The sequence below is a fragment of the Flavobacterium glycogeni genome (assembly GCF_048286775.1).
In the GTDB taxonomy this organism is placed as follows: domain Bacteria; phylum Bacteroidota; class Bacteroidia; order Flavobacteriales; family Flavobacteriaceae; genus Flavobacterium.
Genome location: NZ_JBLVPV010000010.1, coordinates 57672 through 115342, shown reverse-complemented (window position 1 = coordinate 115342; position 57671 = coordinate 57672). Strand labels below are relative to the sequence as shown.

At 33.4% G+C, this 57671-nt stretch carries 59 protein-coding genes (2 of these 59 cut by a window edge); 38 read left to right on the top strand and 21 right to left on the bottom strand.

The genetic code is table 11. The features are described from left to right. On the bottom strand, window positions 1–52 hold the 5' portion of the coding sequence (locus ACNQGX_RS10175; protein WP_417975897.1) for a GNAT family N-acetyltransferase. Its footprint begins 383 nt before the window's first position; 52 of the gene's 435 nt are visible here — the first part of the coding sequence; it begins with the start codon at window positions 50–52; the stop codon falls past the left edge of the window. Between the two features lie 425 nt (window positions 53–477). Further along, a complete protein-coding gene (locus ACNQGX_RS10170) occupies window positions 478–1302 on the bottom strand; it encodes a hypothetical protein (protein WP_417975895.1) in 825 nt (274 codons plus the stop codon). A gap of 529 nt (window positions 1303–1831) precedes the next feature. Here ACNQGX_RS10170 and ACNQGX_RS10165 point away from each other — a divergent pair. From ACNQGX_RS10165 to argH, 11 genes are all read left to right on the top strand, one after another. Beyond that, entirely contained in the window at window positions 1832–3016 is a 1185-nt protein-coding gene (locus tag ACNQGX_RS10165; RefSeq protein ID WP_131916515.1) for a hypothetical protein, read from the top strand. A gap of 474 nt (window positions 3017–3490) precedes the next feature. After that, a complete protein-coding gene (locus tag ACNQGX_RS10160; protein WP_417975893.1) occupies window positions 3491–4108 on the top strand; it encodes a GNAT family N-acetyltransferase in 618 nt (205 codons plus the stop codon). A gap of 4 nt (window positions 4109–4112) precedes the next feature. Next, entirely contained in the window at window positions 4113–5306 is a 1194-nt protein-coding gene (locus tag ACNQGX_RS10155) for an argininosuccinate synthase (protein ID WP_417975891.1), read from the top strand. Next, window positions 5299–6276: an N-acetyl-gamma-glutamyl-phosphate reductase gene (gene argC / locus ACNQGX_RS10150; protein ID WP_417975889.1), complete on the top strand. Its 978-nt coding sequence runs from the start codon at window positions 5299–5301 to the stop codon at window positions 6274–6276. Before ACNQGX_RS10155 ends, argC begins: the two co-directional genes overlap by 8 nt. A gap of 128 nt (window positions 6277–6404) precedes the next feature. After that, window positions 6405–7541, top strand: a complete 1137-nt coding sequence (locus ACNQGX_RS10145; RefSeq protein ID WP_417975887.1) for an aspartate aminotransferase family protein — start codon at window positions 6405–6407, stop codon at window positions 7539–7541. A 164-nt stretch (window positions 7542–7705) separates the two neighbouring features. Then, the gene (locus ACNQGX_RS10140) at window positions 7706–8902 is read left to right on the top strand and encodes a glutamate-5-semialdehyde dehydrogenase (protein WP_417975885.1); all 1197 of its coding nucleotides are present in this window, start codon (window positions 7706–7708) and stop codon (window positions 8900–8902) included. Beyond that, entirely contained in the window at window positions 8886–9656 is a 771-nt protein-coding gene (proB, locus tag ACNQGX_RS10135; RefSeq protein WP_417975883.1) for a glutamate 5-kinase, read from the top strand. The genes ACNQGX_RS10140 and proB overlap by 17 nt, the downstream gene beginning before the upstream one ends. Before the next feature lie 72 nt (window positions 9657–9728). Beyond that, on the top strand, window positions 9729–10676 hold the full coding sequence (locus ACNQGX_RS10130; protein ID WP_417975881.1) for an N-acetylornithine carbamoyltransferase: 948 nt from the start codon (window positions 9729–9731) through the stop codon (window positions 10674–10676). Beyond that, window positions 10666–11451, top strand: coding sequence for an acetylglutamate kinase (argB, locus tag ACNQGX_RS10125; RefSeq protein WP_417975879.1), 786 nt, complete (start codon window positions 10666–10668; stop codon window positions 11449–11451). Before ACNQGX_RS10130 ends, argB begins: the two co-directional genes overlap by 11 nt. Continuing rightward, window positions 11448–12518 (top strand): M20 family metallo-hydrolase, encoded by a 1071-nt coding sequence (locus tag ACNQGX_RS10120; protein ID WP_417975877.1) that lies wholly within the window; start codon window positions 11448–11450, stop codon window positions 12516–12518. The genes argB and ACNQGX_RS10120 overlap by 4 nt, the downstream gene beginning before the upstream one ends. A 115-nt stretch (window positions 12519–12633) precedes the next feature. Then, window positions 12634–13914 carry an argininosuccinate lyase gene (gene argH / locus ACNQGX_RS10115; protein WP_417975875.1) on the top strand — a complete coding sequence of 427 codons (1281 nt, stop codon included), beginning with the start codon at window positions 12634–12636 and terminating at the stop codon, window positions 13912–13914. A gap of 81 nt (window positions 13915–13995) precedes the next feature. Here argH and ytxJ read toward each other — a convergent pair whose 3' ends face one another. After that, window positions 13996–14385 carry a bacillithiol system redox-active protein YtxJ gene (gene ytxJ, locus ACNQGX_RS10110; protein WP_417975873.1) on the bottom strand — a complete coding sequence of 130 codons (390 nt, stop codon included), beginning with the start codon at window positions 14383–14385 and terminating at the stop codon, window positions 13996–13998. 143 nt (window positions 14386–14528) lie between these two features. Here ytxJ and clpB point away from each other — a divergent pair, with 143 nt between their 5' ends. The 9 genes from clpB to ACNQGX_RS10065 all read left to right on the top strand — a co-directional run bounded on the left by clpB (window position 14529) and on the right by ACNQGX_RS10065 (window position 23398). Beyond that, on the top strand, window positions 14529–17132 hold the full coding sequence (gene clpB, locus ACNQGX_RS10105) for an ATP-dependent chaperone ClpB (protein WP_417975871.1): 2604 nt from the start codon (window positions 14529–14531) through the stop codon (window positions 17130–17132). A gap of 526 nt (window positions 17133–17658) precedes the next feature. After that, window positions 17659–18072, top strand: a complete 414-nt coding sequence (locus tag ACNQGX_RS10100) for a hypothetical protein (protein ID WP_417975869.1) — start codon at window positions 17659–17661, stop codon at window positions 18070–18072. Window positions 18073–18475: 403 nt separating this feature from the next. Next, the gene (locus tag ACNQGX_RS10095) at window positions 18476–19345 is read left to right on the top strand and encodes a DUF808 domain-containing protein (RefSeq protein ID WP_417975867.1); all 870 of its coding nucleotides are present in this window, start codon (window positions 18476–18478) and stop codon (window positions 19343–19345) included. 518 nt (window positions 19346–19863) lie between these two features. Beyond that, entirely contained in the window at window positions 19864–20481 is a 618-nt protein-coding gene (locus ACNQGX_RS10090; RefSeq protein ID WP_417975865.1) for a hypothetical protein, read from the top strand. Between the two features lie 9 nt (window positions 20482–20490). Then, complete coding sequence (locus ACNQGX_RS10085) at window positions 20491–20748, top strand: hypothetical protein (RefSeq protein ID WP_417975863.1); 258 nt, start codon at window positions 20491–20493, stop codon at window positions 20746–20748. A gap of 334 nt (window positions 20749–21082) precedes the next feature. Next, a complete protein-coding gene (locus ACNQGX_RS10080) occupies window positions 21083–21577 on the top strand; it encodes a DUF4199 domain-containing protein (RefSeq protein ID WP_417975861.1) in 495 nt (164 codons plus the stop codon). Window positions 21578–21790: 213 nt separating this feature from the next. Further along, window positions 21791–22036 carry a hypothetical protein gene (locus tag ACNQGX_RS10075; protein ID WP_131916495.1) on the top strand — a complete coding sequence of 82 codons (246 nt, stop codon included), beginning with the start codon at window positions 21791–21793 and terminating at the stop codon, window positions 22034–22036. Beyond that, complete coding sequence (locus ACNQGX_RS10070; protein ID WP_235831760.1) at window positions 22036–22329, top strand: type II toxin-antitoxin system RelE/ParE family toxin; 294 nt, start codon at window positions 22036–22038, stop codon at window positions 22327–22329. The genes ACNQGX_RS10075 and ACNQGX_RS10070 overlap by 1 nt, the downstream gene beginning before the upstream one ends. Window positions 22330–22510: 181 nt before the next feature. Beyond that, window positions 22511–23398: a carbon-nitrogen hydrolase gene (locus ACNQGX_RS10065; RefSeq protein WP_417975858.1), complete on the top strand. Its 888-nt coding sequence runs from the start codon at window positions 22511–22513 to the stop codon at window positions 23396–23398. A gap of 80 nt (window positions 23399–23478) precedes the next feature. Here ACNQGX_RS10065 and ACNQGX_RS10060 read toward each other — a convergent pair whose 3' ends face one another. Continuing rightward, complete coding sequence (locus ACNQGX_RS10060; protein ID WP_417975856.1) at window positions 23479–25005, bottom strand: choice-of-anchor I family protein; 1527 nt, start codon at window positions 25003–25005, stop codon at window positions 23479–23481. Between the two features lie 187 nt (window positions 25006–25192). On the opposite strand from ACNQGX_RS10060, the gene ACNQGX_RS10055 reads away from it, so the two are divergent. Beyond that, entirely contained in the window at window positions 25193–26233 is a 1041-nt protein-coding gene (locus tag ACNQGX_RS10055) for an agmatine deiminase family protein (RefSeq protein WP_417975854.1), read from the top strand. 86 nt (window positions 26234–26319) lie between these two features. On the opposite strand, the gene ACNQGX_RS10050 is transcribed toward ACNQGX_RS10055, so the two are convergent. Beyond that, window positions 26320–28584 (bottom strand): M1 family metallopeptidase, encoded by a 2265-nt coding sequence (locus ACNQGX_RS10050; protein WP_417975852.1) that lies wholly within the window; start codon window positions 28582–28584, stop codon window positions 26320–26322. Between the two features lie 173 nt (window positions 28585–28757). Between ACNQGX_RS10050 and ACNQGX_RS10045 the strand changes: the two genes are divergently transcribed. The 4 genes from ACNQGX_RS10045 (at window position 28758) to ACNQGX_RS10030 (ending at window position 31868) form a co-directional block, all read left to right on the top strand. Continuing rightward, window positions 28758–29609 (top strand): aldose 1-epimerase family protein, encoded by an 852-nt coding sequence (locus tag ACNQGX_RS10045; protein WP_417975850.1) that lies wholly within the window; start codon window positions 28758–28760, stop codon window positions 29607–29609. A 69-nt stretch (window positions 29610–29678) separates the two neighbouring features. Further along, on the top strand, window positions 29679–30617 hold the full coding sequence (locus ACNQGX_RS10040) for an alpha/beta fold hydrolase (protein WP_417975848.1): 939 nt from the start codon (window positions 29679–29681) through the stop codon (window positions 30615–30617). 2 nt (window positions 30618–30619) lie between these two features. Next, on the top strand, window positions 30620–31168 hold the full coding sequence (locus ACNQGX_RS10035) for a GNAT family N-acetyltransferase (RefSeq protein WP_417975846.1): 549 nt from the start codon (window positions 30620–30622) through the stop codon (window positions 31166–31168). 148 nt (window positions 31169–31316) lie between these two features. Continuing rightward, window positions 31317–31868 carry a DUF3575 domain-containing protein gene (locus tag ACNQGX_RS10030; protein ID WP_417975844.1) on the top strand — a complete coding sequence of 184 codons (552 nt, stop codon included), beginning with the start codon at window positions 31317–31319 and terminating at the stop codon, window positions 31866–31868. 3 nt (window positions 31869–31871) lie between these two features. On the opposite strand, the gene ACNQGX_RS10025 is transcribed toward ACNQGX_RS10030, so the two are convergent. Next, on the bottom strand, window positions 31872–32102 hold the full coding sequence (locus ACNQGX_RS10025; protein ID WP_417975842.1) for a VF530 family protein: 231 nt from the start codon (window positions 32100–32102) through the stop codon (window positions 31872–31874). Window positions 32103–32151: 49 nt separating this feature from the next. Between ACNQGX_RS10025 and ACNQGX_RS10020 the strand changes: the two genes are divergently transcribed. Next, window positions 32152–32637: a phosphoglycerate mutase family protein gene (locus ACNQGX_RS10020; protein WP_417975840.1), complete on the top strand. Its 486-nt coding sequence runs from the start codon at window positions 32152–32154 to the stop codon at window positions 32635–32637. Between the two features lie 85 nt (window positions 32638–32722). On the opposite strand, the gene ACNQGX_RS10015 is transcribed toward ACNQGX_RS10020, so the two are convergent. Continuing rightward, window positions 32723–33406 carry an OmpW/AlkL family protein gene (locus ACNQGX_RS10015; RefSeq protein WP_131916484.1) on the bottom strand — a complete coding sequence of 228 codons (684 nt, stop codon included), beginning with the start codon at window positions 33404–33406 and terminating at the stop codon, window positions 32723–32725. Between the two features lie 145 nt (window positions 33407–33551). Here ACNQGX_RS10015 and smpB point away from each other — a divergent pair, with 145 nt between their 5' ends. Beyond that, the gene (gene smpB, locus ACNQGX_RS10010) at window positions 33552–34004 is read left to right on the top strand and encodes an SsrA-binding protein SmpB (RefSeq protein ID WP_131997292.1); all 453 of its coding nucleotides are present in this window, start codon (window positions 33552–33554) and stop codon (window positions 34002–34004) included. An 81-nt stretch (window positions 34005–34085) separates the two neighbouring features. Further along, complete coding sequence (locus ACNQGX_RS10005; RefSeq protein ID WP_417975837.1) at window positions 34086–35135, top strand: Fic family protein; 1050 nt, start codon at window positions 34086–34088, stop codon at window positions 35133–35135. Between the two features lie 49 nt (window positions 35136–35184). Here the strand turns inward: ACNQGX_RS10005 and ACNQGX_RS10000 are convergent, their stop codons facing one another. After that, window positions 35185–35826 carry a protein-L-isoaspartate(D-aspartate) O-methyltransferase gene (locus ACNQGX_RS10000; RefSeq protein ID WP_131916481.1) on the bottom strand — a complete coding sequence of 214 codons (642 nt, stop codon included), beginning with the start codon at window positions 35824–35826 and terminating at the stop codon, window positions 35185–35187. Between the two features lie 144 nt (window positions 35827–35970). Here ACNQGX_RS10000 and ACNQGX_RS09995 point away from each other — a divergent pair, with 144 nt between their 5' ends. The 9 genes from ACNQGX_RS09995 to ACNQGX_RS09955 all read left to right on the top strand — a co-directional run bounded on the left by ACNQGX_RS09995 (window position 35971) and on the right by ACNQGX_RS09955 (window position 44494). Further along, window positions 35971–36936, top strand: coding sequence for a Gfo/Idh/MocA family protein (locus ACNQGX_RS09995; protein WP_091170433.1), 966 nt, complete (start codon window positions 35971–35973; stop codon window positions 36934–36936). A gap of 42 nt (window positions 36937–36978) precedes the next feature. Continuing rightward, entirely contained in the window at window positions 36979–37866 is an 888-nt protein-coding gene (locus ACNQGX_RS09990) for a 3-hydroxyacyl-CoA dehydrogenase family protein (RefSeq protein WP_099715112.1), read from the top strand. 79 nt (window positions 37867–37945) lie between these two features. Next, window positions 37946–39166 (top strand): DUF1015 domain-containing protein, encoded by a 1221-nt coding sequence (locus tag ACNQGX_RS09985; RefSeq protein ID WP_417975834.1) that lies wholly within the window; start codon window positions 37946–37948, stop codon window positions 39164–39166. A 33-nt stretch (window positions 39167–39199) separates the two neighbouring features. Next, window positions 39200–39853, top strand: coding sequence for a YggS family pyridoxal phosphate-dependent enzyme (locus tag ACNQGX_RS09980; RefSeq protein WP_417975832.1), 654 nt, complete (start codon window positions 39200–39202; stop codon window positions 39851–39853). 27 nt (window positions 39854–39880) lie between these two features. Continuing rightward, window positions 39881–40249, top strand: a complete 369-nt coding sequence (locus ACNQGX_RS09975) for a four helix bundle protein (RefSeq protein ID WP_417975830.1) — start codon at window positions 39881–39883, stop codon at window positions 40247–40249. A gap of 176 nt (window positions 40250–40425) precedes the next feature. Then, window positions 40426–41787, top strand: coding sequence for an exonuclease domain-containing protein (locus tag ACNQGX_RS09970; RefSeq protein ID WP_417975828.1), 1362 nt, complete (start codon window positions 40426–40428; stop codon window positions 41785–41787). A 27-nt stretch (window positions 41788–41814) separates the two neighbouring features. After that, complete coding sequence (locus ACNQGX_RS09965) at window positions 41815–42645, top strand: ion transporter (RefSeq protein ID WP_417975826.1); 831 nt, start codon at window positions 41815–41817, stop codon at window positions 42643–42645. 160 nt (window positions 42646–42805) lie between these two features. Beyond that, window positions 42806–43723 (top strand): tRNA (adenosine(37)-N6)-dimethylallyltransferase MiaA, encoded by a 918-nt coding sequence (gene miaA / locus ACNQGX_RS09960; RefSeq protein ID WP_417975825.1) that lies wholly within the window; start codon window positions 42806–42808, stop codon window positions 43721–43723. Between the two features lie 30 nt (window positions 43724–43753). Beyond that, window positions 43754–44494 (top strand): acyl-[acyl-carrier-protein] thioesterase, encoded by a 741-nt coding sequence (locus ACNQGX_RS09955; RefSeq protein WP_417975823.1) that lies wholly within the window; start codon window positions 43754–43756, stop codon window positions 44492–44494. A gap of 54 nt (window positions 44495–44548) precedes the next feature. Here the strand turns inward: ACNQGX_RS09955 and ACNQGX_RS09950 are convergent, their stop codons facing one another. The 13 genes from ACNQGX_RS09950 to ACNQGX_RS09890 form a co-directional block, all read right to left on the bottom strand. Further along, window positions 44549–45265 (bottom strand): response regulator transcription factor, encoded by a 717-nt coding sequence (locus ACNQGX_RS09950; RefSeq protein ID WP_091170468.1) that lies wholly within the window; start codon window positions 45263–45265, stop codon window positions 44549–44551. A gap of 3 nt (window positions 45266–45268) precedes the next feature. Continuing rightward, the gene (locus ACNQGX_RS09945; RefSeq protein WP_417975821.1) at window positions 45269–46852 is read right to left on the bottom strand and encodes a sensor histidine kinase; all 1584 of its coding nucleotides are present in this window, start codon (window positions 46850–46852) and stop codon (window positions 45269–45271) included. A gap of 59 nt (window positions 46853–46911) precedes the next feature. Beyond that, on the bottom strand, window positions 46912–47508 hold the full coding sequence (gene coaE / locus ACNQGX_RS09940) for a dephospho-CoA kinase (RefSeq protein WP_417975819.1): 597 nt from the start codon (window positions 47506–47508) through the stop codon (window positions 46912–46914). 1 nt (window position 47509) lies between these two features. Then, window positions 47510–48511, bottom strand: coding sequence for a glycosyltransferase family 2 protein (locus ACNQGX_RS09935; RefSeq protein WP_131916471.1), 1002 nt, complete (start codon window positions 48509–48511; stop codon window positions 47510–47512). Between the two features lie 121 nt (window positions 48512–48632). Then, window positions 48633–49442, bottom strand: coding sequence for an enoyl-ACP reductase FabI (locus ACNQGX_RS09930; protein ID WP_417975955.1), 810 nt, complete (start codon window positions 49440–49442; stop codon window positions 48633–48635). A gap of 114 nt (window positions 49443–49556) precedes the next feature. Next, complete coding sequence (fabV, locus tag ACNQGX_RS09925) at window positions 49557–50747, bottom strand: enoyl-ACP reductase FabV (protein ID WP_417975817.1); 1191 nt, start codon at window positions 50745–50747, stop codon at window positions 49557–49559. 95 nt (window positions 50748–50842) lie between these two features. Next, window positions 50843–52495 carry a DNA repair protein RecN gene (recN, locus tag ACNQGX_RS09920; protein WP_417975815.1) on the bottom strand — a complete coding sequence of 551 codons (1653 nt, stop codon included), beginning with the start codon at window positions 52493–52495 and terminating at the stop codon, window positions 50843–50845. Window positions 52496–52549: 54 nt separating this feature from the next. Then, window positions 52550–53434 carry a type IX secretion system protein PorD gene (gene porD, locus ACNQGX_RS09915; protein ID WP_417975813.1) on the bottom strand — a complete coding sequence of 295 codons (885 nt, stop codon included), beginning with the start codon at window positions 53432–53434 and terminating at the stop codon, window positions 52550–52552. A gap of 77 nt (window positions 53435–53511) precedes the next feature. Beyond that, on the bottom strand, window positions 53512–54723 hold the full coding sequence (gene coaBC, locus ACNQGX_RS09910) for a bifunctional phosphopantothenoylcysteine decarboxylase/phosphopantothenate--cysteine ligase CoaBC (protein WP_131916465.1): 1212 nt from the start codon (window positions 54721–54723) through the stop codon (window positions 53512–53514). 8 nt (window positions 54724–54731) lie between these two features. Further along, window positions 54732–55049: a DNA-directed RNA polymerase subunit omega gene (locus ACNQGX_RS09905; RefSeq protein ID WP_026709525.1), complete on the bottom strand. Its 318-nt coding sequence runs from the start codon at window positions 55047–55049 to the stop codon at window positions 54732–54734. Between the two features lie 8 nt (window positions 55050–55057). After that, on the bottom strand, window positions 55058–55852 hold the full coding sequence (locus ACNQGX_RS09900; protein WP_417975811.1) for an outer membrane protein assembly factor BamD: 795 nt from the start codon (window positions 55850–55852) through the stop codon (window positions 55058–55060). Between the two features lie 128 nt (window positions 55853–55980). Continuing rightward, complete coding sequence (gene dapA / locus ACNQGX_RS09895; protein WP_417975809.1) at window positions 55981–56868, bottom strand: 4-hydroxy-tetrahydrodipicolinate synthase; 888 nt, start codon at window positions 56866–56868, stop codon at window positions 55981–55983. A 7-nt stretch (window positions 56869–56875) separates the two neighbouring features. Beyond that, window positions 56876–57394, bottom strand: coding sequence for a DUF6913 domain-containing protein (locus tag ACNQGX_RS09890; protein WP_417975807.1), 519 nt, complete (start codon window positions 57392–57394; stop codon window positions 56876–56878). 47 nt (window positions 57395–57441) lie between these two features. Here ACNQGX_RS09890 and ACNQGX_RS09885 point away from each other — a divergent pair, with 47 nt between their 5' ends. Further along, window positions 57442–57671, top strand: the 5' end (the start) of a protein-coding gene (locus ACNQGX_RS09885; protein WP_417975805.1) for a 5'-nucleotidase C-terminal domain-containing protein. 574 nt of this gene lie beyond the right edge of the window; 230 of the gene's 804 nt are visible here — the first part of the coding sequence; the start codon lies at window positions 57442–57444; the stop codon falls past the right edge of the window.

The following is a 57671-nucleotide window of genomic DNA, read 5'->3' as shown; positions in this document are numbered from 1 at the left end:
TTTCTAATTGGTAAAGAGGATCCAAAATTGTTATTTGTTTTATTTCTAACATATTCTATTTAAATTTTATTTTTTGTCTGTCTACAAAATGACTCACAATCTCGGTTCTCCCGAAGCGTCGGGATAAAAACCTTCAAACGAATGTCATTTTGATAATCAGAAAGTAAATATATGGGATTTAAACTCCAATTAAAATTCTTTCCGGAAAAAGTTATTGGATTGTTCTTAAAAGAAAGCAAGTCATAAAAAGAGCTAAAATTCCGAGTTATTACCCAAAAAGAAGAAAAAGTCCAAGCTTGTTTTAAAAAACCATTTTTATGACTTCAAAACAGATTTTTTAAGCTTCTGTATTTTTAGTTTGAAGTAATAACAACCTCGTTTAAGTACTTTTAAACGAGGTTGTTTTTGTGATTACATCTTTTTATTTAGATTTTGAAAAGAATCGTGTAACTGTTACCTCTATTACCAATCGCTTTTTTATTTATGATATTCTTTCAACTCAAAATTGTGTTCTTTTTGTTTCCACCTTAATTCGTTTACTAAAAAATATTTATGATAGAAACCGATTAAAACAACAATTTTTTTGTTTGGATACTTATTTTTCCATTTTAAAATATTGTCAATTATAGTTCTATTTCTTAACTCCTCAAAGTAACAATATCTTTCATATAATTCTCTTAATGAAATTGAATCTTTTGTTTGAGTTTCAGTTTTTAGTTTAGCAAATTCCTCGTTTTCATCCACAATTTCTTTTAATTTTTGATATTGGTAAAACTGTCTTTCTCTAACTAAATTTTCTGTAGAAATTGAATTTATTTCTTTCAACGAATTATTGTCTAATTCATTTAGAGAATTTGACAATTCAATAAATCTATTCCAATTTTTTTTATGGTTTTCAGTAAGAATATTTAGTGAATCAAGAATATTTATTTCATTTAAAACAATATCAGTATTTTGAATTCCATTTTGTTTTCTATAATTATTTCTTCCTTCAAATTCTATTGGTCTAAATAATGTATTCTTAAAATTAGTTCTGTATTTAACAATTGCATTCCATTCATTTTCATCATAAGCATTTTTAAATGTAAAATCTGAATTGAAATTTGTCATATCTGATTCCATAAGGACTATATCAGGTTTTATACTTTCCAAAACCGAATAAATAGTATCCTTATTTATTTGTTTTGTTGGAAAATGAACAGTTCCGATAATTATCAATTCTGTTTTTTGTTTTTTATTGTTTATTTGGGCATTACAAAATAATGAGATTAAACAAAATGTAATAATTAATAATCTATTCATAAAAATTCGTTTTAATTTTATTGTTAATTTTTTGGGTAAAATGGCTGACAACTCTTAGATAGATGCAATTTCTAAAAATTATAAAATATTAATTTACAGCTGTTTAGTTTATAAAAAAAAATAATGTGCTTTTGTCTTTTCCTTTTGTTTTTGTAACCGTAAATAATTCTGTTTTTTTAATAGTTTCCTTTATGGCAAACCAAATATAGCATTTTATTCTTACAAAAAAGCACAGCTTGTAGTTTACGCTAACTATATATATTAGCCCAGATAGCAGTGGAAAGCTTTATGCAGTGGAAGGATTGTTTTTTGTCGTCCTGAAAGAGCGACCAGCGGAAGCTCCTTTTAGGACTTACAAAAACATCCTGAAACAAATAAACTTGCAACGGAGAACTGGATTGGCTCCTGAAAATATTTCCCAAAAGTGTTATTTAGTCTATGGAAAGAAAAAAAACTTTAAAAATTTTTATATTTTTGGGCCACTGTAAAAACCTACAAATTTATTTAGGTTTGCTAAAAGATATCGTTTATGAAGAAAATTACTTCCCTGCTCCTATTATTGTTTTTCGTTTATTCCTGCGGTGTAAAACAAACCCAAAATTTATTGAGTTCCGGAAATTATGATGAAGCCATAAATAATGCCGTTTCGAATTTGCGTACCAATAAAGATAAAAAGGGCAAACAGGATTATGTTTACTTGCTTGAAGAGGCTTTCGCTAAAGCAAAAGAACGGGATTTGAATGCCATAAACTTATTGGCAAAAGATGCGAATCCGGCACAATTGGAGAAAATGTACAACACGTATTTACAATTGAATGGGCGTCAGGAAAAAATCAAACCTTTACTCCCTTTGAAACTACTTAAAGAAGGCAGGAATGCCATTTTCCCATTTGACAATTATAATGACCAAATCATTGACAGCAAAAATGCCTTATCGGCTTATTTGTATGCCAATGCAAAAAAATTGATGGGAACGTCTGACAAGATGAATTTCCGTAAGGCTTATGATGATTTAAATTATTTGAATCAGATAACCCCAAATTACAAAAACGTTTTGCAACTCATGGATGAAGCAAAATTCAAAGGTTCTGATTATGTTTCGGTTTACACCAAAAACGAAACCAACATGATTATTCCGGTTCGTCTGCAAAATGATTTATTGGACTTTAGTACCTATGGACTGAACGACAAATGGACTGTTTACCACAGCAACAAACAAAAAGGAATTGATTATGATTATGGAATGATAATCAATTTTAGACATATTTATATTTCACCGGAGCAAATCAAAGAAAGAGAGTTTGTAAAAGATCGTATCATAAAAGATGGTGTCAAAAAACTAATTGATGCCAACGGAAAGGAAGTTTTGGACGAAAAAGGCAAAGTGGTGATGGTGGATAATATGAGAAATGCAACGGTACGCATTTATGAATTCAGACAGTTTAAATCCTGTCAAATTACAGCTAAAGTAGATTATATCAATTTTAGAAGCAATCAATTATTACAATCTTTTCCAATAACAAGTGAGTTTATTTTCGAAAATATCTATGCCACTTATAAAGGAGACCGACGCGCTTCCGACGATAATTATTACTCTTATTTTGATAAAAGAGCGGTAGCTTTTCCTAGCAACGAACAGATGGTTTATGATACCGGAGAAGATTTGAAAGCCAAAATAAAAGATATTATTAGCAGAAACAGATTTAGAAACTAATCAACATCAAAGCATTACTATTTCACAAAACTCCCTGATAATTAAATCCATCAGGGAGTTCTTTAATTTAAAAAATCAACAATACATTAAAATTTTGTTACAAAACACAAAATTAGTGTTGTGTTATAAAAATATGTGTACTTTTGCACCAATGAATAAAACAAGTTTACATATAACTTCTTTGTCACGGACAAACAGACCAACTACTTCTCCCGAAGTACGGATGCTATAACTATAGTACCCAAAAGCTGTTTCGTATTTTTATTCATTTTTCATTTTTTCCGTTTTGAAATTACCGCTATTTTCCATTGGAATACTATATTCCAAAATTATCATACCTTTATCACTAATATATTGTTATTCAATTTATTGGACTATAAATTCGTATTTTAATTTTTTAATTCAAGGGGACAGAGAATGTATTTCAGAACAAAATTGCAACTCATTTTATAACTCAAAAATTCAGCTCTTGAAATGAATATATCTATAATTATAACTCAGGAAGAACATTATAAATATTCGCAGGAAATATGCGATACAATTGAGCAATCAGCCTTGTTGAGAGGTACTGGTATTGCCAAAAGAACTCCTGAATACATCCAAAAAAAGATGGAAAACAAGGATGCCATTATCGCATTGGACAACGGAAAATTTGCCGGTTTTTGCTATATCGAAAGTTGGCAGCATGGAAAATTTGTGGCCCATTCCGGTTTGATTGTACATCCTGATTACAGAAATTTAGGTTTGGCAAAACAGATCAAATCAAAAGTTTTTGACTATTCATTAGAAAAATATCCAGACGCTAAAGTATTTGGAATCACGACTGGTTTAGCAGTAATGAAAATCAATTCAGATTTGGGATACAAACCTGTTCCTTTTTCAGAACTCACAAACGATCCAAGTTTTTGGAAAGGATGCCAAACCTGTACCAATTACGAAATCCTAAAAAGTAAAGACAACAAAATGTGTTTGTGTACCGGAATGCTTTATGACCCAAAAGAAAAACCTAAAGATCCGCCTAAACATCCATTTAACGTTAGAGTTCTAAATAGATTAAAATCAATTAAAGAAGCCTTGTTCTTAAAAAAATAATATCATGAAAAAAGTTGTATTAGCTTATAGTGGAGGATTAGACACCTCATATTGCTTAAAATATTTAAAAAACGAAAAAGGATACGAAGTTCATACCGTTCTTATTAATACTGGCGGGTTTGATGAAGAGGAATTAAATGCCATTGAAGAAAGAGCCTACGAATTAGGAAGTGCGCAACATGCCAACTTAACTATCGTAGATAAATATTATGACAAAGCCATTAAATATTTGATTTATGGAAATGTATTAAAAAACAATACCTATCCATTATCAGTAAGTGCGGAACGTGTTTTTCAAGCTATCGAAGCGATTAAATATGCAAAATCTGTTGGCGCTGAAGCAATAGCCCACGGTAGTACTGGTGCAGGAAATGACCAAATTCGTTTTGATTTAATTTTCCAAACCATTGCTCCTGAAATTGAAATCATCACTCCAATTCGTGATTTGAAATTATCAAGACAGGAAGAAGTGGATTATTTATCTAAAAATGGAGTTCATTATTCTTGGGAAAAAGCACAATATTCCATTAATAAAGGATTGTGGGGAACAAGCGTAGGTGGTAAAGAAACATTGACATCAAATCAAGCTTTACCAAGTGAAGCATACCCATCACAATTGCAAAAAACTGGAGAAGAGAAAGTGACGCTACAATTTGAAAAAGGACAATTAGTAGGCATCAACGGGACATTGGACACACCAACAAAAAATATCGTTGCATTAGAAAAATTAGCCAGTGCGTATGCAATTGGTAGAGATACACACGTGGGCGATACCATTATCGGAATTAAAGGAAGAGTTGGTTTTGAAGCCGCTGCTCCTTTAATTATCATCAAAGCGCACCATTTATTAGAGAAACATACGCTGGGTAAATGGCAACAATACTGGAAAGAACAACTAGGAAACTGGTACGGAATGTTGTTTCATGAAGGACAATTCTTGGATCCTGTAATGAGAAACATCGAGGCTTTCCTGGAAGACACTCAAACAACCGTAAATGGAACCGTTATCGTTTCTCTAAAACCATATCACTTTACATTGGACGGAATTGAATCTGAAAATGATTTAATGAATACCGGTTTTGGACAATATGGAGAAATGAACAACGCTTGGACATCTGACGATGCCAAAGGATTTATTAAAATTCTTGGAAATGCCCAAAACATATTTTCATCTGTAAATAAACTGACACATGATTAATATTGGAATAATTGGTGGTTCGGGTTACACAGCGGGGGAACTCATCAGAATATTGATGTTTCATCCCAATGCTACACTTGATTTTGTTTACAGCACAACAAACGCTGGAAAACCACTTTCGATTGCGCATCATGATTTGATGGGCGATATTGAAATGAATTTTACCGATACTGTAAATCCAAATGTAAATGTTGTTTTCTTGTGCTTGGGTCACGGAAAATCAAAATCGTTTTTGGAACAAAATCAATTTGCAAGTCATACCAAAATCATCGATTTAGGAAATGATTTCAGATTGGCAAAAGACAAAGATTTCGAAGGTAAGTCTTTTGTTTACGGTTTGCCTGAATTGAATAAAGCGGTTATCAAAAACGCTCAATTTATCGCTAATCCAGGTTGTTTTGCGACAGCTATTCAATTGGCTTTATTGCCATTGGCTAAAAACGAAATGCTTACAACTGACGTTCATATCAATGCCACAACCGGAAGCACGGGAGCTGGAGTAACGCCTTCAGAAACGACGCATTTTAGTTGGAGATCAAATAATATGTCGCATTACAAAGCTTTTGAACACCAACATTTGAGTGAAATAAACCAAAGTGTCAATCAATTGCAAGCGGATTATACAAACGAATTGATTTTTGTACCCAACAGAGGTGATTTTGCGAGAGGAATTTTTGCAACATTATACACAACAATCGAAGAAAATCTGGAAGATGTAGTGGCAAAATATGAGGCTTTTTACAAAGAACAACCTTTCGTAACTATTACTACCACTGGAATTAACATGAAACAAGTGGTTCAAACGAATAAATGTATCATTAGTTTAATGAAAAAAGGAAACCGGTTATTGATCACTTCAGTAATTGATAATTTAACAAAAGGAGCCTCAGGACAAGCCATTCAAAACATGAATTTAATGTTTGGATTGGATGAAACCACAGGATTACATTTGAAACCGAGCGGATTTTAATCCCCTCCCCAGCCCTCCCCGAAGGGAAGGGAGACGAAATGCGAAAAAGAGTATAAATATAGAAACAACACCCCCCGTTGTAAGTTTTTATTCCCCCTCCTTCGGAGGGGGCTAGGGGGAGGATTATTATGAACTTATTTGACGTTTACCCATTATACGACATCACTCCTGTAAAAGCACTGGATTGTACTATTACAGATGAAAAAGGAGTGGAATATTTAGATTTATATGGTGGTCATGGAGTAATTTCCATTGGACACACACATACGGAATATGTTGCCAAATTAAAAAATCAATTGGATAATATTGGTTTTTATTCCAATGCGATTCAGAATCCATTGCAAGTAGAATTAGCAGAAAAATTAGGGAAACTTTCCGGATTGGAAGAATATACTTTATTCTTGTGCAGTTCTGGGGCTGAAGCCAATGAAAACGCATTGAAATTAGCCTCTTTTCACAACAATAAATCTCGTGTAATTGCTTTTGATAATTCCTTTCACGGAAGAACTTCGGCAGCAGTTGCAGTGACAGATAACAAAAAAATTGTTGCGCCAATCAATGCACAACAAATTGTTACTTTTTTACCATTGAATAACATCGAGTTGGTAGAAAACGAACTAAAAAAAGGAGATGTTTCTTCTGTTATAATTGAAGGAATTCAAGGAGTTGGCGGTTTAGACCAAGGAACAACTGAATTTTTTCAGGCATTAGAAAAAATATGCGAGGCTTACGATGCCGTTTTGATTTTGGACGAAGTGCAATCAGGATACGGAAGAAGCGGAAAGTTTTTTGCACACCAACATCATAACATCAAAGCAGATATTATTTGTCTGGCTAAAGGAATGGGTAATGGATTTCCTATTGGCGGTATCTTGATTTCTCCAAAATTTACAGCGAGTTATGGATTATTGGGAACTACTTTTGGCGGAAACCACTTGGCTTGTGCAGCTGGAATTGCTGTTTTGGATGTGATTGAAAGCCAAAAATTAATGGATAACGTAAATGACGTTTCCACCTATTTTTTAGAAGCAATCAAACAAGTTCCTGAAGTTATCAAAGTAAAAGGAAGGGGATTAATGCTAGGTGTAGAATTTGATTTTGACGTAAGTGCGCTTCGTAAAAAAATGATTATCGACAAACATATTTTTACGGGAAATGCAAATAATAAAAACTTATTAAGAATTCTTCCACCATTGACAATCAAGAAGGAAGCAATTGACACCTTTATTATAGCTTTAAAAGAAACATTAGCAGAATTGAAATGATTTTTTTAACATATAAGTCATTTAAGTTTTAAAAAATGAGTCAATAGCACTTAAATATTCTTTTTAAAGTTCATTTTCAATAGATAAAAATCAACCAAGAACTAAAAACTTACATGACTTATATGTTTAGATTTTTTTTTTCTAAAATAGTAAACCAAAAACTAATGAACCACTTATTACCAATAGAAAAACGAAATTCAGTTTTAAGAGGCATGGCCGAACTTCTTGAACAAGAAAGAGCTAATCTTAAAACTATAAATCAACAGGATTTGCATCATTATTCTGGGGATGATTTGGCAATGGAAAAACGTTTATTGGTTGATGATGCCAAAATTGACGGCATGATTTTATCCATGCAACAATTAGCAAGTCAAGAAGATCCTATTGGCGTAACCCGTTTTAATTTCGACCATGAAAACGGAATGAAAATCATCAATAAAACAGCGGCTTTTGGAACCATAATGATTATTTATGAATCCAGACCCGATGTTACTGTTGAAGCAGGTGGAATCGCTTTTAAATCTGGAAATAAAATTTTATTGAAAGGCGGAAAAGAATCCTTACAATCCAACTTGAAAATTGTGGATTTGTGGCATCAAGCATTGACAGCAAACAATGTTGCTACAGAATGGGTGGAATACATGAATTACAATCGGGAAGAAACGCAGGCATTTTTAGAGAAACCAACACAAAAAGTGGATTTAATCGTTCCTCGTGGCGGTGAGAAATTGATTGCTTTTGTAAAAAAACATGCCACTTGCCCAGTGATTATAAGTGGCCGAGGAAATAATTTTGTGTATGTAAATAAGGAAGCCGATTTAAAAAAAGCACTTGACATTATTATTAACGGAAAGACCTCAAATATATCAGTTTGCAATGCTTTAGATAAAGTTTTAATTGATACAAATCTTGAAAATTGGGAAGCTTTTGCTATCAATATAGTTCAGGAATTACAACAAAGAAACGTAACTGTTTTAGGAGATAAAAGTATTTCCAGAGCAACAGATGTTCCTCAGATCGAATCGGATCTAATTTGGTTCGAAGAGTTTTTAGATTATAAAATTGTTATCGGAACAACCAACTCGGATCAAGAAGCGATTGACAAAATAAACAAATATTGTGGCGGCCATTCGGCTTCCATAATCACAAAAAATGATGCAATTGCCCAGGAATTCATGGAAAATGTAGATACGGCAGCCGTATATCAAAACGCCTCTACCCGATTCACTGATGGAGGACAATTTGGTTTAGGAGGAGAATTAGCGATAAGCACGGACAAATTGCATCAGCGTGGTCCAATAGGATTGCAACATTTAGTTACTAATAAGTGGTATATTTACGGAGATGGACAAATCAGGTAAAAAAAGAATTTTATTAAAGTTAGGAAGCAATACGTTAACCAAAGAAACCAATCACATTTCGAGAGGAAAGATTGAAGATATTGGAATGCAAATAGCCGCTTTACAAGACGATTACGAGTTTATCATTGTGAGTTCCGGTGCGATTGCTGCTGCCAAACAATTTGTAAAACTGGAAAATCAAGACAAAGATGTTTTTGTAAAACAAGCATTGGCTTCTATTGGTCAGCCTCATTTGATGCGGATTTATCATGAAAACTTCAGCGATTTGGGATTATTAATTTCGCAATGTTTGCTTTCTTATTCTGATTTCGAAAAAGAACAATCCAAAGTAAATATTGTTAACACTATCAATGTGTTAGTCCAAAATAATTACATTCCGATTATCAATGAAAATGATACTGTGGCTACGGATGAGATTCGGTTTGGTGATAATGATAAATTAGCAGCTTTGACAGCGGTTTTATTAAATGTTGACATTCTTATTATTGCTACGAATACCAATGGAATTTACACCAAAATATCCATCAATGATGCCGTTCCTGAAACAATTTCTATGGTAACCGATTTGCAACTATTGGAAAAAGAGATTGGCGATTCTAAATCCTCGCACGGAACTGGCGGAATGCAATCTAAAATAGAAGCTACGGCAATTGCCAAAGCAGCCAATATTGAAACTTGGATTGTCAATGGACTGGAGGACAACTTTATTTTGAAAGCATTAAAAAACGAAATTCCTTTTACGAAAATAATTTAATTCGAATATTGATTTTTAGATTGTTAGATTTTTAGACAATTCATAACTCATAATTCATAACTCACAATTAAAATGAACTACATATCCATACAAAACATAGATTCGCTCAACAAATGGGTGAAACAAGCATTGAAAATTAAAAAGAAACCACTAAAAAACAAAAAACTGGGTAAAAACAAAACCTTGGGAATGTTGTTTTTTAATTCCAGTTTGAGAACGCGTTTGAGTACGCAAAAAGCGGCTTTGAATTTAGGAATGAACGTCATGGTAATGAATTTCACCAGTGAAGGCTGGACGCTTGAATTTGAAGACGGAGCCATCATGAATTCCGGTGCTTCGGAACATATCAAAGAAGCAGCAGCAGTTGTTTCCCAATATTGCGATATTATTGCCATCAGAGCTTTTGCCGGATTGATTGACAAAGAAAAAGACAATGCTGAAATCGTACTTTCCGGTTTCTTGAAATACGCGACCGTTCCTGTTGTTAATATGGAAAGTGCGACAGGACATCCATTACAATCGCTGGCAGATGCTATAACTATGGCGGAACACAAAACGGAACACAGACCAAAAGTGGTTTTGACTTGGGCGCCACATCCTAAAGCATTACCTCAGGCAGTTCCTAATTCGTTTGTGGAAATGATGCAGTTACAAGATGCAGACTTTGTCATTACACATCCCGAAGGCTACGAATTGAATGCAGAAATCACGAAAGATTCCAAGATTGAATACGACCAGGATAAGGCTTTTGAAAATGCCGATTTTATTTATGCCAAAAACTGGAGCAATTACAAGGAATACGGAAAAATCACCAATTCGGATCCAAACTGGACCGTAACTTCCGATAAAATGAAACTGACCAATAATGCTAAATTCATGCACTGTTTACCTGTAAGACGTAATGTAATTGTTACGGACGAAGTAATCGACAGCGAAAATTCAATTGTTATCGAACAAGCCAACAATAGAACCTATGCGGTACAATTAGTGTTGCAAAAAATATTGAAAAATGGAAAATAAAAAACCGGTAACCCTAATAAAAATTGGAGGAAACATTATTGATAACCCAACGGAATTATTACAATTTTTATCTGACTTTTCTAAAATTGAAGGCTACAAAATACTCGTTCATGGCGGAGGAAAATCAGCTACTAAAATGGCGGAAAGCATTGGTTTAGTTCCTCAAATGATTGATGGAAGACGCATTACCGATGCCGCTATGCTTGATGTAGTTGTGATGATTTATGCAGGTCAGATCAACAAAAATATTGTTGCCCAATTACAAGCAAATTCCACCAATGCGATGGGATTTTCTGGTGCAGACGGAAATTTAATCCAGTCCGATAAAAGAAACCATCCGACAATCAATTATGGCTTTGTGGGCGATGTCAAAAAAGTAAATACACAATTATTGGAAACGTTGCTTTCAACTGGTATCGTCCCCGTTTTTTGTGCGATAACACACGATGGAAAAGGACAATTATTAAACACAAATGCGGACACCATTGCCAGTGAATTGGCGATTGCCTTATCGGAAGTTTTTGATGTCACTTTGAACTATTGCTTCGAAAAACCAGGCGTTTTATATGATGCCGAAGATGATTCTTCCGTAATTGAAAACATAAATCAAGAATTATATTCCAAATTAAAAGCCGAAAAAGCCATACATTCTGGTATGATTCCTAAATTAGACAACTGTTTCAATAGTTTGTCCAAGGGAGTTCAAAAAATAAAAATTGGTCATCACAGAATGTTGCAAAACATGACCGCATTGCACACTACAATTACACTATGAAGAGTACAGAAACCCTTACACAAGAAGCCATTACGCTATTAAAAAAACTGATTGAAACCCCTTCTTTTTCAAGTGAAGAAGACAAAACAGCACTTTTAATCGAAAAATGGTTTACACAAAATAGTATCCCTTTCGAAAGAGAGAATAATAATATTTGGGCTTTCAATAAGAATTTTGATAAGTCTAAACCCACACTTTTACTGAATTCACACCACGATACCGTAAAGCCAAACCAAGGCTATACCAACGATCCATTTGAAGCTATCGTAAAAGACGGTAAATTATTCGGACTGGGAAGCAATGATGCGGGAGGGTGTTTAGTTTCACTTTTAGCCACTTTTGTACATTTTTATTCAAATGAAAATCTGCCTTACAATATTGTAATAGTAGCTTCGGCCGAGGAAGAAAGCAGTGGCAAAAATGGATTAAACAGCGTGTTGAAACATTTACCGGAATTGGATTGTGCCATCGTGGGAGAACCTACTTTGATGCAATTGGCCGTAGCCGAAAAAGGGTTATTGGTACTTGATGTCATCGTAAAAGGTACCGCAAGTCACGCCGCACACAACAATCCTGATAATCCTATTTATAATGCGATACCCGTTATCGAATGGTTTAACAGCTATCAATTCGAAAAAGTGTCAGAGGTTTTAGGTCCCGTAAAAATGACCGTAACGCAAGTCACTGCCGGGAAACAACACAACGTAGTTCCTGCGGAATGTCATTTGGTTGTGGATATTCGAGTGAATGATTGCTATACGAATGAGGAAATTTTAGCAACGGTAAAAAGTAATTTGACTGCCGAAATTAATCCGCGTTCGATGCATTTAAACGCTTCATCTATTCCTGTTACGCATGGTTTAGTACAAGCCGGAATCGCGTTAGGAAGAACCACGTACGGTTCGCCTACCCTTTCGGATCAATCGGTTTTGAGCTGTCAATCCTTGAAATTAGGACCTGGTGAAACCTTGCGGTCACACTCCGCAGACGAATTTATATTTATAAACGAAATAGAAGAAGGAATTCAATTGTATATCAAAATACTTTCAGACTTCTTGGATTATTAGACAAGTTAGACTGCTTAGATTTTAACTAAAATAATCTAAGTAGTCTAAAAATCAAATAGTCTAACAATCTTAGAAGTCTAAAAATCTAACAGTCTAAAAATCTAATTATCCATATATGAAACTTTGGGAAAAAGGAATACCAACCGATAAGCAAATTGAACATTTCACCGTTGGAAACGACAGAGAACTGGATTTAGTTCTGGCAAAATATGATGCTTTAGGTTCTATTGCACACGCAAAAATGCTGGGTCAAATAGGTCTTTTAACAGACTCCGAAACCGTTTCTTTGGTTTTGGCTTTGGAAGAAATAATAAAAGATGTTGAAAACGGAAAATTCGAAATCGAAGACAGTTTTGAAGACGTACATTCCAAAATCGAATATTTACTGACAGTAAAATTAGGCGATGCCGGAAAAAAAATTCATACCGCCCGTTCCCGAAACGACCAAGTTTTGGTAGACGTTAATTTATATCTTAAAGACGTTCTTAAAGAACTGAAAGAGCAAGTAAAAAGCCTTTTTGATTTGCTTATGGAATCGGCTGAAAAACATCAAAATGTTTTATTGCCGGGTTATACGCACCTTCAAATTGCTATGCCATCTTCTTTCGGGATGTGGTTTTCCGCTTACGCCGAAACATTGATTGATGATATAACGATGTTGAATGCAGCTTTGAAAATTGTGGACCAAAATCCATTGGGTTCGGCTGCAGGTTACGGAAGTTCGTTTCCAATCAACAGAACATTCACGACGAAGGAATTGGGTTTTGAAACCTTAAAATTCAATTCGGTAGCGGCACAAATGAGCCGTGGAAAATCAGAAAAAACAGTGGCTTTTGCCATGAGTAGCGTGGCTGCAACTTTGGCTAAATTCTCGATGGATGTTTGTTTGTATATGAGCCAGAATTTTGATTTTATCACTTTGCCTTCGCATCTTACAACAGGTTCGAGCATCATGCCACACAAGAAAAACCCGGATGTATTTGAATTGATTCGTGGAAAATGCAACAAGATTCAAGCGTTGCCATACGAAATCACCTTAATTACAAACAACCTTCCAAGTGGTTATCACAGGGATTTACAACTGTTGAAAGAAGGCTTATTTCCAGCCATTCAAAACCTAAAAGCGTGTTTGGATATTGCGATTTTTGCTATCAAAGACATCAAGGTGAAAGAGCACATTTTAGACGATAAAAAATACGATTATTTGTTTACCGTAGATTCTTTAAACGAAATGGTTGTTGCAGGAATACCTTTTAGAGATGCGTATAAAGCGGTTGCCGAGCAATTAGAAAACGGTACCTTTCAATCTCCAAAAGAAACCAAACATACTCACGAAGGAAGTATTAACAACCTTTGTTTGGATGCCATAAAAAATAAAATGAAAGATTCTTATTAATTCAAAACCAAAATAGTTGTTACAAAAAAATCCATTCATACGAATGGATTTTTTTATATTTCAAATTTAAACTGTTAACTATCAAACCTTTTTACCCAATTCTTCCGCATCAATATCACTATGTGAAACGTTATAAATGGCTTTCCCTTCTTTTATTACTATCAATTGTGGGGATTGATGTGTCACTTCAAAACGATCCGCAATGGCATTAGAAATATCGCGATACGCTATTAAATCTAAAAAATATGGCGTAACTTTATCTGATATATTGAACTCATTTTCAAATTGTTTCAGCGCCATCCTACTTACGCTGCATCGAGTACTGTGTTTAAAAATTGCTACCGGTTTTTCATTCGAAATAGCGATAATTTCATTCAGTTGCCCTAAATCGGTTAGTTCATTCCAGTTGATTTTGTTTTCATCTAAATCCTTGTCGTCTGAACTATTAAACATATTTTTAAAAAAACTCATAAATGACTTATTTTAAGACATTTTGACTTTGAAATATGATAAAAATCATGAAATTTCTGTCAATTTGTCTGTATTATTGTATTGGAATATATATTGAATATTGATTCGCAAAGTTAGCTAAATAACATAAACAATATAAAATCATGAACATAAATAAATTTACAATCAAATCTCAAGAAGCCATTCAGCTTTCTCAGCAATTGGCACAAAGTTTAGGTCAGCAACAGATTGAAAACGAACATATTTTTAAAGCAATTTTTGAAGTTGACGAAAATGTGGCGCCATTTATTTTGAAAAAACTCAACGTAAATGTGCCGTTATTTCTTCAAATTTTGGACAGCACTATTCAGAGTTTCCCAAAAGTTTCCGGCGGAGAAATTATGCTATCGAGAATTGCTAACACCTCACTAAACGAAGCGGAAATTATTGCAAAAAAAATGAATGATGAATTCGTTTCTATTGAGCATTTAATTTTAGCGATTTTTGATTCTAAAAGTAAAGCGGCCCAAATATTAAAAGACCAAGGCGTTACCGGAAAAGGGTTGAAAGCTGCTATCGATGAATTGCGAAAAGGAGAAAGAGTAACATCTGCTTCTGCTGAAGAAACCTATAATTCTTTAAATAAATATGCCAAAAATCTAAACGAACTCGCCCGCAACGGGAAACTCGATCCAGTGATTGGACGCGATGAGGAAATTCGACGCGTATTACAAATTCTAACCCGTAGAACTAAAAATAATCCGATGCTGGTTGGTGAACCCGGAGTTGGTAAAACTGCCATTGCGGAAGGTTTAGCGCATAGAATTGTAGATGGTGATGTTCCAGAAAACCTGAAAGATAAAATCGTGTTTTCTCTTGATATGGGGGCGCTGATTGCCGGAGCTAAATACAAAGGGGAATTTGAAGAAAGACTCAAATCGGTGGTGAAAGAAGTGACTGCTGCCGAAGGTGATATTGTCTTATTCATTGACGAAATTCACACACTCGTGGGTGCTGGAGGTGGTGAAGGCGCTATGGATGCGGCAAACATTCTGAAACCGGCTTTGGCTCGTGGAGAATTACGCGCTATTGGAGCAACCACATTAGACGAATATCAAAAATATTTTGAGAAAGACAAAGCGCTCGAAAGACGTTTCCAAAAAATAATGGTTGAAGAACCGGATACCGAAAGTGCCATTTCAATATTGCGCGGTATCAAAGAAAAATACGAAACGCACCATAAAGTTCAGATAAAAGACGAAGCCATTATTGCTGCTGTAGAATTGTCTCAACGCTATATTACCAACCGCTTTCTTCCAGACAAAGCGATTGATTTAATGGACGAAGCCGCTTCAAAATTAAGAATGGAAATTAATTCAAAACCCGAAGAATTGGATGTTTTGGATAGAAAAGTCATGCAATTAGAAATTGAAATTGAAGCTATTAAAAGAGAAAAAGACGAAAGTAAACTCAAAGTTTTAGGAATGGATTTGGCCAATCTTAAAGAAGAAAGGAACGAAATTTATGCCAAATGGAAATCGGAGAAAGATGTAGTCGATAACATTCAAGCGGTGAAAACGGAGATAGAGGATTTTAAATATGAAGCCGAACGTGCCGAACGTGAAGGTGATTATGGAAAAGTAGCCGAAATTCGTTATGGAAAAATCAAAGAAGCCCAAGAACGATTGGATATTTTATTAAAACAATTGCAGGAAAATCAATCCGGAACTTCCTTGATAAAAGAAGAGGTAACCCGTGAAGACATTGCAGAAGTGGTTGCCAAATGGACCGGAATTCCTGTTACGAAAATGCTGCAAGGCGAAAGAGAAAAATTATTGAAACTCGAAGATGAGTTGCATCACAGAGTCGTAGGACAAGAAGAAGCCATTCAAGCGGTAAGTGATGCCGTGAGAAGAAGCCGTGCCGGATTACAAGACATGAAAAAACCGGTGGGAACTTTTCTTTTCCTAGGAACTACGGGAGTTGGGAAAACAGAATTGGCGAAAGCCCTGGCCGAATATCTATTTGACGATGAAAATGCGATGACCAGAATTGATATGAGTGAATACCAAGAGCGTCATAGTGTAAGCAGATTGGTTGGTGCGCCTCCGGGATATGTGGGGTATGATGAAGGCGGACAGTTGACCGAAGCCGTTCGTAGAAAACCGTATTCCGTAATCTTGCTGGATGAGATTGAAAAAGCGCATCCGGACACCTTTAATATCTTGTTACAAGTCTTGGATGAAGGAAGATTAACAGATAACAAAGGACGTTTGGCTGATTTCAAAAACACCATTATCATCATGACTTCCAATATGGGAAGCCAGATTATTCAGGAGAAATTCGAAAATTTGAAAGGAAGTATGGAAGCGGCCACAGAGGCTGCAAAAGTGGAAGTATTGGGTTTATTAAAACAAACGGTACGTCCGGAATTCATTAACCGTATTGACGAAATAGTAATGTTTACACCGCTTACCAATGAAAATATCACCAAAATTGTAGGTTTACAACTAAAAAGCGTGACTAAAATGCTGGCGCTGCAAGGCATCACCATGGACGCCACTCCAGAAGCCATTGCCTATTTATCCGAAAAAGGTTATGATCCTCAATTTGGTGCCAGACCGGTAAAACGTGTGATTCAAAGAGACGTTTTGAACCAATTATCCAAAGAAATTCTAGCCGGGAAAATCGCATCAGACAGCATTATTCTGTTGGATGCTTTTAATGGACAGTTGGTTTTTAGGAATCAAACAGAAATGGTCTCTTAATCCAAATACTTTAAATTTATGAAAACATCAGTCGAAAGGCTGGTGTTTTTTTATGTGCTATTTTTTTAGGAGCAGAACATTTGTAAATTTTTCTCAACATTGCTCCCGCTTCCCGATAATTATCGGGACGCAGTATCTTTTTTTAAACGCAGCCCTTTTCAGAGTTCAAAACTCTGAAAGGGTTAAAAGCGTTTATAAAAAAGGATACTAGCTCCCATCGGGGCTATAGACAACTATCATTTTCATAAGTATTTCTAGAATTATTTCCAGTTTGCCATTCCCACAAAGGAGGAATTTCCGCTCCGCATTCCACGATAAAAAACAACACTTATTTTCGACACAACTGATGGAATCAACAATGCAACTACCTCTTATATAGTATCCGCAAAGCCATCACATTAAAACAAAAACATAAACCGTTGATTTACATATAATTAAAAACTAATGAGAATTATTTAACATTTCAATAAGCAACCAAGCCTGTTAATAAACATCTATAGTATAATTATAAACAAATAATTTTATTATGAAAAAATTCAAATTACAATCGATTCTATTCGTATTATTCGCAACAACAGCATTAACTTCTTGTAGCAATGACGATGATGCACAAAGCGTTCCAGAACTGATTACAAAAAATGCTTTTGCAACTGAGGTGAATGGTCCAACAACAGGGAAAATAGATGAAATCATTACTTTAAATGTTGTCTTTACAGTGGATAATAGTTGTGGAGACTTCAATAAATTTATTGACGCTACAATAGGAACCGAAAAAGGGTTACAAGTAGAAGCTAAATATCTATCTGATATTTGCGACAAAAAAGTACCGGAACCCAAAACAACAACCTATAAATTCAAATCGACGGTTAAAGGAAGTTATGATCTGAAATTCAGAAAATCTGAAACGGAGTTTATCAAACATACTATTGTTATTAACTAGTTAGTTTTAATAAAAGGACTCCTTTTTTTACAAAGTCTTAGACTTTGAACAGCAATAGTCCCTTATTTAAATTAGTAAAAACATCAGTTGCAAGACTGGTGTTTTTTTATGCGTTATTTTTTAAGGAGCAGAACATTGGTATATTTTCATCACGAGTTGTCCCGCTATCTGCAGTATCTTTTTTTAAACGCAACCCTATTCAGAGTTCAAAACTCTGATAGGGTTAAAAGCGTTTATAAAAAAGGATACTTGCTTCCATCGGGGCTAAATCAGAAATTTTGCATTTCAAAAAATTAATTTATAAATAAAAAAGTTTTAGATTCGCACCAATAAACAAACAAAACGCGTTGATTAAATTTTGGCAAAGCAATACCAAAATCAACGTCTTTCTAAAACAATCAAAATGGCATCAGGTTTTTTCGCACTATTAGATGATATCGCAGCAATTATGGATGATGTTGCAGTAATGAGTAAATTTGCAGCAAAAAAAACGGCCGGTATTTTAGGCGATGATTTAGCCGTAAACGCCGAAAAAGCGTCCGGATTTATTTCTTCAAGAGAACTCCCTGTATTATGGGCAATTGCAAAAGGTTCCTTCATAAATAAAGTAATCATTTTACCCATCGCCTTTCTGCTAAGCGCTTTTTCCCCTTTGGCAATTATAATAATATTAGTGCTTGGCGGACTTTATTTAGCCTACGAAGGCGCCGAAAAAATATATGAGTATTTCTTTCCTCATGAGCATTCCAAACACGAAATTTCAATGGAACCGTTGACCGAAGAAGAAATTTTAACTTTCGAAAAAGGAAAAATAAAATCAGCAATAGTAACCGATTTTATTTTATCAGTAGAAATCGTAATTATTGCGCTGGGCACCGTAATTGGAAAACCCATTTCATCACAAATTATGGTTGTTTCCATCATTGCAATAATAGCAACCGTTGGTGTTTACGGCATTGTAGCCCTAATTGTCCGAATGGATGAAGTAGGTTTAAAACTGATTCAACTGAGTACCAAAGAACGTAGTTTCTCAAAAACCATAGGGAATATACTGGTACAAGCGCTTCCAAAGGTCATTAAAAGTTTATCCGTTATAGGCACAATTGCCTTGATATTAGTGGCTGGAGGCATATTTGTACACAATATCGATTTCTTACATCATGTATTCCCCCAATTGCCTTCCATCGTAACAGAATTTTGTATCGGACTACTAATTGGAGGAATTGTTTTGGGAATTGTAAACCTATTCAAAAAGATCATTGGGAAAAAGTAAGCAACACAAAATTGAATACATTTTAGCCGTATAAATAATTATAAAAAACTATGAAAACATCAGTCGAAAAACTGGTGTTTTTTTATACCGCACTGTTTTTTAGGAGCAGCACGTTTATGGGTTTTCATCACGAGTTGTCCCGCTTCCCGATAATTATCGGGACGCAGTATCTTTTTTTAAACGCAACCCTTTCAGAGTTCAAAACTCTGATAGGGTTAAAAACGTTTATAAAAAAGGATGCTTGCTCCCATCAGGGCTAAGTAATAACAAACTTTTTCCAGAAGAAAGTCCTGCTAAACGATTAGTTTTTCTAAAAATTAAATCTTTTTTTCCATTCCCGAATAGAGAAGTTGCCTTAATAATATGTAGTATATTATTTATATCTTAGCAAAACTATAAAAAGACTAATTGTGGCACAAAGCCAACCAAAAATGGGTGAATTGGAGCCGCTTTATGGTAAGTATAAACAAGTTGGCGGCAAGTTTACCAAAAACGATAACAAATAATAAACTATAAAAATGAAAAGAAAAATTTACATTGCAACACTCTTAATTTCTAACTTTATTTATTCTCAAAATGCAAATAAAGACTATTTAGTTACAGAAGAAAATGACACAATTTTTTGTAAAATAATTGGATTAAGTGGAAAACAAGTAGAATTTATAAAAGAAAACGAAAAATCAAGTTCTACAAAAAACATTTATAACTTTCTTGACGCAAATATTAACGATTTAAGTGTCGTAGAAAATCCTTTGGGAATAAAAATAGAACAACCAGAAAAAGGTTATGCTTATGTATATCTATATCGTCCATACGTTTATACGGGTTCAGCATTGAATTGTAAAGTTGAATATAATGGAACCAGTTTAATTAATCTAAAAACTAAAAGCTATTATTTACATAAAGTTAAAACAAACGAAATACACAAATATAAATGGAATAATAGTAATAGAAATATAGTTGAAATTAATGCAATAGAAGGAGGGATTTATTTCATAAGAGGTGCTTTTGGTTCTGAATATCAACCTTGGAATACAATATCAACAGTATCAAATGGTATGACTATATTTTTGGACAATCCCAAAATTGCAAAATATATGATATTAACAATGAAAAAAGAAAGTTCAACATATTAATTTAAAAAAATGACATTTAAAAGTATTCTTCCAATAATATCAAGTTTACTAATTTTAAGTTGTGAAAAGCAAAACCTTTGTGATGAAGGTTACAAACCACACGAACAAAATGGTCAAACAATTTGCATCCCTGATTTTCTAACAGGTCAAACATTTGATGTTAAACTTGGAAACACATATTATCATAATAAATATGGAGTAATTGTTTACGACAATGGAATATGGAAAAACGAAAACAATCAGATAATTAAAAATTTTGATAAATAAAAAACCAGTCACCAATCGAGTAGACGGTTCCGCCAGAAACTGAAGGAGTACTCCGTTCCACAAAAGTCCCTGTTCCACGAAGTCTCCCGACTTCGCCACACATGCTGAGCAAATAATACAATTCCACAGTCAAAGTCCTTGCAAGTTCCGATAGCTATCGGAACTCGCAAAGACAAAAAAACGACAATAGTGCTCTACAAAGTCTCGCCAGAAAAATAAAACCTGATAGTATATTTTGCTGGATTTCTTCCGATGGAGAACTGGTATTCAGAAACGGGGATTGGTAAAGTAAATTTTTCTTTATCTTTGAATTGGTAACCCAAAAACTATAATTATGATAAATAACATTTTCAAAAAAGGGATTTTAGGCGGAATAATAGTTTCTATTGTTATGACTTCGATGATCTATTATATGAAAACCAATCCTGGACAAGAGCCCAATGCAATTATAGGTTTTATCAGTATGTTTTTGGCTTTTATCTTCGTAATACTTGGCATAAAACAAGAACGTGAAATCAATAATGGTGCAATCACTTTTGGAAGAGCATTCCTAACGGGCTTGGGTATTTCACTCGTCATTTCAACAATTTACGTTTTGGTTTGGCTTGTTATTTATTATAACTTTTTTCCTGATTTTATGGAAAAATACAGTGAAATGGTGCTAAAACACACCAATCCTCAAGAGCTTGTCGCAAAAACTACCGAAATGAACCAAATGAAAGAATGGTATAAAAATCCATTAATGATCATTTTACTAACTTACATGGAAATTTTACCAATAGGAATTGTAGTTTCCTTAATTGGTGCATTAATTTTAAAGAAAAAATAATTCCAAATGCAACCTAAAGGCTATCTGAAGTATCCTGACTTCGGATTAGTTATATTCAAAATATCCTAAACTTAGAGTCTTTCAGCAATAAAAAAACTATTATAAATTCAGGTTTCAAACAACTCTAAAAGTAGTTTGAGTTTATTTTGACAAAAAAACAAAAAAAATATAAATCAAAATAACTACCTTTGAGAGACTAAAAACGATGGGATTATGGGAGCTTTAGAATTAAGAGACAGCATTTTAGAATCTATAAATACAGCCGATGAACGTCTTTTAAAAGTCGTTAAAGCTGTTATAGAAAGCTATCAAGAAGAGGAAATAGTGGCTTTTGCAGTTGACGGAAAACCAGTAACCAGAGCGATGTATAAATCGGAATTAGTCGAAGCAAAAGCAGAGATAAAAAGAGGAGAATATAGTACGCAGAAAGATTTAGAAAAAGAATCTGAGAATTGGTAATGGATAAATTAAAAATTATCTGGACACATACAGCCAAAGCACAATTAAAAACTATTTTCGATTATTACAAGGGAAAATCAGCTCAAGGAGCAACAAATGTTAAAGATGATATTCTAAAAATAACCAGAGAACTTCATTATGCAGAACAATATCAGCAAGACGAAATAGAACCTGAATATAGAAGAATCATCATAAGAGATTATAAATTGCTCTACAAAGAGGAAGAAAAAGGAGTTGTATTTATAGCACGAATATTTTGTACTAAACAAAATCCAAATAAACAGTTAGAATAAAAAAGGGTCTATTTCGACTCTTTTTTTATGAAATAAATTTGCCCACAGCAGTTTAGTGATTTCAGAATAGTTCTTAAAAAATCCAATACGATACACAGACTATTTAAAACCTAAAAAACACATTACCCCTATTTTCTACTCTTTATAAAATTCACTATTTTTGCAGTCTAAAATTTTAGTCATGCCAAATAAGAAATACAAAATAGCAGTCATTCAATTGAATCTTAATGATATTGCCGAAAACAACTTGAAAAAATGTATCAGTTGGGTTCGCGATGCCGCTAACCTTGGTGCCGAAGTTATTTCGTTACCGGAATTATACAGCAGTCATTATTTCTGTCAAAGTGAAGATGTAGATAATTTTGCTTTGGCAGAACCATTATACAGCACTTCGTTTATTGCTTTTAGCGCTTTGGCAAAAGAATTAGGCGTGGTAATTATTGTTCCTTTCTTCGAAAAAAGAATGGCAGGAATCTACCACAACAGCGCATACATCATTGATACTGACGGATCAGAAGCAGGATTGTATCGCAAAATGCACATTCCGGATGATCCTCATTTTTATGAAAAATTCTATTTCACGCCAGGTGATTTGGGTTTCAAAACGATTCCAACCAAAAAAGGAAGAATCGGAACCTTAATTTGTTGGGATCAATGGTATCCGGAAGCAGCACGTTTGACGGCGTTGCAAGGTGCTGAAGTGTTGTTTTACCCAACAGCAATTGGTTGGCATCCAGCAGAAAAAGATGAATATGGTGTAAACCAACATGGCGCTTGGATGAGTGTGATGAAAGGTCATGCGGTTGCCAATGGCGTTTATGTTGCAGCAGCAAATAGAATTGGTTTAGAGCAATACTTACCTGATACGGCGGGAATTCAGTTTTGGGGTTCTTCGTTTATTGCGGGACCACAAGGCGAAATTTTGGCGCAAGCCTCACACGACAAAGAAGAAATTCTGATTGCCGAAGTAGATTTAGATTTACAAGAAAATGTACGTCAGAATTGGCCTTTCTTTAGAGACCGAAGAATTGACGCTTTTGGTGATATTACAAAAAGAGCGATTGACTAAATCGTCTTTCCATAATTAAAAAATCCCTGCTGAGAAATAATTCTAAGCAGGGATTTTTATTTAAAAATAAACTTCTAAATCTAATTCAAATCTGGTTGGAATATTTTAACGACACCATCACCTTCACTACTCACCACCACTAAACTTCTTTTAGTCGGACTTTTCGAAGCCGGAATAAAAAGCAATCCTTCTGGAGCATCGCCTGTTTTAAAAGTCTGCAAAAATTTTGGATTAGCTGGATTCGTAACATCATATACCATAACGGCATCTACTCTTTCTAATCCAACGAAAAGAATCGTTTTATCACCCATTTTAGCAACCACAACTGATTCTGGTTCTACTGATTTATCATCACTTCTGGTGTCATCATACACACCAAATTCTTGGGCTTTTTTATCCAATTCATTTTTACTGTCAAAAACCATTTCTCCTGTATTTCCATTCCAAATAGAAAAAGAGCGGGCTCCAAAAGAAACTAATTCATCAAAATCACCATCACCATCCGTATCACCCATTTTGGTGTTGATATTCAATCTTCCCATGCTTGCCTCTGCTTTTAAAGCAGCCGCATTAGGAAATGCTATTGGATCAAGAACAACTGAAGAACTGCTGATTCTTTTTACATCTACAAAAGCAGAATATTCTCTGGCATCTCCTTCATTTGCAGTAACAAAATAAGGGATTTTATTGATTTCAAAATTACTGATGGCATCCGGTTGAAACATTCCTTTCGTTTTCCAAATATTCATCAAAACGCCACCATCTTTATCGCTGATATCTATGGCATTTTCGGCAAGATTGTACTCTTTGTACCCTAATGGAAAAATATTCGTAATAGTTTTAGTTGCCAAATCAATTTTAGCCACTCCGTTATTTTCCTGCAAGGTCACCCAAGCCGTTTTAGAATCGGACGAAATCGTTATGTATTCCGGTTCAATATCAGAGGTGAAATTATTTGTTGGACTTGCAATTCTGAATCCTTTTGTTTTCAGCGTACTCAATTGATTGCTAAAACTTCCGAAATTTAAAGTCGTCACTGCATAATTATTGTTAACCGCAATAATAGAAACGGAGCCGTCCGGATCTATAGAATAGGTGTCATTTGGCTCTCCTTCATTAGCAGTCATGATATAATTTCCGTCAGGAGAGAAAGTAATCATATCCGGCAAAGCACCAACCGTAATTTCTTTGATCACACTGTAATTAGCCGTATCAAAAACGACCACTTTTCCAGCATCTTGCTTATTTGGTTTTGCTTCTAATGCAACTGCTAACTTGCCATTATACGTTGCAACACTATTTGAAGCTCCGTTAAATGGGGTTAAATCGATACTTGTCACAAAAACCGGACTGGATGGATTAGATAAATCAATAACATCAATCCTATTTGTATTACTATTATTAACGGTAAATAACTTTTTAGAAACTTCATCATATGCACTTATTTCAGCAGCTCCGGCACCACCAATAGTAATAGAACCAATTTCTTTGAAAGTTGCTGCATTTTCATTTACAACTAATTCAGGAGATTCCTCTTTATTAGAGTCATTTTCGCAACTTGACAATACCATAATTGCCGCTAGAAAAGTAATACCATATTTTTTCATAACTGTATTTTTAAAATTTTTTCAAAAATAACTAGCTGAAGCCCGACAAGAATTAACTCAATATTATATAATCATTACCAAAACTATTCTTATAAATTCATGAAATGCCCGAAAATGAATAGTTGTTAACTATTTTAAAATCCTACTGAATGTTTATATTTGCAGTCTTTATAATTAGAAACGCTATATGACTACAAATAATAGAAGATTTCCTGCTGAATGGGAAAAACAACAAGGGATTTTACTTTGTTTTCCACACAACGGTAAGGATTGGCCAGGAAAATATGAAGCAGTTCAATGGGCTTTTGTAGAATTCATTAAAAAAGTGGCTACTTTCGAGCATGTATTTTTAGTGGTTGCCGATGAAAACCAAAAAGAAAAAGTCAATACCATGCTGGAAACAGCTCATGTTGTACTTGCAAATATTTCTTATATCATTCATAAAACCAATAGAAGTTGGATGCGTGATTCGGGTCCAATAATCGTTAAAAACGGAACCGAAAGAGAAGCGTTAAACTTTAATTTTAATGGTTGGGCCAAGTATAAAAACATTCAGCTTGACAAGTTTGTCCCTGCGAAAGTGGGCGAATTTCTGAATATTCCTGTGACTCAAGTCATGTACAAAGGAAAACCGGTTATTGTTGAAGGCGGTGCTATTGATACCAATGGAAGAGGAACTTTACTAACTTCAGAAGAATGCTTGATGCATCCTGATATTCAGGTTCGGAATCCAAATTTCACCAAAGCCGATTATGAAGCGGTTTTCAAGGAATATCTTGGGATTACGAATGTGATTTGGTTAGGTGACGGAATTGAAGGTGATGATACGCATGGTCATATTGATGATTTATGCCGATTTGTAAATGAAGATACGATTGTGACTATTGTAGAAACAGATCCAAATGACAATAATTATGCGCCTTTGCAAGACAATTTGAAACGTTTGCAAAATGCCAAACTGGAAAATGGTAAATCACCTGTAATTGTAGTTTTACCGATGCCCAAACGTTTGGGATTTGACGGCTTGCGATTACCTGCCAGTTATGCAAATTTTTTGATTTTGAACAATTGTGTTTTGGTCCCTACTTTCAATGATTCAAATGATCGTGTTGCGCTAAACATCCTTTCAGAATGTTTTCCTGATAGAGAAATCATCGGAATTAGCGCTATTGATTTAATATGGGGATTGGGAACTTTACATTGTTTGAGTCAACAAATTCCAGAATAAAAAAACAAACTTTTACTGTTACATAAAAAAAACACCAACATTATGCTGGTGTTTTTTTATGACTATACCGATTCAAAAAATATAATTTACTCTTTAGTAAAAGGTATTTTCTGTCCGTCACTCAAAATCATGTCTAATCCCGTTTTACTTTCATTAAATTGAAATGTAATCCCTGCTTGTTTAGACTCAAAAGTATCTTTTTCAATACGTTCAACAGTAAATGTTGGATAATTCGTTATGGCAACATTTAGAGCATTATTCTTTTCTGAAAACACAATTTTTATTGGAGCATTTTTATTAGAATAGGTTCCTAAATATTCATCTAAGATAATGTCAACATCAATCATTCCATTGGCAGAAGTCCAAGTATTATTTTCTTCATTACTATCTGGCAAAGCATGATCCGGGTCAAGAGTAATACTTTCAATTTCTTCCGTCGAATTATGTTTGAAAGACCAAGCTTTGTTTCTTTGCCAAATTTCTACCGGCAATTTAACACGAGTTACTTTTCCGCTTTTCGTTTTTATATCTAAAATTACCGGCATTGCCATTTTTTCGAAGTTTTCAATCGAAATTACAACTCCCTGTTTTGGATCGTTTTTAATGTATTTTATAGCATTAATTCCTTGATCTAAACGCCAGTTGTATTGGAACCAACCTCTCCAAAACCAACTCAAATCTTCTCCTGCAACATTTTCAATTGTTCTGAAAAAGTCATCCGGTTGTGGATGTTTGTAAGCCCAACGCTCTACATATGTTCGCAAAGCTAAATCAAAACGCTCTGGTCCAAGAACTTGTTCCCGTAAAATCACTAATCCTGAACTTGGTTTTGAATACGCTAAAAGACCAATATTAGCTTCTTTCATATTATCAGGCGAACTCATTATGGTTTCAAGATTTGGACTCGTATACACTTCAGCTCTTTGGTGCATATCAGCTGGCTTATCTTTGTATTCGCCATTATTAAAATCAACAGAACTCAATGAATTAATAAAAGTATTAAAACCTTCATCCATCCAAGCAAACATTCTTTCGTTTGAACCCACAATCATTGGAAACCAAATATGACCAAACTCATGATCCGTAACGCCCCATAAATCTTCCCCTTTAGACTCCCAACTGCAAAAAACAATTCCTGGATATTCCATTCCGCCTTCGTTTCCGGCAACATTTGTAGCGGCAGGATAAGGATATTCCAACCATCTTTTAGAATAATTTTCTATAGAAGCTTTCGTATATTCTGTTGAACGTCCCCAAGCACCATTTCCCGCGCTTTCAACAGGATAAACAGAAATAGCCAATGATTTTTTTCCGCTTGGCAAATTTATTTTTGCAGCGTCTAAAATAAATGCTGCTGAAGATGACCAAGAAAAATCACGGGCATTTTTAATTTTATAATTCCACGTTTTAGTAGTTGCAGCAACTGTTTTTGATGAGTTTGCAACTTCCTCAGCTGTACGAATAAAAACTGTTTTATCACTTTGTTTTGCCTGAGCCAAACGCTTTTGTTCTTTGGCAGAATAAACAGCTGTAGGATTCAGTAATTCCCCGGAACTCGCCACAATATGATTGGACGGAGCAGTTATACTTACATCAAAATCACCGTATTCCAAGTAAAATTCCGAAGCTCCTAAATACGGATTTGTATTCCAGCCTCTTACATCATCATACACACACATGCGTGGATACCACTGTGCTATGGTGAAAATTTTACCGTTTTTAGTTTCCAATACTCCCATTCTATCCGAACCTTCAAAAGGAGCTATAAAAGAGAAATCAATTTTGATTTTAACAGAACCGCCTTTAGGATTTAACCCTTGTGGAATAAAAACCTGCATTCTAGTATCCGTAATTACATATTTCGCTTCAGTCTCTGTAGATTTTCCTTTAACGGTAGCAATTATTTTAACTGATCTTATTTTATGTCCACCGTCAAAAATTTGGCCTTGAGCCCCATTTCGGCTTCCTGTCAAAGGAACAACTGCATTTCCACGGGAATCCGCTTTGAATAAATTTTGGTCTAAGTTCATCCAAACAAAAGCCAATTTATCTGGGCTGTTGTTCGTATACGTAATGATTCCTGTCCCAGTAATTTCGTTCTTCTTTTCATCCAATTTTGCCTTCAATTGATAATCGGCTCTGTTTTGCCAATATTCAGCCCCTGGTTGCCCACTTGCTGAACGCGTACTTGTTCCATTTTTTGAATAAAAAAATGGGGCAAAAGCATCATGATAATCATAGTTTGAGATTGGGTTACTTGATACATTTACAGGGGTTTGTTGCGCCCAAATAGACGTAACTCCCAATAATAAAGCCAAATGTAGCATGACTCTGAAGCGACTGTTTTTCATTTTTCTTATAGTTTATATCACAAATTAATGAAAAAAAAGAGAATTTTAAACTATTCAGAAAGAATTGATTCCATTTTAAATAAATAAAATCAAGCTTAAACCTAATTAGAATTAAAAATTATAAAATATATTTACCATACAAAAATCAATTTTAAAATTAACGAAGAACAATTTTGACAACTATAATAAAAAACTCAATTCTAACGGCTGAAATAAAAAATTTCGGTGCTGAATTAATTTCCTTAAAAACGAATCAGAATAGAGAATACATTTGGGAAGGGAATCCTGATTTTTGGGGCAAGCACTCTCCTATTTTGTTTCCAATTGTTGGGACTTTAAAAAACAATTCCTTTCATCATAATGGAATGGAATATCATTTATCGCGACACGGTTTTGCCAGAGACATGGAGTTTGAATTAATCGATGCAACAGAAAATAGTGCCACTTTCTCCATACAATCTTCTGAAGAAACATTAAAAGTCTATCCTTTTGAATTTGAATTGCAAATCATTTACACATTAAATGAAAATAATTTATCTATTGCATATAAAGTAATTAACAACGGGAAATCACAAATGCTATTTTCTATTGGAGCGCATCCCGCTTTTGCTTTACCAAATCAATTCGAAAATTATTCTATTGCTTTCGAAAAAGAAGAACCTTTGGAATATTATCTTTTGGAGGATGATTTAATTTCAAATAAAACTAAAAAACTAGAAGTTCATGATAAAAAAATTTCTCTGACTTATGAATTATTCGAAAACGACGCTTTAATTTTCAAAACATTACAATCCAATTCGTTGACGATTTTAGAAAATGAAAATCCAATTTTAAAAGTAAATTTTGAAAATTTTCCAAGTTTAGGAATTTGGACAAAAATGAATGCACCCTTTCTTTGTATTGAACCTTGGTTTGGTTATTCGGATACCAATGAGAACTCCGGAAATCTATTGGAGAAAGAAGGCATTCAGATCCTCAATTCCAGAGAAAACTTTGGAGCAAAATTCAGCATCGAAATTTTATAACCAACGGAAACTATTTTCTATATTTGGATAATGAACTATTATAACTGAAGTTCGTAAATAAATCAAACTATGCGTAATTTACCTCTTCTGTTAGCCTTTATATTTTTATCATCGGCTTGTTCCAGTTATAGAGTAACCGAAGATTATGTTTTTCCTTCCAAAAAAAATAAAGCTCTGTATATTAAATCTTATAATCAAACATTGAAATTATGGGATATTCCGTTTGAAGAAACTGATGTGATGACAAGTTACGGTATGGCACATATCATCATCAGCGGGCCAAAAACTGGTGAGCCTGTGATTTTATTCCATGGCACAGATGCAAGTTCCTCCATGTGGTTTCCTAACATAAAAGAATTCAGCAAAAGATACAGGGTTTACGGGATTGACTTTCCTTTGGAAGCTGGAAAGTCGGTAACAAACTGCATTAAATTGAGCAATAAAGAAACTGCTGGTTTCTATAATGAGATTTTTGAGCATTTTCAGATGAAAAACATTAATTTGGTGGGGGTGTCGAGAGGCGGCTGGATGGCCACCTATTTAGCCGTACAACCTGATAATAAAATTAAGAAAATAGTTTTACTGAGTCCTGCACAAACCTTTGGAGGTATCGAAAACATATGGAAAGTCCTCACTGCACTAAATCTTAAATTATTTCCAAGCCCAAAAAGTTTAATGAAATTTTTTAATGCATTTTCATACGATCCAGATAAAATTGACAGTATCTTTAAAGAACAACTTTATCTGGCCTACAAATATGGAAATAGCAAACCCCGATTATTAAATATGGTACGGTTTTCAGACAAGGATTTAAGATCATTGAAAATTCCTGTTCTGGTTTTGGTTGGTGATCATGACATCGTGAATAGTGAAAAAATATTCAAAAAAGCGCACAAATTAATTCCAAATGTAGAAACAGCAGTTATCAAGGACGCTGGGCATTTCATATCTATTGATCAATCCGAAATTATAAATAAAAAAGTTGTCGAATTTTTAAATAAAAACTAATAATGTTAACTATAAATTTCAGTCCATTCCCAAATTTAGAAACCGAACGCTTGCTTTTAAGAAGAGTGGATACTAATGATATAAAAGAGATTTTCGCTCTGAGATCTAATCCGGAAACTATGAAATACATTCCAAGACCTTTAGTCAAAACGGATGAAGATGCCTTGGAACATATTGCAATGATAGATACCAAAATAGAAACTAATGAAGGTATAAATTGGGCGATTACGTTGAAAGATAATCCCAAACTAATTGGAGTAATTGGTCATTACAGAATAAAACCAGACCATTTTAGAGCCGAAATAGGTTACATACTGCTTCCTGAATTTCATGGAAAAGGAATCATTTCTGAAGCTGTAAAAGAAGCCGTCAATTATGGTTTTAAAATAATGAAACTACATTCCATTGAAGCATTCATAGATCCTGAAAATCATGGATCTGCGAAAGTATTAGAAAAAAATGGTTTTGTTAAAGAAGCGCATTTAAAAGAAAATGAATTTTTTGAAGGGCGATTTTTGGATACGGTAATTTATTCCATTTTAAATAAATAGTCATTGTTTTTGTTCACTTTTATAATGTTAAAATACGTTTAAACTGACAACATTAACTCTAAACATAATAAGGTCTCAAACATTAATGGCTATATTTGCGCCTGTTTGTAGTCAAAATTTGACTGGATAAACAACAGAAAACACCCTTATGAAAAAATTATTTATTGCCTCTTTTCTTTTCTTCTCTTTTTTATTGCAAGCTCAAACGTATATAAAAGCAAATGCTTTTACAACTTTAATGACAATTCCAAATGTTGGTATTGAAACGAGTATCGGGGAAAAATCAACTTTACACTTTGATGCTTTAGCCTCTTTTTGGAAATCAGTAGGCGGAAAACCTAGACAATTTTATACTTTTACTCCAGAATATCGTTATCATTTTAAAGAAAAATACAATGGTTTTTATGCAGGTGCCCATATTGGAGCGAGTATTTTTAATTTTCAAAAATGGAATTACTTAAATACCGATATGTATGAAAAAGGGTTTGGATATTTTATAGGTTCAACTATAGGGTATCAAGTAAAAATTAATGACAAATTTATGTTGGATTGTTTCTTAGGTGGTGGATGGCATCAAGGTTTTTATAAAGGCTACCTTATAAGTACTGGAGAGCGTTATGAAACAGTTAAAAATTACAACAAAAGTGGTGAATGGTTGCCTTATAGAGGCGGCGTTATGGTTTCCTATAAATTAAACTAAAATCTATTTGGGTAATTTAGCCACTGATTTTATATATAAATCTTCCACTTGCTTTCTTGCCCAATCCGTTTTTCGTAAAAAAGTTAAACTGGATTTTATACTTGGATTTTCAGTAAAACATTTTACTTTAATGAGTTCTCCAAGAGTATCAAACCCATAATAATCGACTAATTGTTCAACGATTCTTTGAAGCGTAATTCCGTGAAGCGGGTCTTTCGATTTTGAGTTTTCCATTTTGCAAATATATAAAATCAGTAAATAATAATTTTTTAAATTTATTCAAATGAAAAAATTCATACTTATAATCGCTTTTTTTGCTTTGCAAGTTAGTTTTGGACAACAAAATACAACTACTTATTACTTTATACGTCACGCAGAAAAAACAGATAATTCTCAAAATCCTGATTTATCAGAAAGCGGTTTGGAAAGAGCTAATCTTTGGAACAAAATATTCTCAGAAGTTAGTTTTGATGAAATCTACTCAACGGATTATAAAAGAACAATACAAACCGCAAGTCCTACTGCTACAGCCAAGAAGATTCAAATTAAACTGTATAACCCTAAAAATATAACTATTGAATCTTTCAAAAAAGAAACTTTAGGAAAAAAAGTTTTGATTGTGGGACATAGCAATACCACACCAAATTTTGTAAATCAAATTATTAATCAAAAGATATATGCAGATATTGAAGATACTGTTTTTGGCAATCTTTATATTGTAACTATAGTTGATAAAACAATCTCATTTCAATTACTGAAATTAGAATAAAATAATCCAAAGAAACACAATTATAAAAAAAGTCACTATCGAATGGTAGTGACTTTTTGCATTTTTGTAGATTCCGAGTGAAATTTTAAAATTTCATTCCAAAGCCCATTCCTAAAATCAATGGATTAATGGTTACTTCTGCAGGAATACTGAGTCCTGCTGATAAATTTGAAGCATCAACAGTTACATCGGTTTTTAGAAATATTTTTTTAGCATCAACATTGATAAAGAAGGTGTCGTTCAACATTAAATCAAAACCCACTTGGAAAGCATAACCGACATTATTTTTATAACTAACATTTTTAACTGTATTTCCATCTTCTACATTGTAGAAAATAGTATAATTGACCCCAGCACCAACATAAGGTTTAAATACTTTTTCTTCAAAAGGTGTAAAATGGTATTGCAAGGTTAATGTTGGCGGTAATAACCAAACATTTCCTAAATCTACATTGATGTTATTTGGTCCTCCAATTGCAGAAATATCTGAACCAACAGTATTAACATCGTGTTTTGTAGTTCCCAGAATTAACTCGGCTGCAAAATTCTTTGTAAAAAAATAGGTAAAGTCCAATTCCGGAACAAATGTATTTGAAATAGAAACATCACCTCCAATAATTCCGATTTTGGCACTTTCATATGGTATAACTGCAATTCCTCTAATACGGGCCTGCCATTTTTTGAAATCTTGAGTGCTATTTTGTTCTTGGGCTTGTGCATTTAATGTCAAAAAGGACACTGCCATAAAGGCTAAGATAATTTTTTTCATTTTAACTTTGGTTTAAATTGTTGAACAAATTTAGGCTTGAGCCTTTCATTATTAACTGATATAAATCATAGTTTGAAAAATATTTACACTTATTTTAGGGCTTATTACTGGATAAATTTTCAATTTTATTATACATTTGTAAACTATGCTAAAAACAATAAATATATTAAACAAAAGAGCTCGATTTGACTATGAAATAATCGAAACATTTACTGCTGGAATTGTTTTAGCTGGTACCGAAATCAAATCCATTCGATTAGGAAAAGCGAACATCACAGAGAGTTTTTGTGAGTTTAGCAATAATGAACTTTTTGCGATAAATACCTATATTGAAGAATATACTTTTGGTAATCAATTTAACCACAAAGCCAGAAGTGAACGTAAATTACTTTTGAATAAAAGAGAATTAAAAGGTTTGCTAAAAAGTGTCCAAGCCAAAGGATTAACCATAGTTCCCTTGAAATTGTTTACCAATGAAAAAGGAATGGCTAAACTTCAAATTGGTCTTTGTAAAGGTAAAAAAACCTACGACAAGCGTGAATCTCTTAAAGAACAAGATACCAAACGCGACTTAGACAGAATCAAAAAATCGTTTTAAATTAAAAGAGTATTGAATAAATTATTTTTTATTTAAAAAAATGACTAAATTTGTCAAGACAATTAAAAACATTTTTTAAAAATGAAAACACTACTCAAAAATGCAAGAGAACAAAAAGGGCTCAAAACTAGAGAAGTGGCTCAACTTTTAGGAATTGATCAAGCCTTAATAAGTAAATTTGAAAGCGGAACCAGAAAGCCTACTAGAGAGCAAGTTATAAAATTAGCTTCTTTACTGGAAATAGATTTAGAAACAATAATGGTCGTCTGGCTTAAAGAAAAAATTCTTTATGAAATTGGCGAAGATGAATTTGCGTTAAAAGCATTATTGGTTGCGGAACAAGAAGTAAGGTATCAAAGTAAACCTTCAAAGAAAAAATTATCTACTACACTTCAGAAAATTTTAGATGAAATTGATATATTAAAGACTAAACTAGATGGGTTTCGTCAATTTGATAGCTATCGCATTGCACAAGCTTTAGAGCTAGAATACACATTTGAAAGTAACCGTATCGAAGGAAATACGATGACGCTTCGGGAAACTGATTTGGTTATCAATGAAGGTTTAACGATATCAGGAAAAAGTATGCGAGAACATCTTGAAGTGATTAATCATCAAGAAGCGATTGCATACATCAAAGATTTAATGCAAAGAAATAGTTCCATAAATGAACGCGAAGTACTGTCTATTCATAATCTTATTTTGAGAGGGATTCATCCGGAAGATGCGGGTCGCTACAGGAAAGTACAAGTAATGATTCAAGGAAGCAGTCATATGCCTTCACAACCGTTTCTGGTTGCCAAAGAAATGGAAGATTTTTTTATTTGGTATGAAACCAATAAATCAAGGCTTCATCCTATAGTTTTAGCTGCTGAAATCCACGAGAGATTAGTCACCATTCATCCATTTATAGATGGGAATGGCAGAACTTCACGCTTGGTTATGAACTTGATTTTATTACAACATGGCTACATTATCGCTAATATAAAAGGCGATTATGACAGTAGAATGCAATACTATCAGGCACTGGAAACGGCTCAAACTAAAAATAATAAAGATGATTTTTTACTCTTTATTGCTCAAATAGAAAAAGAAAGTTTAGAACGTTATTTAAACATTATTGGTCAATAAAAATACATCTTCAGCTCCCTTCCCTTCGGGAAGGGTTGGGGATGGGATTTTAATTTTTATCTTCCAATAAAGGAACGAATCGAAATTCACCAAACTCATGTTTCTCAAATTGTGTCTCATTTTTTCTAATTAACAAAGTCATAATTTGTACCTCTTCTCCTAACGGGATAACGAGCCTTCCTCCTATTTTTAGCTGTGCCATCAAAGGCTGTGGAATAAACGGAGCGCCCGCAGTAACAATAATGCTATCAAAAGGTGCGTAACTTGGTAATCCTTTATAACCATCTCCAAAAGAAAGATGTTTGGGACGAATATTCAGTTTTGGAAATAAAACAGAAGTTTGTTTGAACAATTCTTTTTGCCTTTCAACGCTAAATACTTTGGCTCCTAACAAACATAAAACAGCTGTTTGATATCCAGAACCTGTTCCTATTTCTAAAATTTTATGTTCTTTTTTTACTTCTAATAATTGAGATTGAAAAGCTACGGTGTATGGTTGCGATATCGTTTGACCAGCTCCAATAGGAAATGCTTTATCTTGATAAGCATAATCTTCAAAACTGGAATTTAAAAATAAATGTCTTGGAATCTTTTTTATCGCATCCAAAACACTTTTATCAGTAATCCCTTTTTGTTCTAAAACGCTTACTAATTGATTCCGAAGTCCTTGATGCTTGGCTGTGTCTTTCAAAATTTACTATTTTATTTTGGCAAAAATAGAAAACAATTTCTGAATTCAAATGTTGGATTTTAAATTTTAAATTAACTGAATAATTGTCTCATATCAATAATAGATTAATCATTTTATTGCTATTTTTGTAAAAATTACATCGTTATGCTGAAAATTGGAGTATTAGGTGCTGGTCATCTAGGAAAAATACATTTGCGTTTATTACAACAATCTGATAAATATGAATTAGTCGGTTTTTATGACCCAAATCAAGAGAATGCTGAAAAGGTTTCTAAAGAATTTGGCTATAAACATTTTAGTACAATTGCTACTCTTATTCATGCCGTTGATGTAATTGATATTGTTACACCAACTCTTTCTCACTACAAATGTGCCAAAGTAGCCATCAAATCTGGCAAGCATGTTTTTATTGAAAAACCCATTTCAAATACGGTTGAAGAAGCCGAAGAAATAATCGCTTTGGCAAAAGAATACAATGTCAAAGGTCAAGTTGGTCATGTAGAGCGTTTCAATCCAGCATTTATCGCTACCAAAAACATGATTGAAAATCCTATGTTTATTGAAACCCACCGTCTTGCTGAATTCAATCCGCGTGGAACCGATGTTCCTGTGGTTCTAGATTTGATGATTCATGATATTGATGCTATTTTGAGCGTTGTAAAATCAAAAGTGAAAAATATAAATGCCAGTGGCGTTTCGGTTATCAGTGATACACCAGATATTGCCAATGCGAGAATAGAATTCGAAAATGGTTGTGTTGCCAATTTAACGGCGAGCCGAATCTCTATGAAAAATATGCGTAAATCTCGTTTTTTCCAGAAAGACGCTTATATCTCGGTTGATTTCTTAGAAAAGAAATGTGAAGTGGTAAAAATGAAAGATGCTCCGGAAGTTCCCGGTGATTTTGATATGATTTTACAAAATGCTGAAGGCGTAAAAAAACAAATCTACTTCTCCAATCCAGATGTAGAACAAAACAACGCAATTCTTGACGAACTGGAATCATTTGCAGATGCCATCAACAATAACACTACTCCTGTGGTGACATTGGAACAAGCAACTGAAGCCTTAAGAGTGGCGTATCAAATTATTGATTGTTTCAAGAAATAATCTTTAAATTCTAAAATTAAAATATTTTAATCCAAAATAAGAATGAAAACAATAGCCGTAATCGGAGCAGGAACAATGGGGAATGGAATCGCCCACACCTTTGCACAAAGTGGTTTTACCGTAAAATTAATAGATGTTTCTGAAAAATCTTTGGATAAAGGAATGGCAACTATCGCCGCCAATTTAGACCGAATGATTGCAAAAGGAAGCATTACCCAAGAAGACAAAGCCAAAACGATTACCAACATCATCACATATACAGATATTAAAGATGGCGTTGTTGGAGTAGATTTAGTGGTTGAAGCTGCAACTGAAAACGTAGAACTAAAACTAAATATCTTCAAGCAATTAAACGAAGCTTGTTCTCACAATACGATTTTGGCAACCAATACTTCTTCCATTTCTATTACTCAAATTGGAGCAGTTGTGGCACATCCGGAACGTGTTATCGGAATGCACTTTATGAATCCGGTGCCTATCATGAAACTGGTAGAAATTATTCGTGGTTATAATACTTCTGACGAAGTGACGAAAATCATCATGAATCTTTCCGAGAAATTAGGAAAAACCCCCGTTGAAGTAAACGATTATCCTGGTTTTGTTGCCAATAGAATTTTGATGCCAATGATTAACGAAGCTATCGAAACATTATACAACAAAGTGGCCGGTGTTTATGAAATTGACACTGTTATGAAACTTGGAATGGGACACCCAATGGGACCTTTACAATTAGCCGATTTTATTGGTCTTGATGTATGTTTAGCTATTTTAAACGTAATGTACGACGGTTTCAAAAATCCAAAATATGCGCCTTGTCCATTACTGGTAAATATGGTTCGTGCGGGAAAAATGGGAGTGAAATCTGGTGAAGGTTTCTACGATTATTCCGAAAGCAAAAAAGCAGAGAAAATTTCTAAACAATTTATATAGTCTCTATGTTTAAAAGTCGAGCGTCTAAAATTAATTACTTTAAACGCCCGACTTTTGGCTTTTGACTTTTGACATAATTATGGCCAAAATAGTTCCTTTCAAAGCAGTTCGTCCTACTCGTGATAAGGTTTGTCTTGTTACTTGTCGTTCTTATGAAGAATATGTAAATGCTGAATTAGCAGCGCAATTGGATTTCAATCCGTTGTCTTTTTTGCATATTTTAAAACCAGCTTATACCAATCAGGAAAGCGTTTCTTTTGAAAAAAGATACCGACAAGTACATCAAAAATACGAGGATTTCAAAAATGAAATCATTTTAGTAAAAGATAAAAAACCTGCCATTTATATTCATAAAATTGTTACCAAAACACAATCATTCACAGGGATTATTGCGGGAACAAGCGTAGAAGATTATCGCAATGATATCATCAAAAAACATGAAGATATTATTGCTTTCAGAGTCCGATTACTAAAAGAATATATGAAATATTCAGAGTTCAATACCGAACCTGTTTTAATGACATATCCAGATAATAAAACCATAGAAAACTGGATTTTTAACTGTACCCAAAAATTAGCTGATTTTGAGTTTTCAACCACAAAAAAGGAGATTCATTACCTGTGGAAAATTGAAGATGCATTAGAAATCAATTGGCTCCAAAACATATTTGAAAAGACAAATAATCTTTATATCGCTGACGGTCATCATCGTACCGAAGCACTAAAATTATTATCGGAGGAAAATGATGATTCAGAAAATACAGCAAAAAATCACATCCTGAGCTATTTGATTTCCGAAAACAATGTCAAAATATATGAATTCAATCGTTTGGTAAAAGATTTAAACGGTTTCTCGAAAGAAGATTTCATAAATGAGTTGGACAAGAATTTCATTGTTGAAAATAAATTTCAGCAACCTTTTCAGCCTTCTCAAAAGCATCAGTTCGGAATGTATCTGGACAATGAGTTTTATAGCTTAATTTTACGAAAAGAAAATGAAGTTTTCAAAACAGCTTTAGACAGCTTAGACACTCAAATTTTATACAAAAAAGTGTTGCTGCCTATTCTTGCCATTGAGGATTTACGTAATGATGAACGAATAGAATACCTTTCAGGAAAACAATCCGTATTGGAAGTGAAAAATAAAATTGACCAAGGAGAATTTGAAATTGGTTTTATTCTATTTCCATCTAATATTGGAGAAATAAAAGCTTTGGCTGATGCCAATTTGATAATGCCACCAAAAAGCACATACATCGAACCAAAGTTTAGAAGCGGATTGGTCGTTTATGAACTTTAGGTTTTAGTAACGCTTTAAAATCAAAACATTAAAATGTCAATAGCGAACAACTTACTCAAGATAAAATCTACATTACCGCAACAGGTAACCTTAGTTGCAGTTTCAAAAACCAAACCTGTTTCGGATTTAATGGAAGGGTATGAAGCCGGTCAACTCATTTTTGGAGAAAACAAAATCCAGGAAATGGCCGAGAAATGGGAACAAATGCCCAAAGACATTCAATGGCATATGATAGGTCACGTTCAGACGAATAAAGTCAAATTTATGGCACAATTTGTGAGCTTGATTCACGGAGTAGATAGCTTAAAATTAGTACAGGAAATCAACAAACAAGCGCTAAAACACAATAGAATTATCGATTGTTTATTACAAATACATATTGCAGAAGAGGAAACTAAATTTGGTCTTGACGAGGAAGAACTCGCTTCACTCCTATCATCAAATGAATTTCAGGAACTGAAAAATATCCGAATTGTTGGATTAATGGGAATGGCAACTTTCACAGACAATAAAGATCAAATCAAGAAAGAATTCACCCATTTAAAATCTATTTTTGATGGATTCAAAATTCATAATTCACAATTTACCATTCTTTCTATGGGAATGTCGGGAGATTATCAACTTGCAATTGAATGCGGAAGCACAATGATTCGGATTGGAAGTAGTATCTTTGGGGGAAGAAATTAGCAATAACGAAATTCAATTTCAATAAAAATGCAAATAAACGAACCTAATTTTGAAAAAATATACAGTTTTGAAGACCGTTTAGTTCGATTTGCAGGTGAATGTATTTTCTTTGTTAGAAAATTAGAAAAGTCTTATGAAATTGAATATTATAAAAACCAACTGATAAGATCATCTGGAAGTTCTTCATTGAATTACGGAGAGGCTCAAGGAACAATAACAAGTAAAGATTTTATATTTAAAGTTTCTCTTTCCGTTAAGGAACTCAAAGAGTCCAGAAATTCATTAAAAGTTCTTGATTATATAAAAACAGGAGATTTAGAAGAAAGAAAGTGGCTTTTGACAGAAGTTGAAGAACTTATAGCTATCGCTTCAAAAATGATAAATAATAAAAAATAATTCAATAACAATTACAATGGCAATAAAAATATTTTTTCAATAGCAATTACAATAGCAATTACAATATTCAATTTTTTAGATTTTTAAAATTGATATTTGCTTTTAATATTGATTTTGTTATTATAATTGATTTTTGAAATTGACATTGCTATTGATTTTTGAAATTGACATTGAAAATGTACGCAATACTAGACATAGAAACCACTGGAGGACAATTCAACGAAGAGGGAATCACTGAAATCGCCATCTATAAATTTGATGGTCATGAAGTGGTGGATCAATTCATCAGTTTGGTAAATCCGGAAATTCCAATTCAACCATTTGTAGTGAAACTTACTGGTATTAATAATACCATGTTACAATCTGCTCCTAAATTTTTTGAAGTAGCAAAACGCATCATCGAAATGACAAATGATTGTGTTATTGTGGCTCATAATGCCTCTTTTGATTACAGAATACTAAGAACTGAATTCCGACGATTAGGGTATGATTTTGAAGCCAGAACACTTTGTACTGTTGAATTATCAAAAAAATTATTACCGGAGCAACCATCCCATAGTTTAGGAAAACTGGTCCGTGCTCTTGGAATCCCAATGGCAGACCGCCACAGAGCCAGTGGTGATGCATTGGCGACGGTGAAATTATTCAAAATACTTTTGGAGAAAGATTTAGAGAAAGAAATTGTAAAAGATTTTATAAAACTGGAAATCGAAAAAGGGATTGCTCCAAAATTACTGGATATTGTTTCTGGCTTACCCGCTAAAACAGGTATCTATTACATTCACAATGAAAAAGGAAATCTGATCTATATTGGCAAAAGCCGAAACATAAAAAAACGTGTCAATCAGCATTTTACAGGGACTTCCACAAAATGCAAGAAGATACAAGCCGAAGTTTTTACGGTAACATATGATGAAACCGGAAGTGAATTGATCGCTTTATTGAAAGAAAGTGAAGAAATAAAAATCAACAAACCTATCCATAACCGAGGACAAAGAAAAAATATTTCCCAATTGGCTTTATACGCTGAAAAAGATAAAAATGGTTATCTCAACCTAAAACTTCAAAAAGCAGACGGCCGAAAAAAAGAAATCACCTCATTTACTTCCTTGCAAGAAGGTAAAAATGCGTTGTTCAGAATAACATCCCATTATAATTTGTGCCAAAAACTTACAGGTTTATATGTTTCAAAAACTAACTGTTTTCAATACAATATAAAAGAGTGTGACGGAGCTTGCATTGGCGAGATTTCAGCTGAAGAATATAACGCAAGAGTTCAGGGATTTATAGAAAATAATAGCTTCGAAAATCAAAATATGGTACTTGTTGACCGAGGAAGAACCATCAATGAACGCAGCGCAGTTTTAATTGAAAACGGAATTTATAAAGGCTATGCTTTCTATGACCTAAACTATCAAATAAACAACATCGAAATCCTTAAAAACATTATCATTCCCATGCAAAACAATAGGGATATACGTAATATCATTCAAGGTCATGTTCGAAAAAGTAAAACACTGAAAATTGTAAAATTCTAATCACATGCTAATAATTACAACATAATTATGCAAAGATTAAAGTCAAAATTTGACACTTTTAGACATAGAACTAATGTCGTAATTTACGGAACAAATACCGCCTCCGGAAGATTATTTGATCTCATTCTTTTAGGCGTTATTCTATTGAGTGTCGTTATAGTGATGCTTGAAACAGTCAAAGGTTTTGACACAAAGTACCACCAACAACTCATAGTTTTGGAATGGATTATCACCATTTTCTTTACTTTAGAATACATTCTTAGGATTATATCTATCAAAAAACCCATAAAATATATCTTTAGTTTTTATGGAATAATTGATTTGATTGCAACATTACCCATGTATTTTTCACTGTTTTTTGTTGGAACCAGCGTTTTAACAGTTGTAAGAGCCTTGCGATTGTTGCGATTATTCAAGATTTTGAAACATCCACAATTCTCCAGTCAATCCACTCACCTAAAAGAAGCGTTGATTGCCAGTAGAGGCAAAATACTTATTTTCATTTACTTCATGTTAATCAGCAGCATCATCATTGGCTCAATAATGTATATCGTTGAAGGAAAAGAAGGCGGTTTCACCAGCATTCCCATCAGTATTTATTGGACAATCGTAACACTGACAACGGTAGGATATGGAGATATTTCGCCTATAACACCGCTAGGACAAGCCATCGCATCGGTAGTAATGATAATGGGTTACGGTATTATTGCGGTTCCTACAGGAATTGTTTCTGCTGAATTTGCAAACAGCAATCGTAAAAAACCAAGGGCCGAAAGAATTAATCCATGTACTGTTTGCGGTACCGAAGGACATGAACATAACGCAAAATACTGCTACCATTGTGGTGCAGATTTATAATGCTAATAATTTGAAGCAATTCCAGCTGTACACTGCAACTCCTCGTTATTCCAGTTGTTTTTCTAAGGCATAAAAGGAGCTTCCTTTGGTCGCTCTTTTACACCAAGAAAAACAAACTTTCATAACTCCGGGGTTTCCGTTTCCATCTGGGCTAAAAAATATGAAATACTTAATAACCATTATCGGACCTACGGCTATAGGAAAAACTTCCTTGAGTATAGTATTAGCTAATTATTTTAAATGTGATATTATTTCCTGTGACAGCAGGCAGTTTTTCAAGGAAATGACCATTGGAACCGCTGTACCAAACAAAGCCGAGTTAGAAGCGGCTACCCATCATTTCATCCAAAACAAATCCATATTCGAGAATTATACCGTTGGTGATTTTGAGAAAGAAGCAATTGCAAAACTAGACGAATTATTTTTGACCAATGATTATGCAATTCTAGTTGGCGGTTCCGGATTATATGTTGATGCAATTTTAAAGGGTTTTGATGAATTTCCCGAAATAGACGCTACAGTACGTACTGAAATAACCACAAATTACGAAAAACTGGGAATTGGGTATTTACAACAAAAGCTAGAAGCTTTAGATCCTGATTATTACAAAAGTTTGACCGCCGAAAATCCTCAAACCTTACAAAACCCACAACGAATGATGCGTTTTGTAGAAGTATGCCTGGGTTCCGGGAAACCGTATTCTTCTTTTTTAAACCAGAAAAAAAACAGCCGAGACTTCACTCCTATTTTAATAGGTCTGGAAGCTGACAGAAAAATCATTTACAGTCGAATCAATCAACGTGTTGACATCATGATGAACGAAGGACTTCTGGCTGAAGCAAAAACGTTATTCCCAAATAAAGAGTTGAATGCGTTGCAGACTGTGGGATACAGAGAATTATTCAGCTATTTTGACAGAGAAATTTCATTGGAATTTGCGATTGAAGAAATAAAGAAAAACACTCGAAGATTTTCTAAACGCCAATTGACTTGGTTCAAAAGAAATGAAAACACCAAATGGTTTGATTTTGAAACTCCGTATGATGTTATTATAGATTACATCCATTCAAAAAAATAAAACTAAAAATACAAATTCATACTAATTTATATGCCAATAGCTTCAAATTTTACTTCTGTTCTTAGCAAAGACTGGGAAATCAATTTTACACAATGCGCGCCAAATGGATTTTTAAAATACACTGATTTGTGTAATATTTTACAATTAACGGCTGCGGCACATTCAGAAATTGGAGGAATCAGTTTTACTGACATGCAGGAATTTGACCAAGCGTGGGTTTTAAGCAGAATGAGAGTTGAAATCTCTAAATTACCAAAATGGGGAGATACTGTAACCGTAAAAACATGGATCAATTCCTTGGAGAACTCCCGTTCAGTACGAGCACTGGAAATGCATGTGAATGGAGAGAAAATTGTAGGCTCTGAGACTTTTTGGGCTGTTTTTAATACTAAAAAGCGTCGACCGGAAGGATTGGCTTTACCGTTTGAACATTTTGAATTATATCCCGAAAAAAGAGCTACTCTTGAAGGGTTTTCTAAAATCAACTTCAATCATGAGAAAGAAATAGTTTTTGAAAGAAATGTATTTTTATCCGATCTAGACATTGTAAATCATGTCAATAATGTCAAATACCTGGAATGGTGTTTGGATCTGGTTGATGAAAAATTAATACTGAATCAAAAAATTGAAAGTTTTGAAATGAATTTCTTAAAGGAATTATCATTAAAAGACAAAGTGATTATTCACGAAAGTATTTCTGAAAGAGAGACTGTTTTTAGTATTACAAAAGAAGACAAGACGAGTTTCGCTTTACAATTGAACTGGAAATAAAAACGTCCTTTCGCTCCAAAAAAAAAGCCTCAATTTCTTGAGGCTTATATCTATTTATTCTGCTACTTTATTCTTAACAACTAATCTGAATCCTTCTCCGTGGATGTTTAAAATTTCCACATCTTCATCCAGTTTCAAATACTTTCTCAACTTAGCGATGTACACATCCATACTTCTGGAAGTAAAATAGTTGTCATCTCTCCAAATTTTCGTCAATGCCAATTCTCTTGGCATCAAATCATTTTCGTGAAGGATTAACATTTTCAATAATTCATTCTCTTTTGGAGATAATTTTATTGGCTCTTCATTATTAAAAGTTAAAAAACGAAGTTTTGAATTCAAATGGAATTTACCAATATTAAATTCAAATTGTACTTGTTCTGCTTTAGTATCCGATGATTTTCTTTGAATTATCGCTTTGATTTTCATCAACAATACTTCCGAATCAAAAGGTTTATTCAGGTAATCGTCAGCACCCGCTTTATATCCTTTCAACACATCTTCTTTCATCGATTTTGCTGTTAAAAATATAATTGGCACTTCATTATTTTTTTCTCTGATTTCTTTCGCCAAAGTATAACCGTCTTTATAAGGCATCATTACATCCAGAATACATAAATCATAAGTATCCTTTTTGAATTTTTCGAATCCTTCCATTCCATTTTTGGCCAAAGTGACATCAAAATCATTTAGCATTAAATAATCTTTTAAAACTGCTCCAAAATTAAGGTCATCTTCAACTAAAAGTATTTTTTTATTTACATTTTCCATATTCTAATTTATTAATGGTAATTTTATTATGAAGGTACTCCCTTTTCCCTTTTCACTTTCTACATATACTTGACCGTTATGGTCATCAACAATTCTCTTTACGTAAGCTAAACCTAAACCGTGTCCTTTAACATTATGAATGTCTCCGGTATGCTCTCTGTAGAATTTTTCAAAAATTCTTTTTTGAGCTATCTTACTCATTCCCAGTCCACTATCTTTTACTTTGATAATGACCATATCTTTGATATTTTCAGTGAAAATTTCAATTTCAGGAACATTAGGCGAGTATTTTATCGCATTTTCTAAAATATTCACAATGACATTGGTAAAATGAACATCATTGATTAAAACTGTGGTTCTAATGGCTTTAAAATGGCAGGTAATTGTTCCTTGCCTGTCTTCTAAAATCAAATTCACATGATCTATTGCATCTTCAATAATCTCATGAATATTATTCGATTCTTTGGTAATATCTAATTCTCTCTTTTCTAATTTAGAGATTCGCAACACATTTTCAACTTGTGCATGCATGCGTTTATTTTCATCCTTAATCATTTGAAGGTATCGCAAAACCTTCTCTTTATCATCTATTATTTTTGGATTTTTAATCGCATCCAAAGCTAAATTGATAGTTGCAATTGGAGTTTTAAACTCGTGTGTCATATTATTAATGAAATCGTTTTTGATTTCAGAAATTTGGCGTTGACGAATTAATTGATTCAATGCACTTGTATACGCAATTAAAATAATCAGTGTAAAAACAATCGAAAGAACTGTTATACTAACGAGTTCTGACAATAAAAATTTCTTTTTTAGAGGAAAAGTTACCAACAATTGGTATTTCGTGTTCCCTTCATTATCCGTAAGAATAGGAATTGAATAGGTGGCGTCTTTATCATATTTAAACGCATTGGATTTAATTTTGGTAGCCAAATTATTGCTGTAAATACCAAACTCAAATCTTGTTTCAATACCATATTCTTCTAATTCTTTTTTAATGAGTTTTTGCAAAACATCACTGGAAACACGTTCATCAAGTGGCATTGCAGACAATACATCCTTGGCTGAAATTTCAAAAAGGACATTGTCTAAAATAGCAAGATTTCCTGATTTTTCAATACTGACATCAGGGATCAAACTTTGATTCAGACCTGATTTATCCATAGAATTATTATTGTAAACTTTAGTTACACGTTTGGAACTAAAGCTCTTGAATTTTTCACTATCAAATTTTTTATCAAAGAACGTTGGTGAAATATTATAACCCTCCGAAATTATACTGTTAGAATATATGATGGTTTTATTTGTTCTGGGATTTTTTTGAACATAATAAAACTCTAATATATCATCCTTTTCAGGTACTTTTCCAGTACTGTCTTTATAATGATTTATTTTATCATAAAAACTATATGCCTCTTGTTTTTGAAGTTTATCTGCCACATTTCCAATAACTTGCTTAACATGAAATTTAAATTGCTCGTCATTGTTTTTGAATGAAGTATTAAACCAATACACTTGAACAAGAATTATTCCTATTAAGGACAGACTCATCAATAAAACAAGTAATCTGAAAAAAAGTTTATTCATCGAAACAAATTTAGTATTTTAACAATATATTAAATAATAGATTAACCAAACATTAACACCTATATCACTTTTTGTTTAATCTTTAAAATTTTAAGAATTTTAACAACTTCTAATTTTGCAGTTTCTATAGCAGTATTTTCTATGCTGAAATCGCTTTTTGAAATGCGCTGTTCATCAGTCCATTGTGCGTTTATTCGTTTTAAAACAAGTTCACGTGTGGTTTTATCTCGCTCAACAACTCTTTGAATTCTTGATTCTATTGGCGCTGTGACAGTTATAATCAAATCACAGTTTTTATAACCTCCACTTTCAAATAAAATAGCGGCTTCGTAAATAATATAAGAAACTTTTTTATGTTGTATTAGCCATTGATCAAAATGCTTTTTTACGGCAGGATGAACAATATTGTTAAGTTTTTCTAATTTTTCAGGGTCATTGAATACAATTTTTGCCAGTTTTTCTCTATTCAATATCTCTTTTTCAAAAACTGCATTACCAAATACGTTTTTAATGGCTACTATAATTTCTGAGGTTTGCATGATTTTTCTGGCTTCGTCATCAGCAATGTATACCGGAATACCAAACGATTCAAAATAATTTGCAATAGTGGTTTTCCCACTTCCGATACCGCCAGTTAAACCAATTATTTTTGTCATATTAAACTTTGAAAAATAATTCAGGAAAAGCTTCTTGAGGTTTTTGCTTCAAAATGATAATTTTATAAAAAGATTTTATAAAACCCGTTCCGTAACCATAAAATTGTTTCCAAACGGCTATCAATGATAAATACCCGATTTTTAAGCTCTTATTTTGATAGGAAGACACCAAAAACAGTACCAAAAAGTAAACAAAATACAATTGAAGCAGCAAATCAAAATTAAAAATCAACATTAATAAAAAGGAACTAAAAAATCCAATTATGAATACCGAAGGAAAGAAAAAAGTAAGCTTGTTGTATTTTGGATACCAACTATTCAGAATAGGTCGTGCTTTTCCAAATTTATTTACCTGAATAGAAAACTTATCCCAATCAATTCTTCGCTTGTGATAGACAAATGCATTGGGGAAAAGTTTGGTTTCAAAACCTAAATTCCACAAACGGATAGACAAATCCGGATCTTCGCCAGGATGAATATTCCCAAACCCTTTTGATGCTTCAAAAGCTTTGCGAGATAATCCCATATTAAAACTTCTAGGCTGAAACTTATCAATTTTTTCCGAACCTCCTCTAATTCCGCCAGTGGTCAGAAACGAAGTCATCGCAAAATTAATTGCTTTTTGTATATCCGAAAAACTGTCTAAAGCTTTATCAGGTCCTCCAAAACAATCTACATAATTTTGTTTTAAAGCTTTGTCAACCTCTGACAAATACTCTTTTGGAATAATACAATCCGAATCAAAAATGATAAAATAATCACCTCTGGCCTTTTTCATACCATAATTCCTGGAATCTCCAGGACCTGAATTTTCCTTGAAATAATAGGAAATATCCAATCTGTCACCATATTTTTGAGCTACATCTTTACAAACTATAGAAGAACCATCTTCAATAATAACAATTTCAAAAATTTCGTTATACGTTGAATGAGATAAACTTTCTAAAAGTTCATCAACTTCATCCGGACGATTGTAAACTGGTATAATTAGGGAAAATAACATAAATTAAAAATGTGGTATTAAAGAGTTTTTTTAGACATAAAAAATTTTAACAAATATAATCTTTATCCATAAAAAAACCATCAACTATTAATCGATGGTTTTATAAATAATTTGCTGCTTTTTATTCAAACATTTCCATCACTTCCTGGCTTACTCCCATGTTTGAGAAACCACCATCATGCAATAAGTTTTGTAACGTTACTTTTCTGGTCAAATCAGAAAATAGTGTTAGGGTATAATTAGCACAATCTAAAGCAGATGCATTTCCCAAAGGTGACATTTTCTCGGCAAAATTTATAAATCCGCCAAATCCTTTTACACCCTGACCAGCCGTTGTAGGCGTTGGAGATTGAGAAATAGTATTGACTCTTACTTTTTTATCTCTACCAAAGAAATAACCAAAACTTCGTGCAATAGATTCTAAAAACGCTTTGTTATCCGCCATGTCGTTATAGTCCGGAAACACGCGTTGCGCTGCCATATAAGATAGCGCAACAATACTTCCCCACTCGTTCATGGCATCTTTTTTATATAAAACCTGCATTACTCTATGAAAAGAAACTGCCGAAACATTCCATCCTTTCTCCGTGTAATCGTAATTCTGATTGGTGTAATGATTGCCTTTTCGAACATTTACTGACATTCCGATGGAATGTAAAACAAAATCTATTTTACCGCCCAGAATTTCCATAGCTTGATCTACTAAATATTCTAAATCAGCCACAGATGTAGCATCAGCAGGGATAATTTGAGAATTTGTTTTTATCGCCAGCTCATCAATCGTTCCCATTCGTATGGAAGCCGGAGCATTGGTAAGAACAAAAATTCCTCCTTCATCAAACACTCTTTCTGCTGTTTTCCATGCGATTGAATTTTCATCCAAAGCGCCGAAAATGATTCCTCGTTTTCCTTTTAATAAGTTATACATAATACAATTAATTTAAGTCTGTTCTTTAAAAAAATAATGCACCTTAATTTCGAAATGAATAAAACCATTGTGAAATTAAAATGCATTACAGAAACTAAATATTTAATTTAGTAAGGATTAAGCAATACTTTCGATGTTTACCACTTCGTTTGCATCTGCTTTATAATCTACTCCTTCTACGTCAAAGCCAAATAGATTGTAAAAATCTTTTCTGTATCCTTCTAAATCTCCTATTTCAGATAAATTTTCAGTTACAGCTTCAATCCACAATTTAGCCACTTTTTCTTGAACATCAGGACGCATTTCTAAATCGTCGATACGGATTCTTCCTTTCTCATCAACCGGAACTTCATTTCCAGTATATAATCTTTCTTGGTACAAACGTTGAATTTGTTCGATACAACCTTCGTGAATTCCTTCTTCTTTCATTATTTTATACAATAAAGAAATATACAATGGAATAACCGGAATGGCTGAACTTGCTTGTGTAACCAATGCTTTATTTACCGAAACAAATGCTTTTCCATCAATAGCAGCTAAACTGTCAGTGATAGCAAATGCAGTCGCTTCAAGATGATCTTTAGCGCGACCAATTGTACCTTTTCTATAAACTGCCTCAGTCAATGATGGCCCAATATAAGAATAAGCAACAGTTGTAGCGCCCGGAGCAAGAAGATTTTCTGCTTTTAAAGCATCAATCCACATTCCCCAATCTTCACCACCCATTACAGCAATCGTATTTTCAATATCATCACCACTACAAGGCTCAATTGAAATTTCTGAAACTTTACCCGAATGAAAATCAACTGTTTTATTAGTAAAAGTGCTTCCGATAGGTTTCAAAACAGAGCGATGCAAAACACCGGTAACCGGGTGCATACGAACAGGAGAAGCCAAACTATAGATTACTAAGTCCACTTGCCCTAAATCTGCTTTTATAAGATCTAATGTTTGTTGTTTTACTTCATTCGAAAACGCATCACCATTGATACTTTTTGCATATAAACCTGCTGTATGCGCTTCAGTTTCGAAAGCTGCAGAATTATACCAACCTGGTGAAGCAGTTTTACCTTCTGTTGGAGGTTTTTCAAAAAATACACCAATTGTTGCTGCATCAGAACCAAAAGCACTTGAAATTCTGGAAGCCAAACCAAAACCGGTTGAAGCTCCAATTACCAATACTTTTTTAGCCCCGTTTATAGGTCCTTTTGATTTAATATATTCTATTTGATTTTTAACATTTTGTTCGCATCCTTTTGGGTGAGATGTCGTACAAATAAATCCTCTCATTCTAGGTTCTATAATCATATTCTTGGTTATTCGTTTTTTTATTTATTCGTGTAATTGTTTTATTGCTGATGCAAACATCTTGTTTTTAAAGGAAACAAATATAAAGTAAAAAATTAGTTCAGCAAGGCTTTAGCGTGATTTAAGGCCGAATCAGAAACAACCGTTCCAGATAACATTTGAGCAATTTCGACCACTCTTTCCTCTCCATTTAATAACTTCAATTCAGATTGTGTATCGTCACCAACAGTCGATTTAAATACTTTGAAATGTGCATTTCCTTTTGCTGCAATTTGAGGTAAATGGGTAATAGCAAAAATTTGCATTTCCTGGCTCATTTCCTTCATGATTTCCCCCATTCTAATGGCAATTTCTCCGGAAACACCAGTATCAATTTCATCAAAAATTAAGGTTGGTAATTTTGAGTATTGTGCTAATATCGCCTTAACAGCAAGCATAATCCTTGACATTTCTCCGCCGGAAGCCACTTTTTTCAATAAACCAAAGTCTGTTCCTTTATTGGCCGAGAATAAAAACTGAAGCTCATCTTTTCCATTTTGGAAATAGGTTTCAGTAGTATTAATATCAATATTGAAGCGAACATTTGGCATTCCCAAAGTTTCTAAAATGGTAATCAATTTTTGAGATAAAACTGGAATCGAATCCAATCTATTAGTATGAATTGTAGTCGAAAAAGCATCTAATTCAACTGTTTTTTGTTCAATAGAAATAGTCAGTGCAGCAATTTCTTCTTCCATATTGCCTAATTCTAAAACTGAATTCTCAAGATTCGCTTGAATTTCCAGTAATTCGTCCACGGATAAAACCTGATGCTTCTTTTGCAAATTAAAAATCACCTGAAGCTTTTGACTAATTAAGTCCAATTGTTCCGGATCATTAATAAGTTTTTCGGAACAGCGATTCATTTCATCCGAAATATCATCAAACTCAATCGTTACGCTTGTAATCCTATCTAACAAAGAATGATATTCAGTCGAAAAAGAGGCGATTTTTTGTAATGAAACCTTGATTTCATTCAAATTATGCATAACACCAATTTGTTCTTCATTGGCTATAGCCAAAGACCTATCGATAGATTCTTTTATAATCTCAACATTATTCAATTTTTCAAAATCAGTTTCAAGAGTTTCTTGCTCGCCCGATTTTAATTGTGCCGCAACTAATTCATCCAATAAAAAAGTATTGTATTCCTGCTCTTTCTTAGATTCGCTTTGTCTTTTCAGCAGCGAATTTAATTTGGATTTATCCGATTTATAGCTTTTTAAAAGCGACTGATACTCCAGAATTGTTTCTTTATTATTGGCAATTGCATCAATAATTTCGAACTGCACATTTTCATCCGAAAGTTCTTGGGTTTGCTGTTGCGAATGAATATCAATCAAGAACAAGCTGAGTTCCTGCAATTCCTGAAGATTTACAGGACTATCATTTATAAAAGCTCTTGATTTTCCTGAAGGAAGGATTTCACGTCTAATTATGGTGTCATTTTCATAATCCAGATCATTAGCCTCAAAAAAAGGAAGCAAATTATACTTAGAAATTTCAAAATGAGCTTCAATGACACACTTTTCTTCTTTGCTTTTTAAAGAAGTTAAGTCGGCTCTTTTTCCTAAAACCAGTCCTAATGCTCCTAAAATTATTGATTTTCCTGCACCCGTTTCTCCTGTGATTGTTGAGAAACCTTTTGAAAAATCGATAGACAATTTTTCTATTAAGGCATAGTTTTTTATCGAAAGTGACGTTATCATTTACTATATTGTTTTGTGATGTGAAGCTGGATTAAACTAAAAATTGAAAATCAATTAATATTTTATCAGCATCCATTTACTTGAATTCAAAGGAGAAATTTTATTCAGATTATCTACTAAATCTGAGATTGTAATGCTGGGTCCACCAGAAAAAATAGAAACGATTTCATCTGATTTAGCATCAAAAAAGACACGCGTTAAAAATGCATTGGGTCTGGAAGCATTTAGTTTAGTCAAATCGATTAGTGATCCTTTTATTTTTTCTTTAGACGCTTTTAAATCCTTACTCATTAGGTCTAAACCAGTATGATAATCTAACATGGATTGTCGCACTTGTTTGAATGCAGGAGATAAAATATCGTTTATTAAAAAGTAACGGTTTTGGTTTCCATCAGTTTGGCTCCATCCTTTGGAACCGCCTTGTTGAGCTACATTCGAGATATTTTGAGCCGTTTCAAAATAAGAATTTCCAGATTCGGAAACAAAAGTATCCGCATCCATTCCTAAAATCATATAACTGTAAAAAGCCACAACAGAAATTAAATTAGAATCGAATGTAGTTGGACTAAAAATTAGATTTTCAAACTCTGTATATCTAAAATTAAAGTCTTTATCATTATAATTTAATACTGGAGATGAATAAGAGGAATTAAAAATAGGTCTTGAAGATTGCACTTGAATAGTTGCAGTAAATTGATCTGCGCTATTCGAAGAAATGGTAATGTACATCGAACAATTAATTTTTTCGTTTTGCTTAACCGTTTGTCCCGTCCAATCCGTTTTATTTACAAACTCACTTATTGAAGTTTGTAAGGTTTTAAAAACTTGCTGATTTGTAACACTCAATTTTTGTGAATCAACCGTTACCGTACAGTTTAATTGTTGCGCTTGCGTAAGCCCAAAAGTAAAAAGCAGAAAAAAAATAATTGTTTTATTCATCTGTAGATTTGTATTATTTCTTAACGGTTATCTATAATTCAAACACCAACATTGCGTTTCCATTACAATCCGTTACCCTATTTCATAAAATGTACTTTCACCTTTTCTAGAATATCATCAGCAACAGCTTCTTTAGATTTCAATTCCATTGGCTCAATATTGAAATATTTATCAATAAAGGTAACTTTATTCGTTGCTTTACCAAAACCAGCACCCTGATCTTGAAGCGAATTTAAAACAATCAAATCTAAGTTTTTTTTCTGAATTTTCAAGGTCGCATTTTCAATTTCATTTTCTGTTTCTAAAGCAAAACCTATCAGAAACTGATTTTTCTTTTGTTCACCCAAAGAAGCTAATATATCCTTCGTTTTTTCGAGTTCTATTGTAAAATTATCAGCTGCTTTTTTTATTTTTTGTTGTGCAACAATCTTGGGTTTGTAATCTGCAACGGCCGCAGCCGCAATCGCAACATCCACATCGGCATAAAACTGATGACAAGCCACATACATTTCTTCTGCAGATACAACACTAATCACATTAATCAATGGATTTGAAACTTTACAATTTGTAGGTCCCGAAACCAAAATCACCGAAGCACCTAGATTTGCAGCGCTTATCGCTATATCAAAACCCATTTTACCCGAAGAATGATTTCCTATAAAACGCACAGGATCTATTGCTTCGTATGTGGGACCGGCGGTAATTAATATTTTTTTTCCTTTAAGAGGTAATTTGCTATTTAAATCTGCTTCCAGAAAAGCTACAATATTTTCAGGTTCCGCCATTCTTCCTTCACCGGATAATCCGCTTGCTAATTCACCGCTTTCGGCAGGAATTATTACATTGCCAAACTGAGTCAGAGAAGAGAAATTAGCAATGGTAGAAGGATGTTTGTACATGTCTAAATCCATTGCAGGAGCAAAATAAACAGGACATTTTGCTGATAGATAGGCTGCAATCAATAGATTATCACAAGTACCGTTTGTCATTTTAGACAAAGTATTTGCTGTTGCAGGAGCAATAACCATCAAATCAGCCCAAAGTGCTAATTCAACATGATTGTTCCATTTTTCATTTTCGTCGTCTTGATTATAAAAACTGGAATGTACAGGATTTTTGGATAACGTAGATAACGTAAGAGGAGTTACAAAATCCTTAGAAGCAGGTGTCATTATCACTTGGACATGTGCACCTGCTTTTATGAAAAGTCGTACTAATGTGGCTGTTTTATAGGCTGCAATTCCACCAGAAACTCCAAGTAGAATTTTCTTACCGCTTAAAACTGACATAGTAACTATTATTTATTTGAATCTCTGTGGTAGATTTTACCATCTAACCATTCTTGAACTGCTAAAGCGTGTGGCTTAGGTAGTTTTTCGTAAAACTTTGAAACCTCAATTTGCTCTTTGTTTTCAAAAACTTCTTCAAGACTGTCATTATATGTAGCAAATTCTTCCAATTTTTCAGTCAATTCTTTTTTAATTTCAGAATTGATTTGGTTTGCTCTTTTAGCCATAATGGTTATCGCTTCATACACATTACCAGTAGGTTCTTCAATAACAGTTTTGTTGTATGTTATTGTATTTACTGGAGCATTCGTCTTTTTTAAATCCATGACTTTATTTATTTAGTAAATTTTTGTAAATCTTTATCTATTCGAGCTAACATTTCGTTTGCTTCTTGCTTGTATTTGGTATCCGCTTTAAATTTAATCAAGTTCAATTGCGCTGCTTTTGCAACATTTAATCGCTCTTCCATTTTTGATGGGATACTATTAATAGCCAATTGATAGGCTGAATCTAACTTGTAATATAAAGCATCTTCTTTTAATGGAGTTCCCGGATAATCCGCTACAAAATTGTCTAAAGCAACAATTGCTGATTTATAATCAGAAATTGTATTGTATCCTTTAGCATTTTCGAAAACCTTTTTTTCTATTTTTTCACTAAGCACTTTTACGGCACTATTAGCCTCCGTTAAATACTCAGAATTAGGATAATTATCAATAAATGATTGCAATTTATCTAATGCTTTTGTGGTATCTGTTTGATCTAAACTATAAACAGGAGATAACATAGAGTAGCTTTTTGCTCCCAAATAGGCTGCTTCCTGTAATTTTTCACTTTTTGGATATCCCGAAACAAAGCTTTCAAATTGATACCCTGCCAAGTAATATTGTTTTGTTTTGTAATAGGATTGAGCAAACATGTAAAACAATTTTTCCGCTTGAGGTTTCCCTCTGTAAGCAGGAGCAATTTGTTCAAAAATACGAATCGCTTTAGAATATTTTCCTGCGTCGTATAATTTAGTGGCCATTTCAAATTTAACAGCGACATCTTCGGTTTTTAATGCTTTTTGGTATTCGTTACAAGAACTGAATAGAGCTACAAGAAGCAATAGAGATATAATTTTTTTCATTTTTTTACTTTTTTTATGATTTCTTGGTTGAAACACCCCATAAAATCATACCGAAGTTTCGGTGGCAAATTTAGTTATTAATTTAGCGACTTCAAAATATATTTTTTGTTTAAAAAAAGTGTCTTTTTTTACCCTTGTTTATTGACTTTTTTTACAAACTGATCAATTCTGCTTGCGAGCGAATCATCTACTTTTACAAGTGGCAAACGCACTGTGTTTTCTGAAATTCCCAGTGATAGAAACACTTGTTTGATTCCTGCCGGATTTCCTTGCTCAAAAATCATATCGATACAATCCGCCAAAAGGTACTGTGATTTGAATGCTTCATCTACTTTTCGATTCAAACCTAATCGAATCATTTCAGAAAATTCTTTAGGAAAACCTTGCCCAATTACAGATATAACGCCTGATCCACCTGCCAAAACCATCGGCAAAGCAATCATATCATCACCTGAAATTACCAAAAAATCTTTTGGTTTGTTTTTTAACAATTGCATGGCTTGAACAATATCACCGGCAGCTTCCTTAATGGCTACGATATTTTCAAAATCATTAGCTAAGCGTATAACCGTTGAAGGCAACATATTGCTGGCTGTTCTTCCTGGGACATTGTATAAAATTACAGGAATTGGCGATGCTTCAGCAACTGCTTTAAAGTGTTGGTAAATACCTTCCTGAGTAGGTTTGTTATAATACGGTGAAACCGATAAAACCGCTGCAAATTGAGACAAATCTCTTGTTCTCAACTCTTCTGTCACTTTAAAAGTGTTGTTTCCTCCTACTCCAAGTACTAATGGCAAACTTCCATTATTAGCCTCGATTACGGTACTAATAACTAATTCTTTTTCGTCTTGAGACAATGTTGCATTTTCTGCAGTTGTACCCAATACTACAAGATATTCAATTCCTCCATCGATTGAAAAATTTACGATCCTTTTTAATGCTTCGGTGTCAATTGAAAAATCTTCTTTAAACGGGGTTACAAGAGCAACACCAGTACCTATTAATGATTGCATATTAGATTTATAATTTGTTTAATAATTTTAAATATTTGAATAATTCACTTACAAAAAGTGTATAATTATCGACATACGTTTTAATCATAAAATGATTTAATCTTTTGTCTATTAATGAAAAACCGACTTTAAATTGCGCTTTTGAATCATGATTAATTTTTAATAAAATTGCTTTTTCTATGTCATAATAACTGATTAACAAATCAAATTTTTTATTGATGAAATCATTTACTTCCGGAGAAGAAATTTCTCCATTCCATTTTAAATGTCCTGAATTGAATACAGGAAATTTTTTGTCTGCTGTTTTCTTAAATTTATCCCTGTAAACAATTGTTGTTATATTTTTTGGTGCGATTCCGTTTGCCGTTAACGCTGCAATCAATGCTTCCGTTTTGGCAAAACGGCTGCCATCAACCAGTAAACCGATTGTTTTTACAACATTAACTGACTCAATATTTTTTAAATTTTGAAAGCTTTTTTTTAATGTTTTTTTTACAAAATAATCCTTTATATAATTCAAAAACATATTACTTTTACTTGATTACAAAATTAATTAATTAAGTCGCATTTAAAATGGTAAATCTAAAAAAGTATAACGATGTTTCTAAACTTTTTGTTATATTCTTAACATTTTTTTTTGTTGCCTCTTGCAGCAAACAAAATTACTACGTTACTAAAATAGAAGGCAAACGAATTCCAATCACCGAAAAGGAAAATCAAGCCGCTATCTCTCAGAGTGAACAGGCTAAGCAAATTGAAAATTTCATCAAACCGTACAGAGAACACATCAACAAAGATTTAGA

What these genes read in the sequence shown, in the direction of transcription:
- ACNQGX_RS10040 (WP_417975848.1), top strand. Translation starts at nt 29,679, where the DNA reads ATGCGTAATTTACCTCTTCTGTTAGCCTTTATATTTTTATCATCGGCT.
- ACNQGX_RS10085 (WP_417975863.1), top strand. Translation starts at nt 20,491, where the DNA reads ATGACATTTAAAAGTATTCTTCCAATAATATCAAGTTTACTAATTTTA.
- ACNQGX_RS09995 (WP_091170433.1), top strand. Translation starts at nt 35,971, where the DNA reads ATGCTGAAAATTGGAGTATTAGGTGCTGGTCATCTAGGAAAAATACAT.
- ACNQGX_RS10160 (WP_417975893.1), top strand. Translation starts at nt 3,491, where the DNA reads ATGAATATATCTATAATTATAACTCAGGAAGAACATTATAAATATTCG.
- miaA (WP_417975825.1), top strand. Translation starts at nt 42,806, where the DNA reads ATGAAATACTTAATAACCATTATCGGACCTACGGCTATAGGAAAAACT.
- recN (WP_417975815.1), bottom strand. Translation starts at nt 52,495, where the DNA reads ATGATAACGTCACTTTCGATAAAAAACTATGCCTTAATAGAAAAATTG.
- argH (WP_417975875.1), top strand. Translation starts at nt 12,634, where the DNA reads ATGAAACTTTGGGAAAAAGGAATACCAACCGATAAGCAAATTGAACAT.
- ACNQGX_RS10080 (WP_417975861.1), top strand. Translation starts at nt 21,083, where the DNA reads ATGATAAATAACATTTTCAAAAAAGGGATTTTAGGCGGAATAATAGTT.
- ACNQGX_RS09950 (WP_091170468.1), bottom strand. Translation starts at nt 45,265, where the DNA reads ATGGAAAATGTAAATAAAAAAATACTTTTAGTTGAAGATGACCTTAAT.
- ACNQGX_RS10015 (WP_131916484.1), bottom strand. Translation starts at nt 33,406, where the DNA reads ATGAAAAAAATTATCTTAGCCTTTATGGCAGTGTCCTTTTTGACATTA.
- ACNQGX_RS10050 (WP_417975852.1), bottom strand. Translation starts at nt 28,584, where the DNA reads ATGAAAAACAGTCGCTTCAGAGTCATGCTACATTTGGCTTTATTATTG.
- ACNQGX_RS10035 (WP_417975846.1), top strand. Translation starts at nt 30,620, where the DNA reads ATGTTAACTATAAATTTCAGTCCATTCCCAAATTTAGAAACCGAACGC.
- ACNQGX_RS09975 (WP_417975830.1), top strand. Translation starts at nt 39,881, where the DNA reads ATGCAAATAAACGAACCTAATTTTGAAAAAATATACAGTTTTGAAGAC.
- ACNQGX_RS09945 (WP_417975821.1), bottom strand. Translation starts at nt 46,852, where the DNA reads ATGAATAAACTTTTTTTCAGATTACTTGTTTTATTGATGAGTCTGTCC.
- argB (WP_417975879.1), top strand. Translation starts at nt 10,666, where the DNA reads ATGGAAAATAAAAAACCGGTAACCCTAATAAAAATTGGAGGAAACATT.
- ACNQGX_RS10145 (WP_417975887.1), top strand. Translation starts at nt 6,405, where the DNA reads ATGAACTTATTTGACGTTTACCCATTATACGACATCACTCCTGTAAAA.
- ACNQGX_RS09905 (WP_026709525.1), bottom strand. Translation starts at nt 55,049, where the DNA reads ATGGATTTAAAAAAGACGAATGCTCCAGTAAATACAATAACATACAAC.
- ACNQGX_RS09965 (WP_417975826.1), top strand. Translation starts at nt 41,815, where the DNA reads ATGCAAAGATTAAAGTCAAAATTTGACACTTTTAGACATAGAACTAAT.
- ytxJ (WP_417975873.1), bottom strand. Translation starts at nt 14,385, where the DNA reads ATGAGTTTTTTTAAAAATATGTTTAATAGTTCAGACGACAAGGATTTA.
- ACNQGX_RS10070 (WP_235831760.1), top strand. Translation starts at nt 22,036, where the DNA reads ATGGATAAATTAAAAATTATCTGGACACATACAGCCAAAGCACAATTA.
- ACNQGX_RS10065 (WP_417975858.1), top strand. Translation starts at nt 22,511, where the DNA reads ATGCCAAATAAGAAATACAAAATAGCAGTCATTCAATTGAATCTTAAT.
- ACNQGX_RS10130 (WP_417975881.1), top strand. Translation starts at nt 9,729, where the DNA reads ATGAACTACATATCCATACAAAACATAGATTCGCTCAACAAATGGGTG.
- ACNQGX_RS10025 (WP_417975842.1), bottom strand. Translation starts at nt 32,102, where the DNA reads ATGGAAAACTCAAAATCGAAAGACCCGCTTCACGGAATTACGCTTCAA.
- proB (WP_417975883.1), top strand. Translation starts at nt 8,886, where the DNA reads ATGGACAAATCAGGTAAAAAAAGAATTTTATTAAAGTTAGGAAGCAAT.
- porD (WP_417975813.1), bottom strand. Translation starts at nt 53,434, where the DNA reads ATGAATAAAACAATTATTTTTTTTCTGCTTTTTACTTTTGGGCTTACG.
- ACNQGX_RS10165 (WP_131916515.1), top strand. Translation starts at nt 1,832, where the DNA reads ATGAAGAAAATTACTTCCCTGCTCCTATTATTGTTTTTCGTTTATTCC.
- ACNQGX_RS09985 (WP_417975834.1), top strand. Translation starts at nt 37,946, where the DNA reads ATGGCCAAAATAGTTCCTTTCAAAGCAGTTCGTCCTACTCGTGATAAG.
- ACNQGX_RS10095 (WP_417975867.1), top strand. Translation starts at nt 18,476, where the DNA reads ATGGCATCAGGTTTTTTCGCACTATTAGATGATATCGCAGCAATTATG.
- ACNQGX_RS10020 (WP_417975840.1), top strand. Translation starts at nt 32,152, where the DNA reads ATGAAAAAATTCATACTTATAATCGCTTTTTTTGCTTTGCAAGTTAGT.
- ACNQGX_RS10120 (WP_417975877.1), top strand. Translation starts at nt 11,448, where the DNA reads ATGAAGAGTACAGAAACCCTTACACAAGAAGCCATTACGCTATTAAAA.
- ACNQGX_RS10140 (WP_417975885.1), top strand. Translation starts at nt 7,706, where the DNA reads ATGAACCACTTATTACCAATAGAAAAACGAAATTCAGTTTTAAGAGGC.
- ACNQGX_RS10060 (WP_417975856.1), bottom strand. Translation starts at nt 25,005, where the DNA reads ATGAAAAAATATGGTATTACTTTTCTAGCGGCAATTATGGTATTGTCA.
- dapA (WP_417975809.1), bottom strand. Translation starts at nt 56,868, where the DNA reads ATGCAATCATTAATAGGTACTGGTGTTGCTCTTGTAACCCCGTTTAAA.
- fabV (WP_417975817.1), bottom strand. Translation starts at nt 50,747, where the DNA reads ATGATTATAGAACCTAGAATGAGAGGATTTATTTGTACGACATCTCAC.
- ACNQGX_RS09990 (WP_099715112.1), top strand. Translation starts at nt 36,979, where the DNA reads ATGAAAACAATAGCCGTAATCGGAGCAGGAACAATGGGGAATGGAATC.
- ACNQGX_RS10090 (WP_417975865.1), top strand. Translation starts at nt 19,864, where the DNA reads ATGAAAAGAAAAATTTACATTGCAACACTCTTAATTTCTAACTTTATT.
- ACNQGX_RS09955 (WP_417975823.1), top strand. Translation starts at nt 43,754, where the DNA reads ATGCCAATAGCTTCAAATTTTACTTCTGTTCTTAGCAAAGACTGGGAA.
- ACNQGX_RS09980 (WP_417975832.1), top strand. Translation starts at nt 39,200, where the DNA reads ATGTCAATAGCGAACAACTTACTCAAGATAAAATCTACATTACCGCAA.
- ACNQGX_RS10100 (WP_417975869.1), top strand. Translation starts at nt 17,659, where the DNA reads ATGAAAAAATTCAAATTACAATCGATTCTATTCGTATTATTCGCAACA.
- ACNQGX_RS09890 (WP_417975807.1), bottom strand. Translation starts at nt 57,394, where the DNA reads ATGTTTTTGAATTATATAAAGGATTATTTTGTAAAAAAAACATTAAAA.
- ACNQGX_RS10030 (WP_417975844.1), top strand. Translation starts at nt 31,317, where the DNA reads ATGAAAAAATTATTTATTGCCTCTTTTCTTTTCTTCTCTTTTTTATTG.
- ACNQGX_RS10005 (WP_417975837.1), top strand. Translation starts at nt 34,086, where the DNA reads ATGAAAACACTACTCAAAAATGCAAGAGAACAAAAAGGGCTCAAAACT.
- ACNQGX_RS10155 (WP_417975891.1), top strand. Translation starts at nt 4,113, where the DNA reads ATGAAAAAAGTTGTATTAGCTTATAGTGGAGGATTAGACACCTCATAT.
- ACNQGX_RS09900 (WP_417975811.1), bottom strand. Translation starts at nt 55,852, where the DNA reads ATGAAAAAAATTATATCTCTATTGCTTCTTGTAGCTCTATTCAGTTCT.
- ACNQGX_RS10075 (WP_131916495.1), top strand. Translation starts at nt 21,791, where the DNA reads ATGGGAGCTTTAGAATTAAGAGACAGCATTTTAGAATCTATAAATACA.
- ACNQGX_RS09970 (WP_417975828.1), top strand. Translation starts at nt 40,426, where the DNA reads ATGTACGCAATACTAGACATAGAAACCACTGGAGGACAATTCAACGAA.
- ACNQGX_RS09935 (WP_131916471.1), bottom strand. Translation starts at nt 48,511, where the DNA reads ATGTTATTTTCCCTAATTATACCAGTTTACAATCGTCCGGATGAAGTT.
- coaE (WP_417975819.1), bottom strand. Translation starts at nt 47,508, where the DNA reads ATGACAAAAATAATTGGTTTAACTGGCGGTATCGGAAGTGGGAAAACC.
- coaBC (WP_131916465.1), bottom strand. Translation starts at nt 54,723, where the DNA reads ATGTCAGTTTTAAGCGGTAAGAAAATTCTACTTGGAGTTTCTGGTGGA.
- ACNQGX_RS10055 (WP_417975854.1), top strand. Translation starts at nt 25,193, where the DNA reads ATGACTACAAATAATAGAAGATTTCCTGCTGAATGGGAAAAACAACAA.
- clpB (WP_417975871.1), top strand. Translation starts at nt 14,529, where the DNA reads ATGAACATAAATAAATTTACAATCAAATCTCAAGAAGCCATTCAGCTT.
- argC (WP_417975889.1), top strand. Translation starts at nt 5,299, where the DNA reads ATGATTAATATTGGAATAATTGGTGGTTCGGGTTACACAGCGGGGGAA.
- smpB (WP_131997292.1), top strand. Translation starts at nt 33,552, where the DNA reads ATGCTAAAAACAATAAATATATTAAACAAAAGAGCTCGATTTGACTAT.
- ACNQGX_RS10170 (WP_417975895.1), bottom strand. Translation starts at nt 1,302, where the DNA reads ATGAATAGATTATTAATTATTACATTTTGTTTAATCTCATTATTTTGT.